Raw genomic sequence first — 57,671 nt, 5'->3', positions numbered from 1 at the left:
CTGGCGGATGCACCACAAAGCCAGAAACGTTGACCTTATTACTCGCATAGGAATCAGGTTCAGGATAAACTGCCAGGGGTCTTGCCCAATCACTCAGCGTGCGGTCTTCGGGACAGGCACCTCCCGTAAACCGTTGCACCTGAGGTTGGGTTGGCAATCCCACTACCATGTAACCCTCCTGAAGGGCAGCATGTTGCCGAATAAGGTCTTAATGTGTTGGCCTCCAGAAGGCGGGGCTGTGTTCGTCACCGTCACAAAGGTTTTAGCGATCGCCAGCTCTAGCAACACCACTCCCGCCAACACCACTACCCAGTAGTAGCGAGGATGAATCAGCAGCCTCAACTGATCCGTCGCCCGATAGTAGAGAAACAAAATGCCCCAGACAGACAACGCCAGAATGTGCCAATAGGCAGGCTTGAAGGGAAAACGATAGCGTCTGAGGATAGCCAAATTCACGCAGTCAATCCGATTCAATCAAAGCTGTAATCTACTCAAAAAATGTGAAACAGCGATGAAATGAAGCAGCTACACTGTGACTTCAACTGATTCGATGAGGGGACAAATATCGCCTGGTTGTGGATGAGGTTGGTCAGCGGCCCAACTATCGCGATACTGCTCCAGTGCAGACTTAAACGCCACCATCTCTTGAATTTGAGCCTCAAGCTGCCTAATCTTGTCTTGCAGCAGCGACTGCACAAATTCGCAGGGCACATCGCCCCGATGATGCACGGTCAGCACTTCGCCGATACCTTCCAGAGAAAAGCCCAGGGTCTGAGCCTTTTTGATGAACTGCACCTGCTGCCCGGTTTCCGGCGCATAATAGCGATAGCTGTTTTCACCGCGCTCTGATTGGATCAGCCCCAGACTTTCGTAGTAGCGCAATGCACCTACGGCAACGCCGGTTTGCTTTGACACTTCCCCAATTTTTAATCCGGTAATGATGGCCATCAGGTTCTCCGAGTCGTACTTTCTTCTACTCAAGCCTAAACCTTTTAGTCAGCTTTAGAGTCAAGAGGGAAGAGCAAATAGAAATGACGTTTTTTCACTCCTATTTCATTATTGTCTGTCATGGTGCTTGGTTGAAGCACTTGTGCCACTCTCAATGCATTCGAGTCTAAAGTTTTTTTATACCATCAAACATCACTCGATAGAGGCAGCGATCGCCTTGCTATTGGCGATACTCTATGTGCCTCTCATTTGGTACTGGATTGATGGTTGGCTGAATAAATCAATCAGCATTGAGCATGAATATTTTTCCTACGCGCTCATCGGGTTTCCGTATGCCGCCTGGATCGCTTGGCAATCCAGACATCAATGGCGTAATTTGCTCAGCAACGGCAGCTTTTGGGGAATATCGCTATTGGCCTTAGCGGCCACGTTCTATCTCAGCACAGTGCAGAATCTGATCAATCTGTCTTTCCCCCTCATGCTGGGTGCAGTGGTTCTCATTCTGAAGGGATTGAGCGGCTTGCGGCTGATGAGATGGCCTTTGCTGTTTGTTTTGCTGGCAACACCGACTGAGTTGCCCTACATCATTGCGCCCTACTTGATGCCATTACAGCGCCTGAATGCCACGATCGCGGCCTTTCTGTTGACGCAAATCAGTATGGATGTCAGTGTTAATCAGATCTACATTCTGGTGAATGAGCGCATTGTTGAAGTGGCTCCCTACTGCGCTGGGCTGAAGATGCTGATGACCAGCCTGTACGTAGCTTTGATGATACTCCATTGGACGGGCAACCTACAGTCTCGATCGAAAACCCTTTCGCTACTAGCGGGAGCGGCACTCATCAGCGTGGTAGGCAACATCGTTCGCAACACTCTGCTAACGTTCTTTCACGGCACCGGACGCACTGACTGGTTTGAGTGGCTTCATGTGAGTTGGGGGGGAGATGTGTTTTCAGCACTGCTACTACTCAGCGTGGTTCTACTGATGAACGGGATTGACCGAGTGGCCAATTCGCTGACGCTCTCTCCAGCAGGTAGCACAGAGCAAGACAATTTTTTCTGACTCAACTATGAGTCGTTATCAGGGTGCTGGCAGCAGTTGTGTCCTCGCCCAAGCGCTAAGCTGTTATACCAAACAAGTTAAAGAAGGATTTATGAGCAGTCAATTAGCAGCACCCCGTTTTTTAGTCGTCGGTTTTATGGTGGGCAGCCTCACCTTTGCAGGTTGTAGTTTGGTCACGAACGACGGTGCATCTTCCACTCAGCCGACTAGGGCTGAGCAAGTCGCATTTAACCAAGAACTCACGGTCTTTCGGAGTCCCACCTGTGGCTGTTGCGGCCAATGGATTGAGCACATGGAAGCTGCTGGCTTTACCGTCAAAGACAACATGACGGAAGATATGACGGCGATCAAAGAGCAGTATGGCGTCCCTGCCAATCTGGCTTCTTGCCACACCACGATTGTGGACGGCTACGTGGTGGAAGGTCACATTCCGGCTGAAGATGTGCAGCGGTTGCTAGCTGAAAAACCGGACGTTGCGGGTATCGCCGTTCCCGGAATGCCCATCGGCTCGCCTGGGATGGAATCAGGCGATTACGTTGAACCCTACACCGTCTTCTCCTTCACCAAGTCCGGGGAGACTGCCGCCTTTGCAGAGCATTCTTAGACTGACGAGACCTTATGTACCCCCCTGTCGATCCCATCATCTTTCACATCGGCCCCCTTGTCCTACGGTGGTATGGGGTGCTGATGCTGACGGCTATTCTGGCAGCGGCTCTGGTAGCCAGTCGTGAAGTGGCCCGCAAAGGCGAAGACCCTGACAACCTTTGGGACACGCTCTTCTGGATTCTAATTCCAGGCTTTTTAGGAGCACGACTTTACTATGTGTTTATTCAGTCGCCACGGGGGGAATCTGGCCTTGGTTACTACCTGCAGAACCCGGGCGAAATTCTCAAGATCTGGGGCGGCGGTATTCATATTTTTGGCGGCTTCATTGCGGGTGGCATCGCACTTTGGCTGTTCACCCGCATCCGGAAGCTGAACCCACTACCTTACCTAGATGCGATCGCCCTGGGATTACCCCTAGCTCAGGCGATTGGACGTTGGGGTAACTTCATCAACCAGGAGCTCTATGGGCCACAGACGACACTACCCTGGGGCTTACGTATTGATCCACAACATCGGATTCCGCCCTATAACGATTTAAGTGCCTATCCCGGAAGTTCGCGGTTTCATCCTCTTTTCCTATATGAATCGCTCTGGAATTTTCTCGGATTTGCCATCCTGTTTTGGATTTCGCGTCGGTTTCAGAAAGAGTTAAAGGAGGGGGATATGGCCCTGCTATATTTAATCTGGTATCCATTCGGTCGCTTTTTTATTGAGTTTCTGCGGACAGATTCGTGGTTCTTTCCTGGTACGCCGTTCAACGTGGTACACATCTTGTCTGCGATCGCGGTTATCGGTGCCGCCATTGGACTCTATCTTCGGCATCGCCCTGGTACAACTTAAGGCTCAAACGCTTGACTCACGTCAACTTTGACAACTCTTTGAAACTGTCGCCCTCGTCCAATCTATAGTTGAACAAACAAATTCTCACCGTAAATCTCGACGCCGCACAACCTAGCGATTCAACGTCTGGCCTATTATCTTCGGTCCGATTGGCATTACTGCACTGACAGCCACCGTTATCCCATTCTTGGCATTTCGGAATCGAGCTGAGCGGGTTGCCTTTGAACCGAATACTGAAGCAGGCACCGCTGCCCTCGCTGCGGTGGAAACCTTCAGCGATCAAGGGCGAACTCACGTTGCTCCAGGACAATCGGTCAACTACGACGGCGAGTTTCCTACCTCTGGCCCCACGACCCGACTCCAGTCATGCCAGGAGTTTATACCGACGTGCAGCGTCCAGAACAACTTGTGAATTCGCTGGAGCATGGCAACATCGTTATCTATTACGACCAGCCCGAGGCAGAAACCATGAAAGCTTTAGAGAGCTGGGCGGATCAGTTCTCTGGCCCTTGGGAAGGGATCGTTGTGGCGACCAAAGCAGGTTTGGTCGCAGAAATCGTCCTCATCGCCTGGACGAAAAAGCTGGTATAGCCGGAATTTGATCCTCAGGCTGCTGCTACCTTTATCGATGAATATAAGGGACGGGGGCCAGAAAATCTGGTGCGGTAATCATCAGTCGGCCTACCCCAAACTGTATTGGAGGGTGATGACTAGTGCGATTGCCCAGTCAAACCCGACACACAACGGCGGATACCACCGCTGGGGAATCTGCGCACCAACGTGAACGGGATGGTGAAAGAAATCCCAAATCCCGTGCAGAATGTAGCCTGCGATTAGTGCCAAGGGGGATACCCAGAGACCAATGAGAGCTAGTGCGATGCAGGTGGTTGCGATCGCTGCTTCCAGAAAAATGATTCGTCCCCATTTTTCCGCCAGCGCTGACCCGACATAGACCGCTCCAATTGCCGCTAGCGCCACGGCATACACATCCAATCTCGGTTGAGACGGTACCCAATGGAGGAGAATACCGGCTGCGATCGCCAGAAGAATCCCCAGCCCAAAAGACAGCCCTCCACGCTTCTCTTGGCCTACATAGCCGTCTGACGAATCTTGAAAACGATACATGGAGTCACCCTCCTAATATCTCCAGATACACGCTAAACCCTCTAGTAATTTGTAGGTCAACTCTTCATCTTGGGTCATTAGCATATCTAAAGGTTGACAGTGCAGTTAGCTATAGGGTTTAGGCTAGTGGCATGGATTGAAGAGGTAAATCACTATGACTAAGCGAATCGTTGAAGTATTTACTGCTGGCTGCCCACTGTGTGATCAGACGGTCAAATTGGTCAGAGAACTGGCCTGCGATAGTTGCAACGTTCAGGTTTGGGATTTGCGGGTAAATCACATTACCGAAGAAGGTCAGGAAAAACTTTCCAAATATGGAATTCATCGGGTACCTGCAGTCGTAGTCAATGGGACACTAGCCGAATGCTGCCAGACTCAACAGCCCATTTCTCGAGAGTCCCTGCTGGCAGCCGGTGTTGGGCAAGGCTAGAAAACCTAACAACACTCCTCAGCCTCTATGGATAGCTGCTGCAACGCTGAAACTGGATCTCCACTGGGTACTTGTCCTCAAGACGGCAGTCAGGGAAAGCCGATAAAACTCATCACGCTAAAAAGCCTACTGACCCCTGAGTCTCTGGCAGACCTTGATGCCCAGCAAGACTACTAGTTTTGCTCCCAACCGGAATGCTCGGTCGTCTATTTTTCCGCTGTGAACCAGTGTTTTATGCAAAAGCACCTAAAACAGCCTATTTATCAGAAAAACCTCAGTAAAACAGTGCCCGTTTACTACTGTTTTGGGCCGTACAGCTAGGGCAAGAGGGAAATCCTCTTGCCCAGATTAAGGTACATATTAAAGCAGGGCGCTGCGGATGTAAGGCCAATACCCCCAGGAAAGTTGCTGTTTAGAAAATATTCGTGCCTATCTCCAATCTCTGGGAACGCCGCAAACACACAGGTAGCCACAGCATCAGTAGTGCTCAATGATTAGTGAACAAGACTACTTGTCGTACCACGTCTGCCGCCACTGTTGCATCTGGTTGATTTCAGCTTGTTGAGTATCAAGAATTTTTTGGGCGACCTGGCGCAGTTCGGGGCGATCGCTCTTCTCCAATACCTGCTCTGCCATTGCCAGTGCCCCTTCATGGTGCGGAATCATGGCATTGATAAAGCGCAGGTCGAACTCAGCATCGGCCGTGCCTAAGTTTCCGTCCATCATCATGGTGGTTTGCATCTCCGGCGTCATCGCCATCGTGTGCCCCATCTGGGCATCATACATCACCAGTTCTGTCCCCGCCTCAGGATACCAGGCTTGCCGCCACTGCTGCATCTGGTCAATTTCTCCCTGCTGCGCCACAGTCACTGCCTCCGCTAGCTGCTTCATCTCGGATCGTTGGGAATTTTGCAGTACTGCTTCGGCCATCGCGATCGCTCCCTGGTGGTGCAAAATCATGCCATCAAGAAAGCGCAAATCAAATTCAGCATCCTTCGGCCCCAAATCCATCGTCATTGCATGGTCAGCCATAGGGGGATCGCCCATCGGCATGGTACGAGTCTCGGAACCTTGGGAAGTCATCTGGGAGGGACTACATCCAGCCAAAATCGCCGGCGCTGAGAGTAAACTCCCGACCAACACCCACGAAGAAAACGTTCGTTGCAGGCGCATATCGGTCTACATCCTTTTATAATCAAGCAGTGAATAACCGTCATCGGGTGAAGCATTGAAGCGCTAACTCACTCGAATAACGGCTGATGCTCATTATGAACCTAAAAAGTGAAATCAGGGTGAAATGATAACTGAGCTGATTTCATCCTCATTTCATCGTTAGAGGCAAAACTGCAACCGACGGCTTGCCTGGGTGGAATTCCGGTGTGGCTTGTTGCTACATAATGCTCAATCGTTCATTATTTCTAGGTGCTGATGGCTAAGTCCTAGCCTTGTCAAAGCATTACCTATATACAGGAAATCAGGAGATAAAGAGGAGTAGACTGATGACTCGCTGGCAACGCAGCTACTGGAAGATTATTGGTGGCAGTGCTATTGCTACTAAAGCGCCACTCACCCTCACCGCTGCGGCATTAGCCCACGGCGGTTCCCACGGGGAAGACGCCGAAGCCACCTCTCCTGTAACAGCAAGTGAGCACCACACACCTACCCCTGAAACGGCAGCGAGTAAAGAAATGCCCGAATCCTCCAATGCTGAAGGGGGGGTCATGCCTACCACTGATATACCGATGAAAGCCGATGAGACGACTATTGAAGTATCGCCAGCAACTCAAGGATCTCCAGTAGCGGTTTCCCGGGCTAATGTTACAGAAGAATTCTCAGTTGGTTTGGGAGAAGCTCTATTAGGATTCATCATTGCTGGCCCATTCCTGCTGCTGTCTCTAAAAAAGAAACTGCAATCCTAATGGTGTTTCCAAAGGTTTTCATACAGAAGCGTTCAGGCTCACCTGAGCGATGAAAAGAAAATTCAACCAGCTTCATCTACGACAACTCCATAGAGTATTAGTGCCAATCATGACGTTGCCATTGTTGCTGACGTTAGCTACGGGAGTTCTGTTTCAGTTTGGAGTGGCTAGCGATCGCACCAACGATTTTCTCTGGCTTTTGGAGCTACATCGAGGCAAGTTTGGGCAGATTGATCTTGATTTTATTTATCCCTTTCTGAATGCCCTAGGTCTTCTAACTCTTCTTATTACAGGCGTAGTTATGTGGCTGCAAACACCTAATAAAAGAACACGCACATCTAAATAGACAGAGTTTTTATATTTCGCACTCTTGCCTATTAAGATCCCGACCAATATTGTCTTCCAGGTGCTTTATCGTCGCATATGCTTCAAGCTGAGCTATCGCGATGTGGCTGAACTCTTCTGGCTGCGCGGCTTTCACTTTACTCATGAAACGGTACGTCATTGGAGCGAGCGCTTTGCCGCAGAATTCGCGGAGCATATTCGCAACAAACGTCAGCAGACTTTCGGTCGGATCTGGTACGTGGACGAGACCTACGTCAGAATCCAGGGTAAATGGTGCTATCTCTATCGCGGCATTGATGAATACGGCAATCTGCTCAATGTGCAGCTGAGCGAACATCGTGATATTGATGAATACGGCAATCTGCTCAATGTGCGGCTGAGCGAACATCGTGATACGGAAGCGGCCAAAGCCTTTTTCGAGCAGGTCTCAGAATTGATGCCAGAACCGCCCGAGCGCGTTGTGACCGACGGTCATAGCAGCTATCCGCGCGCTATTTCAGAAGTATTGGGCAAATCGGTTCAGCATGAGGTGTTCAAATCGGTCAACAATCCGGTTGAACAAAGTCATCGGAAACTGAAGCAGCGGTACTACCCGACAATGGGCTTTAGCAACGTGGAGACAGCGGGTTATTTCTGCGAAGCGGTGGAGGAATTAAATCAATTTTTGCGGGTGCGTCAGGCGATGGCAGAATACGTGTCTTTACCCGAGCGTAGGAGTCAGCTCAAAGCTCGGATGAGTGAACTCAGAGGCATGATCAAGGTCGCGTAAGGATAAGAATGAAATGATCGATAGGTCAGCGATCTCTTCTTTCGCAGATACAGTACTCAATTCTGACACTTAGCTTCGATTGCAACTCGCTGAACTCGAACACAAAATTGATACCCTCAAGCCCCCTTTCTTTCATGCCTGCGCAGCTCAGAGCGACTTAGAATCCTATAAATGCTAGTACACCTGTATGATTTAATGGGTCGTCTTGGCAGAAACCTCTAACAGTGCAGCAAAGAGTATTACTGGCACGAGGGCGAGACAATCAGCGAATCGAAACTCGGCTGGTTGAATTAGCTCAGAAGCATCTCGAAGACTTTGAGGCGCACTGGCATCCTATGCTGCAACAAGCTGGGGCAGAGGACAAATTTTGGGACTGGGTGGTTAAAAAGCGGATTTCTCTTTCCTCAGATAACTTTGAGGGCTACGCAATTGAATACGAAGGCATGACCCAGGGCTTAATGGCTATTGAAACTCAGTGGCATCGCTCTCAGATTGATCGCCGTCACCCCATCGTTTATGTTCAAGCGCTGGCATCGGCTCCCTGGAATCGTAAAATCATTCAGCCACGTCCTGAACTTCGAGGTGTTGGCACCACTTTGCTTCTCTTCGCCCGGCAACGAAGTTTAGAACTAGGCTATGAAGGACGAATCGGACTACACGCTTTACCCGGAGCTGAAAGCTTCTACGATAATCAAAATATGGCCGACTACGGCCCCGATCCTGAGCAGGAAAATTTGACATACTTTGAGTACGGTCGCTTCCAGAGGTGAGACATGGCCCAAGATGGTTTCAATTTTATGGATTTGCTCGAAGATGAGGTCTGGTTTGAGGCAGCCGTCAGGCACGAAGAATCGGTCAGTTGTGATGCGCTAGCTGGCTATGGTTGGGGGACTCATCTAGGAGCCGTCATGGAAAATCCTGAAGGCTACAGTCATTTTGCTCAGTTGCGGGCGATGGTGATTCAAGCGTGGAAGCAACTTGTAACCGAGTGGGACTTAGGCGTTGGGGCAGAGACGGCTGAAGCAAAAGGACAGGCACTCATTCTGGAGCGACTCCATCAGCCTGATCCTGAAATTCAGAAGACTTTGCTGACTTTGCTGGAAATGAAGCTCTCAAAACCCCAAGGAGAATGGGAAATGACTGAAGCAGTTCATAACCAGATTCGTGCCGTCTTTGGCAAGGTGCTCTCCAAAGAGGATTGGCAGGCGATCGCCGCCAGTGCTAGAGATCGAATCTATGCTCAAGTGCTTGAGCACGACCTAGTTACACTAGAAAGTGTCGATTAAACAGCACTGATGGCCTTCTCTCCCGCAGGCGGCTGTTCTTCTTCCGTTAGGGCAACTAAACAATTCTAAATACAAAATTCTGAATGCAACATTCTGAATGAGCAATGCCCAATGAAAGAACTTTTTTGAATTTTGCATTTTGAATTTTGAATTGTTCTTGGTTGTCCTATCAAGTCTTCTACTATCTTCATTGGTTACTTTATAGCTAGTTGAGCGATCGCACTCACCAGATCCTGGGGCTCGATGGGTTTGGCAACATGGTGTTGAAATCCTTGTGCTAAGGCCCGTTGGCGGTCTTCTTCGCGGGCGAAGGCGGTGACGGCGATTGCCGGGATACTTCCTCCTTTAGTATTGGGTAAGGCTCGAATTTGCTGGAGGAGGGCGTAGCCATCCATGTCGGGCATACCGATATCGCAGATGAGAACATCGGGGGTGAAAGTCGCTAAATTTGCCAGGACTTCGGCTCCGGAGGCGGCAACGTGAGTCTCTGCGCCGTAGGCATCCAGAACCATTGCCAGCAAGTCGCGGGTGTCTTCACTGTCATCCACGGCCAAAACTTTGAGTCCCGTCAGGTCAACCTCTGTGGATGCAGGGGCGGTTAGCGGCGTACTAGCCTCCTGGAGTAGCGGAATTTGTACGGTAAACGTGGCCCCTTGCCCGACACCAGGGCTATTGGCTGCAATCTTGCCGCCATGGGCATCCACCAGATATTTGACGATGGCTAGCCCTAGGCCCAACCCGCCAGATTGGCGTGTGGTAGAAGCATCTTCCTGCCGGAAGGATTCGAACAAATGGGGGATAAAGTTGGGGCTAATGCCTTGGCCAGTGTCAGTGACGGTGATTTGAGCGTAGGCGGGATGGGGCAATGGAGAGATGGAGAGACGGGGGGATGAACCCTCGCCGACTCGCTCATTCACCCTATCACCTACGCAGTCCAGCCGCACGTCTACTCGTCCACCCTCGGGGGTAAATTTGATGGCATTCGAGAACAGGTTCCAGACGACCTGTTGCAGGCGGCCTTCATCGCCCCAGACTAGGCACGCCTCGGCACTGTTGAAATGGAGGGCGATTGACTTGGCTTGGGCGGCGGTTTTGACGACTTCTAGGGCGGCTTCAATCACCGTGACCAAGTTGACGGCGGTTTCGGCCAGACTGAGCTTGCCCCGCAGAATACGATTGACATCGAGCAGGTCGTCGATGAGCTGGGTTTGGAGCTTGGCATTGCGCTCGATGGTGGCGAGGGCGCGCTTTGTGGTGGCTTCATTAAAGGGTCTGGACTGGAGTATGGAGGCCCAGCCGAGGATAGGGCTGAGAGGCGATCTCAGCTCGTGGGACAGAATCGCCAGGAATTCGTCTTTGACGCGGTTGGCCTGTTCAGCCTCGGCGCGGGCAGCCTGTTCTCGCTGGAGCAATTCCCGGCGTTCCTGTTCGGTCTGACGCTGTTCGATCAGGTCGGCGGCTTGGCGGGCAAGCAGATCAAGGAACCGCAGTTCTCGTTCGCTGGGGCGATGGTGTTGCTGCCAGTGGGTGGACACCATGCCGATGGGGCGACCCGAACGGGTAATCAGCGGGGTGGACTGGGCTGAGCGCAAGCCCGCCTCAATGTGCATGCGGTAGGAACCGTCAGGGTCTTCGCTTTCAGGCACGTCGAAATCGACAAAGGTGCGCTCCCCCCTCGCCAGGGCAATGCCGCAGGGCGTGTTAGAACTGGCATTGACGCGGTAGAAATAGTCGGTCATATTGCGCTCAAAGCCCTGGGTCGCCAGCAACAGCAAGTCTTGGGTTGCTTCATCTAGAATTTGTACCGTTCCGGCATCCGCTCGGGTCAGGGCGATCGCGGCGGCCATGATTTCGTTATAGAGCACCTGAGTATCCTCTTCCGAGGTAAGGCGGGCGCTCAGTTCCCGCAACCGTTGGGTATCTCGCAGGTCGGCGGCAGTGGTGGCTTCGGCATTGGCCCGTTCCACGGCGGCCCAAGTGCGTTCGGCGGTTTCCTGCACCAGAGCAACTTCTGCTATCGTCCACTGGCGCAGGGTTCTGGAATGGATGACGAGGGTAGCGACCCAGCGATTTCCTTTAACGAGGGGGACGGCGATGGCGGCCACCACGTCAATTTGGGCATAGGCCGCTTTTTCCGCTTCGGTAAGTTCGCCTGTCGTCACATCGGTCAGAACAACGGTTTCCCCGTTTCTCAATTGCTCGGCGACGTTGCCAACATCCGTGACGCGAACGCTGCCTAGCACTTTAGGTACTCCCTCGCGCACGTAGTTGTCGTGGATCACGGTCGTTACATCATCCGGCAACGTGATGGTGTAAAACACGCGGTCAGCCTCTAAGTGCTCACCCACAATGCGCGACGCTGCCCGTTGAATCGCAATCGGGTCAGACAGAGATCGCAGCGCGTCAGACAGCTTGACCCGAAACGCATCCACTTCGGCAGCCGCTCGTAGTTGGGCCTCCGAACGTTTGCGATCGGCAATATCTCTGAACAAAACGGCGACCTGCCTGGCTTCGGGTTCACCTATGCGAAACGCATAGACTTCATACCAGGGATGAGAGGGCAACGCTGCGGCCTGGTGTTCAAACCGCATGGATTTGCCAGTCAGGGCGATTTTGCCATAAACATCGAACCAAAAAGTTTCGTGGGCAGGCACGAGTTTGAGTATGGTTTTGCCAATGGCGTGGGTGAGTCCGGTCTGCCCAATAAAAGCCGGATTTGCTTCGAGAAAGCGATAATCAAACGGCTTTTCCTGTGGATCGAAAAGTACCTCGATAATGCAGAAACCGACATCGATCGAATCAAACAAGCCCCGATATTTTTCTTCTGATAGGCGCAGGGCCGCTTCGGCACGGGCCCGCCTGACCGCATCCCAAATCCGCTCGGCAACTTCGGCAATCAGCTGTAGCTCGCTATCCAACCACTGATGGGCCGCCTGAAAGTGTACAAACAGTACCGCCACCAGTCGCCCTGCCTTGAGCAGCGGCACATTCACCGTAGCCCCTAGCTGCAATACGGCATGGGCCGTTTTTTCCGCATCACTGAGGGATGGGTCATTGGCGATATCGTCGCGGATAACCATCCGACCATCCTCAAATTCTTGTAGTAACTCCGCACCATAATCATCGTAACGATAGCGCCCCTCAATGCCCGGGACACCCTGGGTGTAATGGCGCGTGACGACGATCGTTTCATCGTTGTCGTCGGCTTCGGCATAGCCCACCCGATTGGCCCCTAAATGCTGACCGAGAATGCAAGCCGCCTGATAGTGAATTGCGTCGGCGTCGGCTAACGGACGGAGGGCATCGCTCAGTTTCAGCAAGAATGACTGTTGTTCAGCATTAGCCTGTAAGGCGGTTTCAGCACGTTTGCGGTCAGTAATGTCATAGGAGACGGCCAGCACCCCATAAATTTTTCCCCGTTCAGTCCGCAGCGGTGTGCCTCGCGAGATGTACCAGCGGTTATGGGCCTGATGCTCACACTCAAACGGTTCTCCCGCCAGGGCCATGCGGTACATAGGCTCATAGGTAGCGGCAAGATCGGGCGGCATCACCTCAAAAATGGTGCGTCCGATGAAATCTGTGGGTTGAAAGTGGGCGATCGCCAGCGCTTCCCCAGCAGCCATGGTGTAGCGCAGGTCGCGATCCACCACAAACGCCGCGCCACCCGGTAAGTTATCAATCAGGGCTATTGACCGTTCTTCGGCCAGCTTGCGTTCCACACTCTCCTGCTGGAGCGCCGTCCCTGCCACAGACAATTCTCTGGCCTGTTGCTGCTGCCGGAGCAGGGTGGCGGCGGCAAAGTCCGCCAGCCCGGTTATCAGCCGCACATCTTCCGAGTCAAACTGTCGCTGCGCGTCGTGGGTCATAATCCAGATGGTGCCGAGGGTCTGACCTTCTGCGATCAGAGGCAGCACCAAACTCTCGACCAGCGGTACCCCGACCTGCTGAAACCCGGTAAAGTAGCGCTCTGGATGGGAAAACAGCAGGGGCGCCCGCTGATCCAGACAAATCCCACAGGAGTAACACTCATAGGGAACGCAGTCTCCCATGTAGGAGGCCAGATGCCCCACCATCGCCACCCAGCGAAAGACAACCTTGCCATCGGGCTGAGTTTCAGACAGGTTGACCCCAGCAGTGCCCGCCTCACACAGTTCTACAGCCAGCTCCACCAGACGTTGCAGCATCTGCTCTGAAGCCTGGGCTAACTGCCAGGCCAGCGAGCGCATGGCCTGATTTTCGGCTTGCCAATCGGGCTGACGTGGCGAACGGCGAGCAAGTTCATCCGTAATGAGAATGTCGCCTAGCTGAATGGGTTCGGAGTGTTCTGACATGGGGGAATAGTCGTTCCTGATGGAGATGACTAGTGACTGACATATTTTTCTAAGAGTGCCTTTCGACCCGCTTGCAGAGCCGAATTAGACGCCTGACTCAACTCATCAAAAACGCTCTCGATCTGCTTGAGGGCCAGCGGTGACGGCTGCATGTGTCCCTTTTCCCAACGGTTTAATGTGCTAAAGCTCACCCCTATCAACGTTGAAAACTGCTCCTGGGTATAGCCCATCAACTGGCGCAACTCGCGCACGAAATCCCCCACCTGAGGCTGCGATCGCGGCAGGTCAGTACTTGGCAAACTGGGAACCAGATCTAATGGCATGGCAAATTGTCCTAGTTTTTTCGCTTACTCTATAGCGTCTGCTAAAACTGACAAATCTATCTGCAGAAAGAGGGAGCGTCTCAATCCATTAGACTGCATAAAGGATTGAGATATTTCTATGCTGCAGAGTCCTCAACGCCACATTCTCCTAATTCTGCCAGAAGTCGCTAAAACAGTTGGGTGCTAATTCCGTATAGTGCACTGTGTATTGAATATTTTTGTGCCCCCAATAGGGTTCTGTCGCAAAAAGAAGGTGAGGGTATGAAATCTCTCTTCCTTATAGCAACCTTAGATGATCATCTAAGGTTGGGAAGATCTCACTTTTCCTGTTAAGTGACAACCGCACAACCAAGCAGTTCAGCGAATCAGTTAGACGAAAATCTGGTTAGTTCGTTAGTTAGTTCAGAGGTTTTAACTGCCCTAACTCTGGTAGTTCAGCACCATCTAACTAACGGCCTGTCGAATTCCAAAATCATCAAAGATGTCCTGGGCTATAAAGCTGAAAAATATCAGCAGGGTAGGGCAATCTTGGATGAAATCAAGCGTAGTCTGTAAATTGGGAAAAGCGCTATAATCAGACTAATACTCTTAGGAATTGAAAGAAGCCCCCAGCATATTGCCAGGGGCTTTCCCATTTGCCTATTTTTTAGCCACTTGATAGCTCATATATGCAGCAGCAAAGTTAAGCAGCGCAGTGATGAAGGCCAGCAGCCAGATTAGCATAAATTCGTAACGGTACATAAACAGTGTCTCTCATCTGATTTACAGAAAAAGAGAACCGTGACTTACTTCTACGTAAGCACAATAATGGAGCCTATGCAAAGTTTTAATTTTGTTCACTTTGAAAATATCAGCCTATCTTCTCTGGGAGCACAAAACCCTTTTCCTTCAGGGAACGACTTCATCCCTAATAATTGATGCGCTTCGTTCCCTGAAGCAATTCCTCCGAACACTTGTCACCATGAAGTACTGATATGTCCCCTGTCGTTTCTAAGATGACGGCACGTACTTCAGATAACTCAAGGACGTTCGCCTCACGGAGCTTGGCAATTAGGTCGCTTCTTCCAACACGAGTCTTGATAAGTGCCTCGTCAAGTATTTTGCCGTCACGCATCAGTACTACCGGCGTATTTTGTATTAAGGCTTCAAACTTATCTGATGCCTTACGAAGGCGAGCAGTTACATATTGCACAATAAAGAGCGAGGCCATAGCTGCAAGTGATTGTACAAAAGCCTTCCAGCTTGTAGATTGGCTCGCTCCGGCAAGCAGAGATCCTACTGCCACCGTCATTACAAAGTCAAAATTGGTCATTTTAGAAAACGACCTGAGTCCATTGACACGTACAAGTACTACGACCCAAAACATAGCAAGTGCGGTCAGAATCAGGCCCCGAAGGATTACATCCAGTATTGGCTCGGCTACAAACATTACAACGGTCGTTCCCCCAAACTTTTTCCGTTTTTCCCGATATGAAAGGCTTGCTGCAAGCCAGACGGTTTTTTAAAGCTAGCGTCTTCTAGAGCTAAGGTAAATAAGAGCACTACAAGTCATTCCTTTACAGCGCTATCTGGGTCAGGTTGTCAGTCTGCTAGAGGCTGAGGATGAACGTCTGCTGGCGATCGCCATTGCAGCCCTGACCGGACGCAGACACACAGAGATCATTAGCAAGGGTAACTTTGAACTGACTGCCTATCTCTACGCGCTCCACTTTAGCAGTCAGCAAAAGAAAGCGCAGCCGCTCTCGTTTGATATCTTGACCCTGATTCCAGCCAAAGACTTACTGCCTGCTATCGAGCGCTTCCGCCAGCTCAAGGCGATCGCTCCGCTGGTGGAAAGCGAAGCCGCTCATGATGATCCTCGCATCGATGCCCTCAATACCCGTATCAACCGTCAGGTCAGAAAGTATTTTCAACAGACAGAAATTGTCCCTGTGCCCGAAGGCTTCAAGACTGTCTCTATTCACCGACTGCGCGGTATCTACGGCGCGATCGCTATTCACTTCTTCTGCCCCGAATGGCAACATGAACATCGCTTCCTACAGCACTACCTGGGCCACGTCCTAGAAGGCAAAGTCACCCCCAACTCCAGGGCCACTGACCACTACTTTCACTACCGGCTAGCCAGACCAAATGGCGAGCTGATTCGAGCACGGGGGGTCAAAATCGCTGCTAACGGTCTGCCGCCGCTACCCAGTGAAACACCCTCATCTCCAGAACCTTCACTACTTACTCAAACAACAATGCCTCCTGCAAGTACAACTCAGACTTCTCTCTACACCAGCGATGTCGATCGCCTGCATAAACTCGCCGCTCAACTCGGTGAACATGGCAACAGCGCTGAGGCCCTACGCGCTGTGCTGGGTCAAGCTGAAGCTGGCTGGAAGCAGCAACAGCAAACGCCTCAGCTTCAACCCGATGCCCTAGAAGCGATCGCTCATCAAGCGGCGACTCTCCGCTGGCTGACTACCGAGCTAGAAACCCTTAGAGCAGAAAACAAACAGCTCAAACAGAAGGTTGACTCTGGAGGTACAAATGAACCTCACCGGGAGCTGACAAAGAAGATTGAACACCTGCAACAGCAGAATGCTCAGCTTCAGCAGCAGCTGCAGCAGTTCGACGCGATTCGACAGGCGTTCTTAGGCACCTCCACGCAAGCACCACCGCAAACACAGGAAACACACCAATCAGACGACAGCTCTACTCAGCCGACCCTAGAACCACAGCCAGCAGAAACCAGAGCGAATAGTGCCAAAGATAGAGCTAAGGCTATCTTCAATGCTATCTCTCAATGGAACCAACAGCATCCTAACGATACTTACGCTATCAATGCCGGACTCTTAGAGCGCGAATTTGGCATCAACCGTAAAGCTGCCAAGACATTCATGGACGAAGAGAAAGAAGCCATTGAACAGCTCCATCAGACAGGAGCTGTTAACAACCCCTCCTATCACAACCGGGGTAAAGACTCTACTGAAGAATTTGTACAGTTTGTGGAGCAAGAACAGCAACAAAAATAAGCTGAAGCTAGCTGCCAAATAGCTCACTGGAAAGCTATGTAGATCACCTACCCCACCGGATGCCTAGTTCCGCAGACCAGTGCCAGGAGCGACTCCAGCGATGAGTTTGATCAGTTTTTTGGTTAATCCCAATGATGTTGTCGAGCTTCATAGACTATCTCTTGAGCCTCTTCGAGTGAAATATCATAGCGAGCACTCAAAAGTTGAGGAATGCGATCGCAGGAACGATCAGGGTTCACCTCTGGTTGCTTGGAATAAGAAGGCAGTGCAACATTGCATAAAAACGGTGAAGGGGATGCCTCTAATTGAAACGGCTCAAGATTTAAAACTTCTCGTAGATTTATAAAAAATATTAAGGTATTGCTGAGATTAGCATCGCTCAGATTGGCATCCGTGAGGAGAGCGCAGCTGAGGTTAGCACCGCTGAGGTTAGCATCCGTGAGATTAGCGCCGCTGAGGTTGACATATCTGAGATCAGCATCGCTGAGGTTAGCATATCTACACTCAGCACCGTTGAGGTTGGCGCCGTTGAGGTCAGCACTGATGAGATTAGCACCGCTGAGATTGGCACCACTGAGGTCGGCACCCTTGAGCATAGCGCCATTGAGGTCGGCGCTGCTGAGATCTACACCACTGAGGTCTACGCCAATGAGGTCGGCGCCACTGAGGTCTACGCCAATGAGGTTGGATGTCTCTGCAGCGCTGTTGGTAAAGTGGAACTTGAGCAACAGGAAGAGGCCACCGGCAACTGTCGCAATCATCCCAATATCACTGATGAGAGTTTCACGATGTCTGTCAACGAGGTTTGCTCTTGCACCATGAGCTATGCGACGAGCAGGGAGCAACCAAAACCACCACATCATCCCAAGCACAACGGGAGTTGCAATCGCTCCCGTCATCCAGCACTTTGAGAGCTTTGCTTTTGACTGCCACTGCTTAAGTCGCTCCCACATTCTTACAACTTCCTCAATACTGAAACCATTGTTGCTTCCCTTATTCAGACATGCTCCGAATCTTTATGCCTACTTAATAGGCAAAGACGAATCAGGCAAAAACTTTTGAGCGGCGTAGTATCACAGCAGGATTTCCATTGCAATCTGAAACCGGTGATCGCAGAAACTCTATCCAAATTAGAAAAGCCCTAGCTTACATAACTAGAGCCTTATACAGTGACAATGAGACAAAGAGCCGCGCATCAAGCTTAGTCAACACGGCTGGCAGGCACGGAGGATTCAAAGATTGATAAATCCTCCCTATCTTTTGGCATCAAAGAAGCACCATTGTCATCGAACTTATGGGTACGGGAACGATGCCGCTCAGACATAAATTGCTCTGGATCAATACCTTCAAATGTGGGTGGTATCCAAACTCGAATAACTAGCAAAGCTCCTAATACAAGCAAAAATACACAGGCTACTAGCACCTGAATCCAAGGGGTTTCTAAAACTCCTCGTACAATAATTTCTCTCAGCACTGAAACAATTGAAACCTCTACCGCTACACCGATAGATACTCGATGCTCTTGTAGATAAATAATCAGCAAACGAAATAGCTCAACCAGAATCAGTAAGAACAAAATATCTGAAGTCACTGGTTGAAACTGCAAGGGGGGTAATAGTGATAGCACCATCTCTCGCAGTTGTAAAACCATAAAGCTGAATAGTCCAATGCACAAGCAGACTACGATCAAATCTTGAACGGTTTCCAATAGCCGAATCACACGGCTACTATTGAGCCAGCGATACCAAGGCAGCGGAGAAGAAGACGGATTATCCATAATGATTGAGGAGCGATTTAGCTCTATTCAAGCAGCTTAAAAACTTGAAGTATTAGCAGTAGCGACAGATATCAACAGCGCATTCCTCAGCCAGATAACAGAGTGCTCGAAAGCGTAAACCGACAACTTCTTCATAAAGCGGATTGAGTTTGCAAAGGGGCGGCACGTTGATGTGAACGAGACGTCCAATCCGAACCTCTCGCTCAAAAGGACACTGTGCCGGAATGAGTCGGCAAATCAAGTGAGCCTGAGCTAGATTGCGCATATCAACTTTGTTAAGCCACTGACGTAGCGGACTGAGTGGATTCAGGGAAAAGAGCGAGTTGCTCTGCAAGCTTCTGTTCAAAGTAGTTTTGGAGAAAGATAAGTTCAACATGGCTCTTCTGTGCTGATGTACAAGGGTTACTTCACAGGTTAGCTATAACTAAATCAGATAACAATAGGACTTGTATATAGATTTTGTTTATATAACATAACGCTTGCTTAACTCTCTGCTCTGCGATCGCAGATAGATGAAACTTCATACAAAAAGCCGGAGGCATGGCCCCCGGCTTTCTAGATTGGCATTGTTTCAGTTCAACAGCCGTCTGGTCCACAGAATTTATGCGCGTATAGCACTTCCGCGTCACAGATATAGGCGATGCCCGAATAGTTATCGAAAAATTTCGCGGCAATCTCGTCCGAAATCTGTAGGGCTATATCTCGATTTTCGGTGAGCACCTCAAACTTGATGTTCGAGGTGGTGTCAGAAACGCTGGGTTGCCCCGATGAGCGTACGTTGCGGCTGCCTTTACCGCCAGCTTCTACCACCGTATAACCGGTAGCTCCGGCTTCATCAATGATTTTGGCAAGCTTTTTCAGTAGCAACTTTTCCGTAACGATGACGAGTTTGGTGGCTGGCTTGACCATGTAGGTTACCTCTCGATGTGTGTATTAATTGAACTCTGTAGCAACTTAGGAATGAGTTGCCGGGTGGGAGTAGTGGCAGACTATGCCTTCTCTAGGTTCAGCCACTCAGTGTCTGAGCAAGCCCGACGAAGAGCGGTATGCCTACGGCGATCGCAATGGGTGTACCGATAGCTGTAGACGCACCGATGTAGGCAGAGGGGTTAGCCGATGGGATACCGGCTCGCAGCGTGGGCGGCCCTGATATGTCTGAACTGGAGGCGGCAATAATGGCTAGGAGCGCGACACCACCAGGACTAAAGCCCGTCGCGTAGTGGGCAATCATGCCAAGACCAAAGGCTACAAAACCATGCAGCATCGGTGACACTGCGGCATATACGGCGTACCACTGGGCTACCTTGCGTAGCTCACCAAGCCTTGCCCAAGCTTCCATACCCATGACCAACATCAGGATCGAAAGTAGACCGCGAAAAAGAGGCTCGTAGAAGCTTTCAAAGACACTTTCCGGTCGGGTTATCAAGCCCAGAGCCAGGCCAAGCAGCAGGGCTGACAAGGCGGATCCCTGAAGGCTTTCCTGGATGATGGGCCATATCTTAACCCGCCCGTCTGAGAAACCATCCTCTTCGCTGACATACCCGCCTGAGACAACAGCCTGTTTTCTAAGATACTCCTCGTTTTTGCGATACTTGTCGCGCTTCCGCTTATTAGTGTAAATGCTGGCTAAGACAATTGCCGTCACCAGGGCTGGAATGTCCATGAAGGGATAAAGAGCGCCAGCCCATGCCTCGTATTGAATGTTTTGCCCTTCCATTACTGTTATCCCAGCAGCGAGGGTAGAACCACTCACAGCGCCAAACAAGCCGCCGGTCGCAAGGGCATCTACGATTTTGATGCCCGGCATCTTGGCTAACGTAAAGCTGGCAATGAATACGATCGCAATCCCTGTTACCACAGCAAACAGCGCCGGCAACAGCATCTCTACCAGATTGGCATTGCGGATGGCAATGCCGCCGCTCAGTCCGACTTTAATGAGCAGCATGAAGACGATGAACTTATAGATCGCATCTGGAATTGTCAGTCGGCTACCAAGAGCGGCAATGACTATACCACCCAGCAAAAAGCCGAGGGTTGGTGACTGCAACTGCGATCCGAATTTCGTCAAAAAATTGGCTAAAAAATCCACTTTGTAGCTCCTCCTTAAAGGAAATCTCAGGGGTCAGGACAGCAGACAAGCGTGGCCTCGAATCAGCTTCTAAATAGGCAGCAGTTAACCGACTATTCCCTGCATCTGCATCCCGGTGCGTTGTGTGCTGACAAGGATTTTGCTCCAGCGATCGCAAGTAATTGCACTAATCGGTGGTCACTCTTTATCTCTAGGTCAGGCACAGCCAACTTTTATAGAATTAAGTCTATTTAAGATTGGCTTTTCATAGGTATGAGTCTATATTAAAAATCTGCGCAAATCTACGCCTGTTAGCAGCAAATTTAGACTGTAATGTCAAATCAAAAATATAAGTTCTTCTTTTATTTGCCAGACATTTCCGGGTAATCGAGTACCTATAGGACAGAGCATAAACCCAAACAAAATCTAAAATCCTGACCTGGCTTGACCTCTAAGACATGGCGGTTATCAAGGCAGAATCTGTCTACTTGCGATTGCAACTGACTCAGAAATAATGAGTCAGTTTGACTGTTTATAACATCTATTAAACTGATCCAAAGTTCTTGTTGAATCAGTTTAATAAATAATGATTATCTAACTAATCAACTTGAAATATTGGCGATGCTGTGGAAGAACTCCCTAGAGAAGTTGACCTTGAACTAGGCTGGGCCAAGTTACCCCATACAACTGCCAGTAATAGACCAAAAGTACAGCCTAAAAGAAAGGTCCAGATGTGAGAAGATTCTAAAGCACAGAGCAGACGGCGTTGGCGATCATAAATGTGGACGCTCCAGCCTTCATCAACAGGATTTTGCAACTTTTTCATGGCTTAGACTCTAGGCAAAATAAATTTAGGGCGGGGTGCTGAAATTCCCATCCTCATTGCCAGCAAACGGGACATTGCGGATTTTTTCCTTCGGAAACACTACCGCCCTTAAACTTACGCTCCTCAGGAACGAGAAGAAACCAAACGAGATTAAACAACTTAGATCTTGTCCATCCTATAACTCTGGCTTAGAAGAGGATAGCCTTCTTTTTAACAATCATAGATACGTGCTTCAGGGGCATCAGGATTTTCTGCACAGTAACGTTCAAAAGCAGAAGGACGAGAGGCTTGCTGCCGTCGTTGAGCCGCTGTAAGCTCCTCAACAGTTTCCCACGCAATCGCTATATCCAATTGGCTAGATTCATTCATTGCGCTTAGCCGCCGGGCATGTTCAAGGGCAGCTTGCAATCTCGTTTCAAGCACACACGGCTGGCTCACCTCAATAGCTGGATTATTAATAATTGAAACGTTTGTAGTTTGGCTCATTGGTCCTTTGCTTTCTAATACTGTATCAATCTGATTACAATTTAACATAATGCAAACAAATAAATATAAACCTCATATATAAGTTTCATCTATCAATTATCAGTATTTCTTACCTTTCTTACCGTCAGGTATCACTAAAGGGAGCATCCTAAATATGTGAGAATGAAAGACATAGTTTCTAACGAATAGGCAACGTCGTCTAGGGCAGAACAGTCCTGTACCTGGAACCCGATTTCTATACATCCGGTTTTACGATCTCTGCCTTACCTTCTTGTCCCGACTGCGGTTCCACTAACATTATCGAGAACGGCAAAGTCCACGACGGCAACCAAGATACCCAGCGGAATCATCGCTCGCTGAGTCAAGCGATGATTCCGCTGGGGTGACAGGCGACGATGAACTATAGCAATAGTTTCTCGCCGCATAATGCGACAGCGATGTAAGCGTTGTGTGGAAAGTTCCTAAGATTGACGACCCGATTTACCGTGCTGCATAGCAGTGACACCCTTGATTTCCAGCACGTTACCTTCATCGACATTGGCGTAGATTAGCCAGCGATCGCCGCACGGTATCCATCTCTGTACTGTACACCCCACATAAGCCAGTGCTTCATCCAAAATCAGACAGCCATTGTGGGCTGAATGATGGGCGAGTTGGGCAAAAGGACTGTCTCCTGGCTGCGGCTGCTGGGAAAAATGCCGCCGCACGGTGCGGCCTTCTTTCAAAATATTCAGCACAAAGGGCGCATTAGGCTGCAGGAAGCGCTGAGCATAGGGAGTGTTAGCGATCGCAATCATCACACCAGGCGGATTGAAGGATGCCTGTGAAACCGAAGCGGTCAGCAGTCCGCTATGGCTATCGCCTTGGCAAGTTGTCACCACACCGATGGTGCTGATGACCCGTCCCACGGCCTGTTCAGTCCGATTCGCCTGGGTTTCGGTAATGGCCTGGCGGGGAACCTGCTTTTTCTTTTGCTTGCGCAGCTGTTGGGCAAACTGCTCGCCTGCTTCCTGACAGGTTTTCAGTGCGGCGGCATCCGGGCTGAAGCGCACTCGAATAGTCTCGAACCCAAAGCGGTAGTTGCCATCACTGAGTTTTTCCTCTAGCAGATCAATGGCTTCACCACTCCAGCCATAGGAACCAAACACTCCCACTAGCTTGGTTTTTGCCGCCGATGCTAGCACAACCCCCAGAGCAGTTTGAATCTGAACCGGGGCGTGGCCCCCTAGCGTCGGCGAGCCAATAATGAACCCATCGCTGGTTTCGATCGCCTTGGCCAATTGTGCCGGATCGCTCAGCTCGCAATTAATAGATTCCACAGCCACCCCTGACTGAATCAGCCCCTGGACAATCGCATCGGCCAGAATTGCCGTATTGCCGTAGGCCGATGCGTAGATTAAGGTCACCCGTAGGGTCTGGTGCTGCTGTTGCTGGCACCACTGGCGATAGTCATGCTGCAAGCGGCTGAGACTGTATCGCACGAGTGATCCATGTCCCGGTGCCAGACAGTGAACCGAGAGTGAGGCAATCTGGCTGAGGGCAGCCTGCACTTGCTTGGTCTGCGACGCATGAAGGCAGTCGAAGTAGTAGCGACGATCCACCTCTAATTCGCGCCAGTCTTCATCAAAGAGAGCGTCGCTACATAGATGAGATCCAAACAACTTATCGCTAAAAAGAATGTGAGTAGCTGGGTCGTAAGTGCACAGACCATCCGGCCAACGCGGGGTAGGGATGGGCATGAGCTGGAGCTGGTGACCCTGGCCTAAATCTAACGTCTCATAAGGCGGACACACCGTTTGAATACGATTCTCCCAATCGGGAAAGGTAGCTTTCAAGGCTTGGGCGGCGGGCCGAGAGCATACCAAGGTCACCTGGGACATTTGATCCATCAGTTTCGCTAAGGTTACCATGCGATTGGGGTTCACATGGCTGAGGATAATGTAGTCCGGGGTAGCTTTTAGGCAAGGCTGCAATGCCTGGATGAAAATCTGGGTAAAGGACTCGCCCGGTGGATCAATCAGCGTCATGCGATCGCCCTGAATTAGATAGGCATTAGCGGTAGTGCCCTGGCACAGACCGTATTCCACTTCAAATTTCAAACGCTCCCAAGTGCGCGATCGTAATACCGTCGTCTGCGACCCTACTTCAGCAACTTGGACATCTCTGGGGCGCGGTGGGATGGGGTGGGATTGGAGAGTGGGGGAGTTCATGGAGTAAGAAATAGGGAATAAGAGATGAATTTTGAATTCTGAATTTTGAATTCACTTAGTAGTGGTTGCCGACTTTGCGATGGTGCACGGCACTGAGACCTTCTCGTTTAGCAACCCGCCCAGTGTGGACGCTGCCATAGACAAGCCAATGGTCGCCGCCATCAAGCCACCCGGTGACTGTACATTCCATATAAGCCAGGGCCTGGGCCAGAATAGGACAGCCGTTGCTGGACTGATAAGTATCGACCCCAGCAAAGCGATCCGCACCAGGAGGAAAGCGCTTGAGAAAATGCTTCATCAACGGCTGGTAGTGGTCTTCCTCTAAAACGTTGAGTACAAAGCAATCGCCAACGTGCAGCAAAGACTCAATCGCCCGCTCTCTAGAAACAGCGATCGCAACGCCTAGAGGTTCAAAGCTAGCTTGAATTACCCAAGAGGCCAGCATAGCGCTGCTGACCTCTCCCTTTTTGGCCGTAATGATATAAAGCCCATTGCTGATGCGCCCCAAGGCCCGATCCAAGCTGGAGTCGAGGGACTTACTCTGTTTGACAGCTTGCTCCCGCGTCAACCATTGGCCTAGATCGGTGCCGGCTTCATTACAGAGCTTATCAGTCACCTCTGTTGGAACCGACTTAATCAAAATGGGCGGGAAGGCTTCGCCAAGACCCAACTCCTGCAGCTGAGATCTCAGTGGAAACAACGGCTCATCTTCGCCACCGCCTGTTTCAAATAAGCCAAAGACCTGACGGGCAGAAGCTGTTGCCAGCAGAGTCCCAATGCTAGGGTGAGCTGCCGTAGTCTGAGTCGATTGCGGCGGCATACCGATGACCAGTCCAGCAGCACAGCTCACCAGTTCGCGCACTTCGTGAGTTTCAGCTACTGAAAGATCCACCAGTTCCACAGCAACTCCGGTTTTGGCAATACCGTCAGCGATCGCTCTCACCAGGCGATCGCTGTGACCGTATTCCTCTACGTAAAATAGCGCCACAAAAGTTTCAGCCTGAGTCTGGGTTTGACTCCAGGTGCGATAGCGCTCAACCCAATCCTCGCAGTGATGCTGCAACAATGGTCCATGACCGGTGGCAATGAGATCGACCTCAAACTTATCAATGCGCTTTAGAGCCATCAACACCGAACGGGCATTGGGTCCCATTAGGCAGTCATAGTAAGTCTGGAAATCCGTCTCTAATAGATGAGGCATTTCATCCATCAGGCAGTCGTCGCAGTAGTGCAGACCAAACACATCGCAGGTAAAGAGGACGCGGGTACTTGTGTCGTAGGTGAAAATCGTGTCAGGCCAGTGCAGATTAGGCGCTGAAACAAACTCCAGCCGGTGCCCTTGTCCTAGATCCAGTTCACTGCCGCTTTTTACCACCAGTGACTTAAAGGGCTGATGCACCATATTTTGCAAAAACTGGATGGCGACCTTTGAACCCACAACGGTGACATGGGGAGACTGCTCCAGCACGGCTTTCACCAAGCCGCTGTGATCAGGTTCAGTGTGATTCACAATTAGATAGTCCAGTGCGCTTAAATCAATGTATTGGGCTAATTCAGGCAGATACAGCGCCTCAAACTTGCTGTGGGAAGTATCAATCAGCGCTGTCTGGTCACCTTGAATCACAAAGGAGTTGTAGGTCGTTCCGTTTTGCAGCTCAAACTCAATATCAAAGCGATCTCGGTCCCAATCCAGACTGCGTATTACGGTAGTATCACGAGCAATTGCAGCGGTTTGCAGCGTCAGCCGCCTCGCTGAATGCACTGTTTGTGGAGATTCAACTAGAGCCACCATGAGACTTTTCTCAATAAAACGACATCAACAGTTACGTTGTCATGCCTCAATAGTCGCCTGGATACTACTCAATGTAAAATGTCAATTCTAAAAGAACAGTATAAGTAATTTATATAGATTTAGGACTAAAGCAGAGCTTTTGCAAATGTTTATGCCACTTGAGTCAGGGTAACGCTTCTAGACAAAAAGAGTCACTTACTCTGAAATCCTTACCTATCAGAGATTTTCAATAAGATTGATGAACGATACCTTTTGCCTATTCGTGATAATACCTTCACTAACGAGATGAGGCACGGGCATCTACCACTGGTCGCCGTCAATGCCTCCCCCCCCTTTGGGCTAGTAGTGGCTTTAACCTGCATAGAAGCCCAAAGTTAGATTTGTTGAAAATTTTAAGAAAGGGGGACTCATGACCTATCAAGCCCCCCAAGAGGAGATTGCGATGTAGATAGTTCTACAAACTCAGCGTTGATAGTACAAGCAAGTTATAGACTTAAATCTATTAAAATCGCTTTTACTATCTAAATAAGTCTATTGCAAAAACACAATTGCGGGTCAATAGTTGAATGCAAATTCGCAACAGATTATCAAATTCTAGACATAAGCTTAGGTTATAATTATATCTTTTTTAATATTTTGAGCTGATGATCAAGACTCAACCACTCTGCACTGAAAGTGCAGTACGTGTTTAGCGTATATCTGGGCAGCTTGATTTTGCAGCCTCACGACAGAGAGCACTCTGCGCAACTGGGTCAAGCAATCAAAGATTGATCGCTAACAGGATCGCCGAGGGCCGTTAACCTCTGACGAACGAGAAGAACTCAATCACTTACGCCGTGAACTCAAGCAAGTTGAGATGGAGCGAGATTTCCTAAAAAAGCAGCGACCTTCTTTGCAAGAGAAAACTCAACCCAGCCTCACTCGCCATCAGCATCAGCTTTTATGGCTGTTGCTGGTAAAATTTTATCTTTAGCCTTAGCCTTCTTTAGCCTTAGCCTGTTCTACCAATTCCTCTACAGCTTCACTTGCTTGGACTCCAACGCTAGCAATTGCACTAGTTCTGTGTTAACTGCTTCGGTTTTCAGTAACTCGATCAGAGCCACTTTTAGCAGCTAGGGTAATCACCGGGTTCTAAACCTCGATTCTGCAATCGCCAGTTCATCAGCTAGCTGAGCGCTACTGTAAGGTGCTTCCTCGATCAGTTCAGAGGCTGTATGAAAAGCCAGAACTGACGTAAGAAAGCTCACACGGATAAGCTGAAGTTGAAGAGCTGCAGCACCGTGAGAGCCATGAGTAAAGCATACACAAGCAACCTGACTCGAGCACAGTTTGAACTGATAGAACCCCTGATTCCGCCAGCCAAGCCCGGTGGTCGGCCGCGCTCAGTAGAGATGTGGGCCATCGTCAACGCCATCTTGTACGTGGTGGTTCAGGGCTGTAAGTGGCGCGATATTCCAGGCGACCTGCCGCCGTGGTCAACGGCTTACACCTACTTCCGCAACTGGCGAAACGACGGCACCTGGAAATGATTCATGACCGGGTGCGCGGCTGGCTCAGAGCTGATAGCTGCAGAGCAGAAAGCCCCTCTCAAGCCGTCATCGACAGCCAAAGCGTCCAGAGTGCCACGATGGTCAGTGAAGCTGTCGGCTATGACGGTGGTAAGCAGATCAAGGGGCGCAAGCGTCATCTGACGGTCAATACGCTGGGTCTGGTGCTGCGGGTACTGGTCAGTGCTGCCAATGCCTCAGAAAAAAGCCAAGCCAAAGCAATGCTCAAGCGGGTCGAGCAAATGGGAGAGCAGGTCAAGCGGCTCTACCTAGTCTGGGCTGATGGGGGCTATGGCAGAGAGCCCTTTTTACGCTGGGTGATGGATACGCTGGGATGGATTTTGGGTGGAGCCCCAAGGGTAATGATGGATTTGCTAGGGTGATCGCGAAGCCCAGCGATCGTATCAATGCCCTGTTGTCCGAACTGTACGTCCAAACAGACCGTTAAGAATGGCCATATCCATACTGGCAAACAGCGCTTTCTCTGCCGAACCTGCGGTCGTCAATTTGTTGAGAATCCAACGAATAAAGTGATTGACACCGAAACCCGTGAATTAGTTGACCGGCTGCTGCTAGAGCGCATTTCGATGACTGGCATTGCCCGAGCAGTGCAGCTTTCACAGCAATGGTTACAGAATTACGTCAACGCTAAATCGAGCCAAATCAACACCAAGGCTGAGGTTCAGTCAAAAAAAACAGCCCTTGAACGTACAGATGGATGAACTCTGGTCTTTTGTAGACAACAAGGGCAACAAACAGTGGGTCTGGCTTGCCCTCGATGCCCACACACGAGAAATTATTGGGGCTCATGTTGGTAATCGAAGTCACGAGAGTGCTCAGGCACTTTGGGACTCGTTACCGACCGTCTATCGTCAGTGTGCCGTGATCTACACCGATGCCTGGGAAGCCTATCAGGGCGTTCTGCCATCCAAGCGGCATCGAGTGGTGTCCAAAGATAGCGGCAAAACCAGCTATATTGAGCGGTTTAACTGTACGTTGCGGCAGCGAGTCTCGCGATTTGTGTGGCGCAGTTTAGCCTTTTCAAAGAGTCTGCGTAATCACATCGGACTGCTGTGGAATTTTATCCACCGTTACAACCAATCATTACCTGTTTAGCACTACCGGATTTTGCAAGTGGTCTTGCGACCTGAAGCAGCCAAGGGTTTTGTTGTGCTCAAAAAGCGGTGGGTGGTGGAGAACACCCAGCCACAGTGCCAACATCACTATCAAACCGAGTTTGGTGCCCTTGATTGGGATTGAAGAATTGCTACGGCTAGTTAGCCTGGTGAGACAATACCAGGCAACTCAGCATTCTACCGACGAGGAACACCAGTCATGTCATCCACCAGCGAGCCCCCCCGCTCAATCCGTCCGAGATAACCGACTGCTGGAGTCAACTTCCGATTCCCCATCGCCAACGAATTCTTTGGTTACTGACCCAATTGGTGATGGCCCAAGTGAGCGTCACTCCTCAAGCGGAGGGACCCGATGACTCATCCCTCTAACCGAGTGCCTTTAGGCAGCCAAAAGCTGCAACCTCACCATCTGGAGCGTCTAGCGGTCGTTTACGTGCGGCAGTCCACCTTACAACAGGTGAGTCATCATCAAGAATCCACCCGCTTGCAGTATGACCTGGTCCATCAGGCTGAAGCCTTAGGCTGGCGTGCGGAGCGGATCTTAGTCATTGATGAAGACCAAGGCAAATCGGGGGCAACGGCAGAAGGCCGAAGCGGTTTCCAGCGTCTGGTGAGCGAAGTTAGCTTGAACCATGTTGGGTTAATTCTGGGGATTGAGATGTCCCGTCTGGCCCGGTCCTCCAAAGACTGGCATCAGTTATTGGAAGTGTGTGCCCTCTTCAGAACCCTAATAGCCGACCTGGATGGCGTGTATGACCCCATGCACTACAATGACCGCTTGCTCTTAGGGCTTAAAGGAACCATGAGTGAGGCCGAACTCCACATTTTGAAGCAGCGCATGCTGGCGGGTACGCTCAATAAAGCCAAGCGAGGAGAGCTGGCCTTTGACCCACCCATTGGCTATCTACGTCGTCCATCCGGAGAAATCGTGCTGGACCCCGATGAGCAGGTCCAGCAGGTCGTGCGTCTGATTTTTCGTAAGTTCCAGGAGATTGGCACGCTGAATGGCCTGCTGCGATATCTGGTGCGGCAGCAGATCCAGGTGGGCGTTCGCGTGCGCATTGGCCGCAACCGGGGAGATTTAGAGTGGCGTCAGCCCAATCGGATGACACTTCAAAACCTGTTGAAAAATCCGGCTTATGCGGGGGCGTATGCCTACGGTCGCCGTCAGGTTGATCCACGTCGGAAACAACCGGGTAAACCCAGCACCGGGCGAGTCATCAGTGCCCCAGAAGACTGGCATGCCTTTATCAAAGACCGGCTCCCGGCGTATATTTCCTGGGAGCAGTACCAGCAGAACCTGGCCCAATTACAGGCCAACCAAGCTCGGGCGGATGCCATCGGTGCGGCTCGTCATGGCGAAGCGTTGTTATCAGGCTTATTAGTGTGCCAATTTTGTGGCTGCCGTATGACAGTTCACTACAGTGGCCGAGGGAAAACCCATGAATATGTTTGCACGCGTTTGCTCAGTGATTATGCTGGCCCACGCTGCCAACAGGTACCTGGTCAAACCCTGAATCCCTTCGTCACCCAGCGGGTGCTGGCGGCCTTACACCCTGCCGCCCTAGAACTGTCGCTCCAAGCGGCAGCCCATCTGGAACAGGAACGACAGGAGTTGGATACGCTCTGGAATCAGCGGCTAGAGCGCGCCGCAATGGAGGCCGAGCGAGCGGCTCGGCACTACCGGCTAATTGAACCGGAAAATCGGTTGGTGGCACGGCAACTCGCCCAGGATTGGGAAGACAAATTAGCCCATCAACAGCGCTTACAAGAAGACTATCAACGGTTTTGCGCTCAACAGCCGCGTCATTTATCGGCGAGCGAACGCACTGCAATTGCCACCTTGGCCCAGGATATCCCTCAACTTTGGGAGGCCCCGACTACCACTCAGGCTCAGCGCAAGGACATTATTCGTCAACTAATTCAGCGCATTCACGTCCAGGTCCAGGGGCAGAGCGAAAAGGTGGATTTAGCTATTGAATGGACGGGCGGTGTCGTGACCCACCATCAAGTCATTCGTCCGATTGTCCGATGGGAACATCTGAGTTTTTATCCGCAACTCTGTGAGCGCATTCGCACGTTAGCAGCAGAGGGGCATCAGGCGGCTGCTATTGCCACTCAACTCAATCAAGAGGCGTTCCATTCTCCCAAATCAAATACGCCGTTTAAGTCGGTGACGGTCCTGGAGTTGATGCGGCGCTTGGGGCTTTACCAACGTCGGCCCAAAGGAGTGAATACCGAAGTCTTAGCAGAGCATGAATGGTGGCTACCCGATTTAGCCCAGACCCTCGAGATGCCAAGCAGCACCCTGTACACTTGGGTTAAACAGAATCAGCTCCGGTATCGCAAACAGGCTACATCCCCTTACCGACTCATCATTTGGGCTGATGAGGCTGACATCCAGCGGTTAAGACAACGACAGCAAGTTCCCTATCACGACCGAATGCGGCAGCAATGGTTGACCCACGAGAACAACTCAAGCCCGTCGAATGACTGTTCACCAATACCATCATCAGGAGAGTAATCAATGACCTCTAAATCCTCAAAATCTCCGTCTGAAGATCCATTTCGACTTGATCTTGATGAGGGTACTGTGGCTGGCTTATCGAGCGCACCTTCGGCTGGCTCAGTTGGTCGAGACGATTGAGCAAAGAGTATGAACGCTTACCGGCATCTTCTGAAGCGATGGTCTACATCTCGATGCTCCGCCTGATGGTCAGGCGGTTGGCGTAGCATTAGCTACCCGTTAGCACTTCTCATACAGCCTCTCAGTGCCTTTCTTGGTCAGGTCATATTTGTGTTCTGGTTATCATTTCACGGCTAGGCAGTCTTATGGGACTTATCACCATTACCTGACAGCCAACTGATGTCCTTTGTTAGTGTAACTGGCAGGTGACAATTAGCCCCATATTTCTTGTGTTGAAGATTATTTCCCCATCCAAACTACAGCCACGGATGTCACTCGGCCATTTTGCTGAAATTGCTTAGCAAAATGGCTGAAATTGATAGACCTTCAATTAATATAAATCACTTGCAGGTCAATACTTTTAGTGTTAAGACAGTTATCAGTATCAGTGCATTTAAAAAGGCTAGTAAGCTCCCTGTCATTTACCTATAGAAAATTTTATAGGATGTTGCGGTAAAGAGCTCATAGAGTTAAATGCCTTAGTCTTGTGTTTTTTTGAAAATTCAAGCATCTTTGACTTTTGAAGTATTTTCCAATACAGATTGAAATCCTGAAATCGTCTTTCTAAGTTCTAAGCTATGGTTTATAAAACTCTAAAGTCTGATGTGCTACGGCTATCTGTTGTTTCAGAAGATCAGACCATTGTAGAGTCTATCTCTCAGCTACTGCAGTGCTCTTCCTTTGAGCAAACAGAGCTACGATTCATTCAATCTTTGGAAGAGGCTATCACTCAGTCTTTTAAATCTCAGGCAGATATACTACTGCTAGATTTAGCAGTTCTGAAAGAACAGGCGTTAGAAATAAGCCAAAGTTTATTACCAGCTTTAGTAGAACTGCCATTATTAATTCTCTGTGATGCTGAGCAGTATACACAACAGTTCATCAATAGTACTGTCAAGACAGTCCTATTGAAAGAGACACTAAGCCCTATAACTTTGTCTCATGCGCTCCAACAGGTATTAGAACAGAAGCGAAGTCAACAACACTTGCAAGAGCAAATTCATCAGCTAAGTAGAAAAGTTAATCGTCTAGAGTGTGCTTTAGATAACGCTTTACTATCAGTGCACCAGCTCTATGAGAATACAGCTATCTTAGAAGGCATTTTAGATACAATTCCTGATGCAATTGTCTTTGCTGATTCAAAGCGCCGAGTTTGCAAAGTTAATCCAGCTTTTAGCCACATTTTTGAGTATTCAGCAGAGTCAGTTTTAGGTAATACAACTGAGCAGCTCTACGAAAGCTCAAGTAGATACTATCATCAGGAAAAGCAACGCTATAACATAGACGGTAACAGTCATATCAGTGTTTATGAAGAGTGCTATCGGCGGCAGGGAGGCGAAGTTTTTATTGGTAAAACGGTCGGTAGAGTTGTTAAAGATAGATTCGACTATCCATTAGGCTATCTTGGCATTATTCGTGATATCAGCAAGCATCGTGAGATTGAGCTAGCACTACAGCAAAGTGAGGCAATCAACCAGGCATTATTGCAGGTAGTGCCTGATCAATTACTATGGATGCGACAAGACGGCAGCTATCTTAAAGTAAAAGAACAGCTATTGACGGGCAAAGACGCTCTCCAAGTAGCTGAAGGAAATATCTATGACTATCTACCGTCAAGATTAGCTCAGCAACAACTGCACTACGTTAGGAGAGCCATACAGACAGGTGAATCTCAAATATATGAACAGCAAATTTATTGGGAACAGCGAGCATGTTATGAAAAGGTGCACATAGTACCTCACGATGCCGATAGCGCTCTTGTTGTAGTAAGAGATATCACTCAGCAAAAGCGCTTAGAGCAGCAGCTTTATGCAGAGAAGGAGTTAGCTCAAATAACGCTGCAGTCAATTGGTGATGCGGTGATTACAACAGATGCTCAAGGAATCATTACTTATCTTAATCCCATTGCTGAAGAGTTAACCGGCTGGCGTCAGCAAGACGCTCAAGGACTCGCTTTAGCAGAAGTTTTTATCATTCTCAATGAATACACCCGAGAACTCGTGCAATGCCCGGTTAATCTTGTATTGCAAAAAGGCATCGCTGCTAGTCTTGCTAAAAACACAATTTTAGTGGCCAAAGATGGTAGAGAACGCAGTATTGAAGACTCAGCAGCTCCGATTCGCAACGGTGAAGGGCAGATTGTGGGAACAATTTTAGTCTTTCATGATGTAACCGAAGCTCGGCAGCTTGCCAGTCAGCTTACCTGGCAGGCCAGTCATGACGAGATAACACAACTGATGAATCGCCGTCAGTTTGAACAAGAGCTAGCTGAGCTATTGCATACACCTCAGAAAGGGAGTAGCGTGCTGTGCTACCTCGACTTAGATCAGTTCAAGCTAGTTAATGATACCTGTAGTCATGCGGCAGGAGACGCACTGCTACGCCAAGTCTCAGATATCTTAGTCGGTCAAGTTCGTCTAACTGACACGGTAGCCCGCTTGGGCGGCGATGAGTTTGCTGTTCTATTGCATCAATGCTCGCTAGAGTTTGCCCGGCGAATTGCAAATTTAATGTGTCAATCGGTTCGAGAATTTCGCTTTGTCCATGGAGAGCGTTCTTTCTCGGTTAGCGTCAGCATCGGATTAGTTGAAATTACTCACACCAACCATAGTCTGGCAGAGGTATTAGCCGCAGCTGATGGAGCCTGCTATGCAGCTAAAGAAGCTGGGCGTAATCGCGTCCATGTTTACCGAGCCGATGACTTAAACCTATCGCACCAGCGTAATCAGCAACAGTGGTGTCTACAGATTGATAAAGCGCTCGAAGAAGACCGCTTTCAGCTCTATCACCAACCGATTGCTGCTGTTGACAATACGCAAGGGGAATACCACCACACTGAGCTGTTACTGCGACTATTAGACCAAGAGGGACAAACGATTCCGCCAGGAGCGTTCATTCCTGCAGCAGAGCGATATCACCGGATGCCTGCAGTTGACCAATGGGTTATTCAACGTTTCCTAACAGAAATGAGTCAGGTTAAAGTCAATTCTCAAATGCTCTACAACATCAACTTATCGGGTGCGAGTCTGAGCGATGAGCGTTTCTTACGCACTTTAAAGAAAAGATTAAAGCAGAGTAAGATTAATCCCGCCCAAATCTGCTTTGAAGTCACCGAAACAGCAGCTATTTCCAATCTCACGAGGGTCAGTGCCTTCATGAGCAGCCTTAAGCAGTTAGGATGTCAGTTTGCTTTAGATGACTTTGGCAGCGGTATGTCTTCCTTCGGCTATCTCAGACAACTACCAGTAGATTACATCAAAATCGATGGCAGCTTCATTCAAAAGATTGAAGACCCTATAAATAAGGCTATCGTCAAATCGATTTGCAGTGTTGGACAGGCAATGAATATTCAAATTATCGCCGAGTGGGTTGAAAGCAAGGAGATCTGTTCTCAGCTAAAAGAATTGGGGGTAAATTATGTACAAGGTTATGGCATTGCTAGACCACGCCTCTTGTCTAAGACTAAATCTTTTGATTAGTGACCTTTGAGACAAGAGCATTGATTTCAGCCTTATTACTTTTATTGGAAACACTTATGCTATCTCAAAACTGAGTGTGTAAATTATGGTCTAGGGGATCAAATCTGCCATTGACACATAGACTACCCTAAATCTGTTTACAGGTTAACTATTTCACTTGAATATTACCGATTTTAAGTATTTCTATACTATTGCATATTTTGTCAAGGATTTAGAGTTAATTAAACCCAAAATCTGCTCTTACTCTACCAAGCTTACCAAGTTTTACCTCCTACTCTCATAGGCAGATAATTTATCCTAATTCTATGACAATAGAAAAACTAGCAAAAGAGCTGAAGATTTCACACTGGTTTTATGATCGTCCTATCCATCAAAAACAGCTTATAGGATTATTCACTTCAGAAGTTATCTCTGTTTTAGGTTTAGTCAGTGTCGGAGCATTACTAATTATTCAAGGCGGTCGCAGCCAGTTATTGCAGCAAGCTGAATCTGAGCTAAAAGTTACTGAAATTAATTACAATATTAAAGTTGATCAAACTTTATCTAGCCTAGATAGCATTTCTGAAACCGAGGCTATCATTCGCGCAGCTTCAGAAAATATTTCAGAAGCTGCTATACGCAATATTAAAGTAGCTCTCATCAATGAATCTTGGAAATTGAACCTAGATTTTGTTGCACTCGTCAACCTACGACGGCAGTTAGTCACAGCAACAGGTATTAAAACACTTAATACTATTATCGATCCTAATGCGCTAGCTTCTCAAGCCTTCTCTACTGGACAATCAGTTTCCTCTACTGAATGGATTAGCTATGATACACTTGCAGCTATCAGTCCACGTGCTGCTCAACTGCGTGCTATAGAGTTAGGTGCTGAACCAAAAACAAAACCTAATTTTCTCGTCCGATATACAATCACACCTGTCCGTAAACCCAATAACGAAATAGTAGGTGCTTTAATCGCGGGGGATGTTGTCAAAGCACCAATCGTCACAGATACAGTCGAAGCCTTTGATGGTGGATATAGTGCTGTATACCTGACTTTTCGCGACGAATTTCATTTGGCTACCTCTCAATTGAGAACATCCAAAGAGCAGATTAAAAATGTTCAGCTCTCAAACAATAGACTCTTGCAAAAAGCAATTGCTGCTCAAGGAAGGGTAGTTACTGACTCAGCTAAAATTCAAGATCAAAGCTACATGGTTGCAGCCAAAGCTTTGTTCGATCATCAACAATCTCCAGTGGCTATTTTAGTCCGTGGTACCCCTAAGCACGCTCTCAATCAGCTCTTAAAAAACAATCTCATAACCCAGATAGGAGTAGCCATCTTAGCACTCGCGGCAGATATAATCCTAGCAGTCATGCTGACTCGTGCCATTGCAAATCCTATTAAAAAGCTACAACAGATTACTCAACAGTTTGCAGCAGGACATCTTACTACTCGCGCTGAAGGATTTGCTAATGATGAAGTTGGACAGTTAGCCGACGATTTTAACCAAATGGCTGATAGCATCGTAGAAACTCTTGGTTCTAAGAATAGAGTTGAAGACATGCTACGCCATACTTCGCTTCACGACTCCCTGACAGACTTACCAAACCGAGCTTTCTTTATGGAACGCTTAGAACACACAGTACAGTGGTCAGCACAGGTTAAAGGTCAGTTCGCAATTCTCTTTTGTGATCTTAATCGCTTCAAAATCATCAACGATAGCCTGGGCCATTTGATTGGAGATCAGTTGCTGATTGCAACTGCTCAGCGATTGAAGTCAGTTTTAAGAGCTAATGATATGTTAGCTCGCTTAGGCGGTGATGAATTTACTATCTTGGTAGATAATGTTCATGCCCTACCTGAGGCTATCGGTGTAGCTGAACGGATTAACCTAGCATTATCTAAGCCCTTCAATCTCAAAGGGCATGAAGTTTCAGTTGGCACAAGTATTGGTATAGCACTGAGCACTGAAAATAATCTCTCTGCTGAAATGCTGTTGCGTAATGCTGATATCGCTATGTATCAGGCTAAGCGTGAAAAGCAAAGCTATGCCATCTTCAACGTTAATATGCATGAGCAAGTAGTAACACGGCTCAAATTAGAAACAGATCTACAGCAAGCGCTCAGTCGTAGAGAACTTTCTTTGAACTATCAGCCGATTGTCTCCCTCTCTACCAGTAAGCTAATAGGTTTTGAGGCATTGCTTCGCTGGTATCATCCCGTATATGGAACTGTGGCCCCAGATCAGTTTATCTCTATTGCTGAAGATAATGGCTTGATTGTCGAGATTGAACAGTGGGTACTGTCACAAGCCTGTCAACAGCTTAAGGACTGGCAGCTTAGATTTCCTTCGTTCGCTGATTTGACAATGAGCGTTAATCTTTCTATCCAACATTTACAAGAATCAGCTTTGCCGTTGCAACTTGACCGTATTTTAGAACAAGCAAACCTAGCTAGTCATTTTCTCAGACTAGAAATTACCGAAAGTACTCTCATGGCCAATGCCCAAGTTGCAGAAGCTGTGCTCAATGAGCTAAGTATTCGGCACATTCAACTAAGCGTTGATGATTTTGGTACTGGCTATTCTTCTTTAAGCTACTTGCACCGCTTTCCATTACAAACTCTCAAGATTGACCGTTCTTTTGTAGAGCGTTTAGTAACTGAGGATGACAGCAAAGCTATTATTCAGTCAATTGTGACACTATCTCATAGCCTCAATATGAATGTTATTGCTGAGGGCATTGAAACTCATGCTCAGCTTCAACAGCTAATAGCATTAGGTTGTGAGTTAGGACAAGGATACTTTTTCTCAAAGCCATTAATAGCTAGCGCAGCAGAAACTTTTATTACTCAACAAAGCGCAGTAACCTCTCTGTCATCGCTGTAAATAGAGACTCAATGGTTAGCGAAAGGAAAAGACATTAATATCTGCTCAAACTTCGCACCCCTGCCTCAGTTCCGCCACCACGACTAAATTCTCATTAGTGAAGAATAGCCACTCAATAGCAGGTTTTAACGCTTCAGGCGGTAGGTTATGTGCTACCCGCGCAAAGGCTGAGTTTAACCGGCAAGCTGCCGCTGATTGGTCATGGTCGAGCCAGTTCGCCGCTAGCGCGTTCTGAGCAAAAAGGATGGCAGAACGCAGCGAGTAGTGTGGTTTATCAAAATAGACCATCTCTAGGTCGAGGATAGGTTCAACCACTTGGCTGAATTCAGCTAGCGAACTCTTAGCAAGGCTAATTCGGTCCTGGATCGTCAACATAGCTGGCTCCTCTCATTACGATATCAGTCTGCTTCGGTGACTTGGCAGCTCATTAAATCACGTCTTGAAGAGTCGGCATAGATCCAGTACCACTTTCGTATCCACCAGCTGATTCCCCACTGCCAACCGCTCTCCCGTTATCCAAGCTGCCTCCGGCTCAAACCGATAGATCCGGCGTGGCGAAGCACTCAGGTAGTCCGCTGCCGTCCGCTGCGGTGGCTCTCCATTCGCTCGCGCAAAAAGCTGCTGCATCACAGCCCCAACTCGCTCAGACGCTAGCTCTCCCCCATAGCCACTCAGATATACTCCCTGCCCTTTACCCTCACCTACGCTCGTGCTGTAGATAGCGATCGCTAGCCGCCCCTGATTTTGATACAGGTTCTGAGAATGCCTAGAGGCGATCGCCGATGACCAGTAGATATTCCAGGCGGCATCGTAGACAAAGAACACCGGCGAGGCCCAGGGAAAACCATCCGGTGAACAGGTCGAAAGCGTGCAGTAGAGCGTACTAGCAATAATTCGTTCTGCCCGCTCCAGCAGTTCTGAGTTTTCGCCTTCTACTCTGCTAATCCAGCCATTGTCAGCCGTGGCAATCGTCATGACAGTTCCTCCTCGTCTGCAAAACCTTCTTCAGCACCGTAGCTTTTAAACCTGAGGTGCTGGCAGCTTCAGCGTGCCAAACTTCGGTGACCAAAACTCGCCTCGGCTCTCAAAGAAAGCCACTTCTTTGCACTTACCGCGTCGATTCTCTAGCAGCGAACAGCGCAGCATCACCTTGGCCTGACCGTTCTTCTGGTAGCGATAGCGCTCTAGCAAAGCGCCGCAGACCGGGCAGGGAGAATCCGTAAAGTTCTCCGGCGTAGTAGCCTGCTGCTGCGCGTAAGGCAGCTCGTAGCGTTTGGCCTTGCCGTTCCAAAACATCACGGTGCTGCAGCTAGCGCATTTGAGGAAGTGCTTGGCTTTGAGCTTCTTGGAATGAGAGGGAATCTTGTCCATAAGCTGACTACAGGTAGGGCACTGAGTCTTGCTGGGCTTGGCATTACTCGGCTTTATCTGACTCACCTGCGGTTTAGAAGCCTGAGACGTCGCTGGAGGTGAGGGAGCAGGCAAAGACTTAGCTGGCAGCTCTAGCGATCGCAGTTGCTGCTGTGCTCGCGCGATCGCCGGGGCAAAGTAGCTCTGGTGCCAGCCAATCAGATACGACTGCCACTCTTGCTCACCAGCGGCGATCGCATCTAAGGCCGTCTCCATCTGGGCGGTGAACTCCGGCTGAATGAGGTCTGGCAGTAACTTGCCCAACGCCGCATCTAGCTCCAAGCCTAGCGGGGTCGGCGTCAGCTTGCCTTTGACTCGCTCAAGGTACTGCCGCTGCTTTAGCGTTTTGATCGTCGGCGCGTAGGTGCTGGGACGACCAATGCCTTTTTGCTCCATCAGCTTCACGAGCTGCGGCTCGCTGTAGCGCGGCGGGGGCTGTGTTTGCTTGGCATCAGCTTGGGCCTGCTGCAGCGTAAGCGTTTGACCCTGAGTGAGCGCTGGCAGCACGGTGTCGGCGCTGAGGTTGTTCCAGTAGTAGGTGTAGCCCGCAAACGCTAGTACCTGACCTCTAGCTTCCCAGTAGGCTTCACCTGACTGGGTGACCACGCGCGTTCTCCGCAGCCGAGCAGCGGCACACTGAGAGGCCACAGTTCGATACCAAATCAGTTCGTAGAGACTAGCGTCTGCTGCCGGGAGTTCTCGCTGTAGAGCCTCTGGCAGGCGGCTGACATCCGTTGGACGAATCGCTTCGTGGGCTGCCTGCGCGCCTTTCACTGCCCGGTGTCGGGTACGCTTGGAGGGCAAATTGTCTGGGTCATGCTGCTGCAGATACTGCCGCACCGACTCGCAGAAAGGGGCTGAGAGTGCTACGGAGTCGGTACGCATGTAGGTAATATGGCCTTTCTCGTAGAGAGACTGTGCCACTTTCATCGTCTGCTCTGGGCTGAAACGCAGCTTTGACCCAGCCGCCTGCTGCAAGGTCGAGGTGACAAACGGCGGCGGCGGTGACTGCTGCACCTGTTTGCCTTCAATCTGCACAACCTGATGCGGCTGACTGCGGGCGATCGCCACTAGTTCATCGGCCCGCTGTTTTGAGGTCACTCGCTCTGACTCTGGCGCTACACTTTGGCCCTTGGCGACAGCTGTCTCTTGAGCTGATTTCTGAGATCTTTGCTGTGGCTGAGGGCGACTGCGATAGAACGCTTTGAAGCCTTCCTGGTATCTCACCCAAACGCTCCAGTAGTCCTGTGGCTCAAATGTCTGAATCGCTCGCTCGCGATCGCACAGCAGATGTAGCGTCGCACTTTGCACCCGCCCCATCGACTTGGCCCCGTTGTTCAGCGGCCAGACCACATGACGGCTACCTTTGTAGCCCACCAGCTTATCGAGGCAGTCACGCGCCCGGCCTGCAGCAATGAGGTGTTCATCTAAGCAGCGGGGACGGGCGATCGCCGCTCGCACCGCTTGAGGGGTAATCTCGCTGTAGACCACACGCTGTGGGTTCCGTAGCCGCAGGGCTTGCTGTAGGTGCCAGCCAATCGTTTCCCCTTCTCGGTCGGGGTCGGTGGCGATATAAACCCGCTCAGCTTGCTTGACCGCCTGGCGCAGCTCAGAAAGCACTTTCTTCGAGCGGGCATCGCGGGGCTGGTAGCGGCACTCAATGGCCGTTGCGCCTAGCTCAAAGCCCAGGGCATCTTCACCATCGTTAGTTAGCTCGCGAATGTGGCCCATACTCGCCTTGATCACCCAGCCAGCTCCTAGAATTTGGCCCAGCTTTTTCACTTTACCGGGGCTTTCAATCAGCAACAGATTGCTCACAGCGTCACCTCTGACTACAAAAGCCTCACTTTACGCTACTGCTATAGTACATTTGAATTTAAGAATCCAGAGATCCAGTACAATCGTCAGGCAACAACACTCTTATGGCTCCCTCACACTGACTGAGTGCCTGTTATAGCGTCGATAGCGATCGCCATTTTCTATGCCCCGACAAACCTCACTGCTGCCGGATGAAGATAACTACTTCGCCTTGCTCAACGAGCTAAAAAGCCGCATCCGTTCAGCCCAAATCAAAGCGGCGATCGCCGTTAACCGAGAACTGGTGCTGCTTTATTGGCATATCGGCCAAGAAATTCTCATGCGACAACAGCAAGAAGGATAGGGTAGCAAAGTCATTGACCGTCTTTTCAAAGAACTCAGACAAGAATTTCGTGCAATCAAAGGCTTCTCATCGCGCAATCTTGAATACATAGGGAGTTTTAGCCACAGCCTACCCAAAAAGCAACTTGTGCTACAGCTTGTAGCACAAGTTCTCTTGAGTCACAACCTCATAAAAGTGAAGTGAGCTGAGCTAACTAAATCAATCAATACAAAATCATTCTAGGAGTATCTAGTGGGCTTTCTCGACTACTTCCGAAACAACAATTCTGAAGCCATTCAGGGCAATCTGCTCGGCCCAACGGAATCAACCGATATTGTCATTGACAATACTGACCCCTCTCAGCGTCTAGCTTATGAACGACTGCACAGTCTTATCCAGCAGCGTGGTGGACGTAAACGCACTCACGCCTTCGTCAATGCTGAGGCACTGCGCATTCTTCTTGGTGAGGAACCAGACGAACTCTATGACGCTCTTGGTGTACCTCAAAGCAAACGCGAACGTCTACCGACATCCGCTCAGGAAGCTTTAATGGCAGGCAACATTGCAGCTTTCTATGCCATTCTCGAAAAGAATGCTCAAGGACATGAGCAGATACTCAGAGCTTCTAAGCAAGGTTTCCATCGCGCCAAAGGCATCTTTCCGTGGAACAGATAGGTACAATAGAGCCATGCTAAAACTTCAGTCCCTTAGGCAAGAAGCTTACGGTAGTTGGGAGACCATCTGCTGCTCTAGAGGTGTTTATAATCCTCTACCCTATGCTCATGAAGTCTCAGAATCAGAAGCTAAGCAGTTCCCCTTCACAAATGCCGCTTTCAAATCTGAAGTCCGCCAACGTTTTGGCGACTTGCGTCGACGCTCTACTTGGGAAGCTGCCGCAATTTGGTTGCTTGCTCAGGCCATCGCTCAAGCTCATCTCGAACCCTATGAAATTGTTGGCTTCATGGTTTCGGCTGACTATGATCCCAATGATCCCATTCGACAGCACTACGGCCAGCAGGTCATCGAAGCCATGATGACCTTCCCAGGCATCGTAGAGCTAATCCGCTCCGGCCTTGAGCAAATCTACCGCGATAACTACACCGAAGAACGTCAGCTCGTTGAGCAGTTCATCGCTCAAGGCAATCAACTTCCAGGTCTCGATGCGCTGCCAACCGCGATCGCCGCTTAACTTTGCTCAATCCCTAGTAGAAACTCCTCAAAAATGTCAAAGGGGTCAAGTCAATGGATAATGCCAACTCGTTGGATATGCTAGAGCGCCATCCCGATAAGGTCAGCGGAGCCTGGGTCTTCAAAGGCACCCGCGTTCCAGTATCCGCTCTGTTCGAGAATCTCAAAGATGGAGCTTCCATTGATCAGTTTTTGGAATGGTTTCCAGGAGTAACCCGTTCCCAAGTAGAAGCGCTTTTAGACTATGAACTGACTTTGTTAGAGCAAACCGCTAGTTGATGAAGATTCTCTTTGATCAGGGAACACCTGTGCCGCTGCGTCGCTATCTAACTAGCCATACAGTCGATACCGCTTATGAACGCGGTTGGGGCAAACTCTCCAACGGTAATTTGCTCACCAAAGCTGAGCAAGAAGGATATGAGCTTTTGATCACCACCGATCGCAATCTCCGCTATGAACAAAACCTGACCAATTGTAAAATTGCTATCGCTGTCTTGATGTCTACCTCATGGCCACGAATCAAACAGCAAACTGTCCGTATTCAAGCGGTGATTGATGCCATTCAGCCAGGAAGCTACCAAGAAATCACAATTGAATAGCCTTCTTTCCAGATAGCGCTCGATTAGGCAGACAGTTTAGCAGTAGATAACAACAGCTGTCTCAGCAAGCTGGAACTGAATCTCTTATTCCTCAATCTGTTTAAGATGGATGTGCTTGTAGCCCAGCTTCAGATCGAACTCATCACCCGGCTTCAGCTTCAGTTCCTGCGTGTAGGCAGAACCAATCACAATCTGACCGTTCTGATGCACCGTCAGGCGGTACGTTGCTTCTCGGCCTCGGCCATCTGACTTCGGCCCTAGATTGAGCCCTTTGGCTGCCAGCAGTGCTTCGTAGAATGACTCAAAATTCACCCGCACGCGATCGCTTTTGGTCTGGCTGGTGTAGCCACAAGCCTGAGCAATTTCGCGTCTGGAAAGGTGGGAAAGTTCTTGCGCTTTCTGTAGCAGCGCTTTGCCGGTCAATGGTTTAGATTGCCTCGTCATTCTCGCTCCAATTTCGGGTAATACTCAAATACATCGACTGTTCTAGCTTTACCTTATCCTTTAGGGCAGCTAGGCTATCACCCTGACACTACCGCAGACGCCGCTCAAGTTCCCTGGAATAAGATTGGGGTTGAGGATACGCTGGCTCAAACGCTGTTTGGCTCCGATTCTGATAACGAGGCATAGGCTATAACACCCGCGTATAAGACAGAAAGATTACTAGCATAGCATCTAGAAATTGCTGGTCAAAAACATTGTCCATAACAAATGTTTTGTTTTTTGATGTATCTAGCAATAACCTTGTGCTTAGCTCAAATAGCTGTATCGATATAGTATACGCATCATCTTAGATTTCTCTAATAACTTTATTCTTAAATAATAAGGATTTTAACTATAATTATTGAAAGAGATATAGATTCCTCAACCACAGCATGATACTGGTCAAACTGATTGCTATTGGATTCGCTATCTATGCAGCCTATGCTTATTATCAAGGACGCAGAAGTAGAGTGCCAATCGCTCTGACTGTATCAGGTGCAGCCTTTGCCTTTTGGTTTTCCAGAGTTGTGATCAACTGGATTGAAAGCTTTCAATCTTAGGCGAAACTAAAGCTGCCTAGAACCTTTAGAGCAATCCCAGCTGCAGCATAAATGATGCAGCGGTTCCTAAACATCCTTTTCAATTCACGCGGCCTAATGCCGCGCTTAGTATTAACGGCTTCATATAGATAAGCTAGCGAAATTGCCATGCAGACAATCTCACCTAAGTCGAAAGTAAAAGAATGATTTTCGCTTACAGGTAAAAGCAGCGGTAATGTTGCATAAACTACCGCAATCACAACTAACGCCAGCAGAAAAGTTTTATCGTTCATCAATCACTATCCCAGCTCCATACCTTTGTCTTGTTCGCGGTTTCTTGATGGCGCTTGAGGCGGTTGTCCCCTCAATTCTTGCGGTGACTTGGCCCCCAACTTCATCCAGCGGCGGCGATCGCCTTCAGTCAAATCTGACACCTTGAGAATTTCGTTGCCATCAGCAACCACACCACCGCCGGTTCGTTTGTTGGTGACGCTAATCAGGCTATCTTTCTGCTTGACCTGATAGATTCTGCCATCAGCTTGAAGAGTGCCCTCCTGGTCTTGATGAGCTAAGCCCACCTGTAAAGCAGACTGAACAAAACGCCGCGCATTAGCCGCAACAACCTGGCCCAGCCCGGCCTGAGCATCAAATTCAGCGCGGTCGCTTCGCATCTGTTTGGCTGCTGTCTGATGCAAGCTGTTCACTTCTCCGGTTTTGACGGCTTTACCGAGCTGCGTAATCTGCTCTAAATCCTCTTCAGAGCGGCCCAAGGCTCTCGCTGACTTATACCAGTCACGCAGTTCCTCGACTGTAACTGCTTCCGAGTCATCGAGTAATTCAGCCATCTCCTCATCCAGCAGCTCATCAGCACTGGCGATCGCTTCCTGGACAAACTCACTGGCCGGGACTTCTTCTTCGACTGACTCAGCTTTGGCCCCGGTTGGCTGACTCATCTCCTGCTCAACAGCGGCGATCGCGCTCATCAGGTTTTCACGCTGGGCCTCTGGCAGGGCTTGGGCATCGGAGCGCAGTTGCGCCAGCGTTTGCTGATAGTCAAAGGCTTCAGCTTCAGTAACCAGTTCACTGGCCTCTCCCGGCGGTGGCTCCGGCTCAGTTAGTTCTTGACTCGTAGTCTCTGAAGTAGTCTGTTCTGGTGCAGCAACGACTTCTGCCTCTGGATCCGGCTGCTGCATGGCCCTAGCCGCTGCTGCAAAGCCCTGCTCCCTAATGTTCTGAGCAAAGATGCCTGCAAACGAGCGATCTCGGTTTCGCGCCTCACCAAAAGGCCCGCTTACAGCAGTCTCAGCTAAACTCAAGCTGCCCTCATCTGACAGGTTGAAGACCATCTCTGAATCGATAAAAGCATCCCCGTTCTCAACCAGCGTGTGATACAGCAGGAGCTGGTCATCATGGCGCTCAATGTTCAGCGGAATGTATGGCTCGTTCTCGACCTTGAGATAAAACTCTTCATCGGCCATCACTGCCTCAGAAAGGCCAGCTTCTTCGAGAAACTTACCGACCTGTTTCTCGGCCTTACCTCGCTGCTGCTTCCACCCACCGATACGAGGAGTTTCCTCTGATTCTGGCGGCACTGCTGCTTCGGGTTCCGGTTGTACTGGTTTTGTCTTTCCCGGAGAGCGCATAGGCTGTGCATCCTCTTGCTGGCTGCTCTCTGTCAATGCTTCCAGTTCGTCTCTGTAACCGCTGACGCTAAATTCTGGCTCCTGCCCTTGCAGCGCTCTATCGGCTTGCTCGGCAAAATCTGGCACATCCACCCACACATCCTGAGGGGAATCGCCTTCTCCAGATACGTCATAGCCGACTTGCACCTGTACGCGATCTCCCTCGATGCGGATGTCATCTGGCAGAAATAGCTCATATTCGCCATCAGTCACACTGGTATCTAGTGCATCAGCCTCTGCATTAAAGCCTGGATCGACCTGAAAGCTTAACCCTCTTCCCTGGCTGACAGCTTCTCTAACTTCCTCAACCTTGCCCTCAAGACTCGCTAAATCAGCATCCGCTGACTCAGTTGACTCATTCAGTTCCAATTCTGACCGTCGCCGTTGACTGAGTGTTTTATCGGCTTGCTCTGCAAAGTCTGGAACATCAATCCACACATACTCCAGGGTCTCACCCGACGCATCGTAACCCACTTCTACCTGAACTTGGTCGCCCTCGATGCGAATATCATCGGAGTCGAATAACTCAAAGTTTTCCCGGCCCTCTTCATCAGTAGTCAGGCTGGTATATAGCTCATCTGCCTCAGCGTCAAATCCTGGATCAATCTGGAAATTGAACTTTGTTCCCTGCTCAACCGCTGCTTTCACCTCTTCAACCTTGGCCTCTAACTCGGCTGAGTCACGCTGTTCTGGCGCTGTTTTCGTAGTTTCTGTCTGGGGCTGCTCTGGTTCTGGCTGCGAACCTGCCGTATCGTCAACGGCTAGTGACTCTGGCTCAGCTTGCTCCACTTTGTTAGGTTCTGATTCCGGCTCCGCTTCGTCAGGCTCCGGTACTGAATCAGGAGACAATTCGGCTGGGCGATCGCCCGCTATCTCGTCACCTGCTACCGGCTCATCTAAAGCCTCTGACTCGCTGTTGGTTTCCTCTGGCTCCTGAAAAGCCGCTTCTAGGCGATCGCGGAAATTATCTAAATTTGCTAGGTCTACAGATGGCGGTAGACCTGCCTTTTCAACTACATCCTCTACTGAATCTGACCAGGTGAACTCAGGAATCTTTTCACCGACTAGCTCTCGTGCCTGCTCTAAATGCGTAACTGCTTCTAGACGCTCATTACGACCGTTCTGAATGTAGCTGACGACATCCTCTAGCTGGTCGGCTGAGAACTTCGCTTCCATCCGATCGCTAATCGAATAGAACTCATCACCCATCGCCTCTATCAATCCTTCATCAAGGATGATGCCTTTCTGCTTCTTACCTGTTTGCAGCACATAATCACCCTCCTGCTGTTTAAGCGTCATCTGCTCGTCAGCGGTTTTGACGATGCCCTCACCACTTGTGATTTCCATGAACTGACGCACGTTGTGCGGCGCTGGTAGCTCAACTGGCGTTTCAGACAGCTCACGCTCCATATCGTAGCCCTTGGGCAAGAGCAGCATCGGCTCAATCTCACCGCCTGACTTAGTGGCGTTGATGATGCTGCCCTTGTTGCCGTACTGCTCAGCGGCTCTCAGCAAGTTGCCGGTCAGCGCTTGCCTCACTTCCCGCTCGCCTGACTGACGCTCATCAAATTGGGGCATCACCTCTTTGCCCGTCATCGTCTTTTCAACAGCGGTTACATCAACTGACCCCATCCGGTCGCTGTTGAGCTTGGAGAGCGGTATCGGCACCTCCCGGTTTGAATCGGCAATCGAAACGCTCATCTGCCACTTGGAAGCCGCCACCGGATTCGAGTCACCAAAGCTGTTTTGAGACTCATCTGAACCATACAGCATCGCCTCTAGAGAGCGGCCCCGCTTGCTGATATCACTCACTGCTCCATAGAAGATGCGACCGTTATCGGTGGCTAATCTGACCGTTTGGCCCAGGCGGTAGCGCTTGAACTGGGTGAGCTGGGTTTTCTGTTTCTCAACCCGCTTGGTTTCTTTATCAAAGGCCGCTTGGCGCTTCTCCGGGTCTTGGTAGCGTTGCCCAATCTTGGCCCGCTGCTGCTCCATATACTTCTCTGCTGCTTTGTCTGCTTGCTCTAGCAGGTTGCTGGAAAACGCCTGAGAACGCTCATCGACGGCCTCAAAATCATGGTCTTCGACTGACTCAACCGGCTCCAAGTCCAGCTTGCCGCGCACCTCATTAATCACCTCTAGCTGCGTCTTCGGCCTGCTCTGAGACTTGACATCCATCACTTCGACCTGAACGCCCTTACTGAAGGCTGAACGCCCATCCTTGGGCGGCACAATTTCAGCCTGAGCCAAAGAGCGAGCATCGAGGTCTACTGCTTCGGCTTCCAGTGGGTTATTGCCCAGCGCTTTCTGCTGCTCCACAAATGAGCTGTATTCTTCCTCCAGTAGCTTGTAAAAGGATTCCTGCTCATCAATTGGCAGCAGCGGTAAGCGTCCGGTCACCTTGGCGATCGCTCCCTCCTCAACACTCTCTAAGTCACCCGCACCTTCTGAAGAAACCTTGATTGGATAATCTAGCTTTTCATTGATTTCGGGATACTCGCTGAGGATCTGCTCAGCGACCGCATCGCCGTAGCGGTTGAAGAAGTCAGGAATTTCGGAGGTGTCAAAACCCGCATTCTTATCGGCGGTCGTGTTGGCGTTGAGCGAAGCCATCTTCTTCTCTAGCAGCGCGGCTGGCCGCTTTTCGTCTGGGGTATCCCCCATTAGCAGCGTGATGCGTGGCGGCACGACCTGGCCGGTGCGATGGGCACGGCCCAAGGTCTGCATGAAGTCATTGATGTTGCGCTCAGCTTGACCCACAATCATGTGACGGCGGCGTTGGTCGGCAAATTTTTCAGAAGCATGGAGTGAGATACCCGTGGCCCCAGAGCGATTGAGCAGAATCACATCGCTCTTACCGCTGTTAAAGCGATCTGTCGCTCTGACCTTGCCCGCTTTGCTCGTCTCCCGGCCACTACGCCGCCTGTACGTGGCGTTGCCGTCACTATCGTACTCAAGCCGCGCTTTGCGGCCCGTAATCTCCCCCATGCTGTAGCCCGCATCTTCTACCCGCTGCTTGATGTGGTCGATAGGGGAGACGGGGAAATCTAGCTCGGTTTCCTCAATCAACGCTTCTGCTGCTTCAAAGGCCGCGACCGCATCCGGCCCCAACTCGGCATCACTGAGCGGTCTGCGGGTGGTGGTGCCGTCATAGTCTTTCTCCAGTACATCCCGGCTGCGTTCCAGGTAGCGCGTCAGGATATCGCTGAAGTCAGCCGTAAACTCATCCCCAGGGGCAATATCGTTCTCATCGGCGTAGTTCTCGATGAAGCTGCCCATCGTGTTAGAGACTGTCAGAATCGGCTTTTCACCTTGCTCTAGAGAGGCGATCGCTTCATCGGCCATCTGATCTGCTTTTCGCGCTAAGAGGGATTGATCGATGACGTTGTGCATCAGCGCGGTGAAATTGACCGATGATGCACCGGCTTTACCGATAGAAGTGTCTTTGCCGACCTTCTTGGCATCAGCTTTGAGAGACTTGTCCAAATCCTTCAGCGCATCTTGCTTGTGGCGGTCAAACTCCAGAATCTTGCCCATAATCTGACCCAGGCGGTCAGTCGAGTCTCTATCGACCGCTACCGTGTCGATGCCAAAATCAACCCCTTCATAGGTGCGCTCCCGACGAATGTAGAAACCATCTTCAGCGAGCGTATTGGTTGATGCCTGCTGCAAGGGGATGCCGCCTTTTTCCAGTGCCCCCTGCAAAGCTTCGACTGAACCGAGGGCATCGCGCATCCCAGAGCGGCGACCGTAGAGATCCATCACGTCAGGCCGTTTGACAGCCGTGGCTGATGAGAAGGTGACGCCATCTGCCTTATCCACCAGATCACGAGCAAACTCAGCCCGGTTGGGTGGCTGGCCCACTTTTTTCCACTGCCCCTGAGCACTACCGCCCGCTTCATGGGCCTCATCCATCACGATGATTGACTGCGGCGCTATCATCTCCAGAAACTCGCGGCGCGGCGTGTTCTTGCCCTGCACTGTCTGCATTTGTGAGTAGGTGGTAAATACACCGTCGTACTCATCCTCCGGTGACAGCCCCCCTTGCTGAATCAAGCGATCTAGTTCAGCCGCATGGCTATTGGGCGATGTCTTCAACGTGCGACCATCAGGTAGCGGGACTGTTTCTTTGCTATTAGTGATAAAAGGCTTAAAGTCCTTGACACCGATATCATCCAGGTCACGAATCATATCCGCGTATAAACCTGAATCACGGGTGACGAAAACAGGGGTGCGATCTGTCTCTTTGGCATAGCGCAGCATCGCCGCCATCTGCCGACCTTTGCCTACACCCGTCTGGTCACCCACCAGCGAACCGTCACCATGCTCTAGATTATCGATCGCCAGCGCCACCCCATCGACCTGCTCTGCTGCCAGCACCTCATGCATGGACTCGACAGAGGGATAGTTCAGCTTGCGGGCAGCATACTCATCGATGTCTCCCACCCGGCCTTCAAGATTGTCTAGAGCCGTTTGCACTGCGCTGGAGAGGTTCCGGGGAATCAGCGTTTCTAGGCTTTGCCCTTTACTGCGCGGTTTGTAGGGCACCTGGCCGCTTAGCTGCTCTTTCTTTGGCTCTGCCATCGCTGTTTCCTCCTGCTCTATTGCGGTTTTCTCTAATCCTGTTTGCCGAAGAAGATTAGCCACTCTTCCAGGTTCTGATACTGAACCGTCTCGCTCGCTTCTGAGTCCTTTGCCAGCACCAGCGGATACTCCGGGTCTATCTCCTGATTCCAAATCGTCCTCAGCCAGGGACTCTCGGTGATTGCCGTTGCCCAGTTCTCCGGCGTCTCTTGCCCTGGGCGCGGCATCCCGAAGTCCGGCACCCGGTCGGCTATCAGCCGTTGCCGGATCATCTGATAAACGGCCTCCAGCGGCTCCTGCAAATCCTCGGCCCACTGCCGGATCATCCACGTTAGGCGATCGGCTAGCAGACGCTTGTACTCCTGATAGCTGCCTATCTCGCTCTGATTGTCCGGGGCGATTACCGCGAAGAAGCTGTCCAGCCGCGTCAAGAGAATTCCTGCCTCTATCTGCTGACTCGGCTCCCAGCCCTGTGGGTTCTCGTAATACGGAAACGTTGGCATCTAAGACCTCCTTGAGTTCTGCGTAGCTCTGATACAGCCGGGGCACATCGGCTGCTGGCAGACGCCGCTGCGACTTACCGCGCCCCTCAATCTGAATCACATCAATCGGAAAACCGGCTCCTTGGCGATTGTAGAGAGAACCCTCCACTGTGAAGTGGTCAGTGACGTTGTAGTTGTCGTAGAGATTTTTGTAGAAGCCTCGGTTCTGCTGCGTGTTGTATTCGTCCGAGCGATGGGCTTCTGAACCCTTCTCTCCGCCAATAATTAGCACCGCGCTGCCATCGTCTTTCATCGCCTCAAGCGATCGCCAGGCAATGACATGATCTAGCTGTGAGCTGTTGATAGGGGTCGCCTCTGCGCCAATGGTGAAGCGCTCAGCTCTACCCTCTTTGCGACGACGACCAAAGGGCGGATTCGCAATCACCACATCCTGACTGCGCGGCTCTGGGCGGTAGCTGGTCGCATCGTTCTGAGTAACGCGGTAGCCCTGTCGCCGCAGGTCAGCCGCTCGGTTATCATCCAGCTCATTCACCATTGCCTTCTCTGGATTGGTTTCTAGTAACAGCGCCCCATGTCCGGCTGTCGGCTCGTAGACGCTGGTTTCGCTGTCAATGCCAGCGAGCTGTGAACCCAGGTAGGCAATCGGCATCGGCGTGCTGTACTGCTGGCGCAGAATCGAGGTCGATGAACGGGTACCCAGGCGCGGCTGTCGCTGGTAGAGGTCTACCAGTTGCTCAAACGTCTCAACAGGCGATGATCGCCCTTGCTGAACGATTTGACAGCCCGCTCTGACCAACCCCTGCTCGATGGCTTCCTCGGTCGCCTTAGCTAAAGCATTACCGCTTGTGACGCGCTCTCCCAGCACCTCAGAAGCCACCTGCCGCGCCTGGACGATACTCTCAAAGCGATCGCCTGCGAGCAAACGCTCCTGGAACGTACTGACAAGCTGACCTTGTTGCTCCTCGCTTAAAGCCATCGCTCAGCTACGAAATTGCCTGGAAGTACACAGGGGCCGGTTCATCATCGAAGTGAACCGTTAGAAGACCTGAGCTGCGGCGAACAGAGCGCTCTAACACAATCTCACCGTCTTCAATCCGTAGAATCTGCCGCCCGTTCCAGTAGAACGACAAAATCTCCGGCTCCAGTTCTAGGAGTTTCTGGATAAAGGGATGCATTACGCTGCTGCCTCGACCGGCTCAGACGGCTGCGGGTCACTATCCTCACTGTCATCATTGACAATGTTGAGCACGATGCGATCCACTTCCATTTGCACACCCGCACGCGGAGAGTTATCCGTGCTCGTAATGTAAGGAGACACTCCCATTGGCCCGATAGCCGTGATTAAGCTGCCGGTCTTCAGGTACGGCAATACGCCCCAGGTGCTAGAGCTTTCCCAGATGGATAAACGGATGCGGAAGCTCTCGTCACTCGTCGGCTGTTCGGCATAGATAGTCACTTCTGCTACCTGAGTCTCCTTGCCACTGCGAGTCGTCACCGATTTGATCTCCGGCTCGGCGGCAATGTTTCCAGCGATGGTTAGGACGTTAAGATTGCGGGTACTCATGCTCTTTTCTCCTGTTCTACTTCAACTTGTGATTTAGGCAGTCACGGCCTGGTTCAATTCGCCATACTCAGGACTCCAGTAGCCTTCATCGGTCTCGAAGAAGGCTACCTCTGGGCAGCTCGCTTGCCCCTTATCGTGGCAACGCAGCATCGATTTGATGGCTCCGTCTTTTGGGTAGAAATGCTTCTCCAGGGATCCCTGGCATATGGGACAAGGAGCCTCTGTTAGCTCATCGTCTGGAATGTTGCTCTCGCCTAGCTCCCCGTACTCGGGACTCCACCAAGCCCCTCTAGACTCAAAAAACGCTACATCCGAGCACTTATCTTTCGCCTGCTCTTGCAACTCTTCAGTGTTGACGCAGTGGCAACGCAATAAGGTCTTGAGTTGCCCATCCTTCTGATAAGAGTAGGTTTCGAGTTGCCCGCTGCAGACTGGGCATTGAAAATCAGTTAGCTCGCTTGCATTTTGCTGATTCATATCGGCATATTCCTCTTGAACAACGACCTGCGCTGTTGTCAGCGCGGGCTGAAAATACTCGCTATTCCACTGGCACAGATATCGCTGCCAGTCTTTCTCTCCCTCTGAGATCGCATCTAGAGCCGCTTCCATCTCGGCAGTGAAGTCGCTGCTGAGCAGGTCGGGCACGGTGGCTGCTAGCACCCGGTAGGTTTCCATCCCCAGCTTGCTAGGGGCAAGTTTTCGCTTAGAAATATGCACGTACTTACGGCTCTTGAGCGTCTGCACCGTAGCCGCAAACGTTGACGGTCTGCCTACTCCCAGCTTTTCTAAAGTCTGCACGAGCTGGGCCTCACTGTAGCGCGGCGGCGGTGAGGTTTTACGCCGCTCTGACTTGCTCTGGGCCAGCTCTAGTGCCTGACCTTCTTTAATCTCTGGTAATGCCTCATCACCCTTGAGGTTGTTCCAGTAGCGGGCATAGCCCTCAAATTCAACTATCTGGCCCTTAGCCTCCCAGTACACACCACCGGACTCACTCACAATGCGAGTTTTGGCAATCCGCGCATGACGGCAGCACGCGGCGATCGCTCGGTGCCAGATTAGGCTATAGAGCTGATACTGCTTTTCCGATAACGCCTGACGAACGCTATCTGGATGAATGTCTAAGTACGTTGGACGGATAGCTTCGTGGGCCTCTTGTGCCCCTTTCTTAGCCCGGTATGAGGCTGTCTGCTCCGGTATGTTCTCCGCATCATTCACCTCTAACCACCCTTTAGCCGTGGCCTTGAACTCATTTGAGAGCACTGGGGCATCAGTGCGGTGATAGGTAATCAAAGACTTACGGCCCTGCGGCAGATCTAAGCCTTCAAAGAGCTGTTGGGCCACCCTCATCACCTGACCTGTTGAAAAACCTAGCTTGCTACCTGCCGCCTGCTGCAAGGTCGAAGTCGTAAAGGGAGCTGGTGGCTTGCGATGAGTGGTACGCTGCTCTACCGACACCACCTGATGGGCAGATTTTTGGGCGATCTTCACCAGACGCTCAGCATCCGCTTCTTGCCAGATTCGCCGCCCCTCGACAGCGGGCAACTCATCAGCAGTTGTGGCATCGTCATCAGCTTCGGCTGCATCACCCTCCTCAGCTTGCTCAGTGCCCAGGAAGTAGGCTTTGAAGCCTGCCTGATAGCGCACCCACACTGACCAGTACGGCTCTGGCGTAAAGTCCTGGCGCTCTTTCTCACGACGGCAAACTATTGCCAGCGCCGCTGACTGTACCCGGCCCGCACTCTTACCCCCGCTGGAGTTCCACAGCAGCGGTGATACCTTGTAGCCCACTAGCTTATCTAAGACCTGCCTAGCTCTAGCCGCATCGGCTAAATCCTGGTCTAGTGACTGGGCAGCGTTGGCGATCGCCTGGGTGACGGCTTTCTCCGATATCTCCGAGTAGCGTACCCGGCGCAGCTTGCTCTCTGGTAAGTGGAGCTGCTGAGCCAGATGCCAACCGATTGATTCACCTTCTCGGTCGGGGTCAGTGGCAATGCACACCTGCTCTGACTGTTTTGCCAGCTTGCGCAGCTTAGAGAGTACCTGTTTGCCTCGCTTACCTCTGGGCACATAGCGCGGCTCTACGCCTTGCCTTGTGATGGCAAAGCCTAGATTATCTTCGCCATCGTTCGCCAGCTCCGTGATGTGACCGAAGCTCGCCTCTACCCGCCAATCGCGGCCCAGAAAACCCTGAATCGTTTTGCGTTTAGAAGGCGATTCTAGAATAAGTAATTTCATAGCTCTAGCCCTGACTCATCCTGCTTTTGTTGCAATTGTTGGCGCTGGTTTTCCTGCTGCTGAACAGCGATCTCTTCCATCTTTTCGGCAGACTGATTCATCCGCTCTTGGTCTGCAGACGTTATTCCCTCAGCCTTGAGTACCTCACCCGCCTGAGTAACCAAAGAGCCGCCTGTCTCCTGGTTCTGGAGCACCCGTACATCACCCGCTTGAGTCGCTGAGTAGGTGTTGCCTTCGATGACATCCGTGCTACCTACCGTCTGAGTTTTGCCTGCTGCTTTGGCCGCATCCATGAAGCGCTCGGTCGATTGCGCTACTGATTGCGCTACGGGATCAGCCGGAGAGCTAGGCTCATCGGCTGATGTCGTTACCGTGGCTGGCTCATCCGGTGAGGGTTGGCTCGAACTCTCGGCTTCTGCAGTCACCTCAACTTGCCCCTGCTCACGCTGCTTATCGGCTGCGAAAAGGAGCTTTTTCTGACCGTCAGACGGCTCGTTGCCATAAATCTGTTCTCCAGCCCGGATTTTGGCTGCCGCTGCTGCTAAGTCAGTATCGCCACCTGCGCCCATCTCATCGGTGTATTGCTCTTTGAGCTGGTTGAGCATCCGACCATATTGGCGGGCTTGTTCTCCGCTTGATTGTTCTGCCATCTGCTTGAACCCAACACGTCAAGTCATGCCGCACTCGGCCTGAGTGCGGCTCATCAGCATCATTCAGTTATGCGCGGCTTTGGCCTGTGTGGCTTTATGGGCCTGAAACTGTGACTCTAGCTCGGCTAAGCGGCTCTTGAGATTCTCCACCCAGCCTTGCGTAATCGGCTGTACGATACTGCCGAAAACCTTATCTTCCTCGCGGTCGCCATCAAGGTATTGCAGCATCACATTTGCCCTAGCCGGAACTGGAATTTTAGCCACTCTCTTAACGCGGGCAAAGCGCATCTGATGATTTTCATAGACACGTACCAAAGAATCGACAATCACCCCGTTCCTCAGCTTGCCGCTATTCTGAGCAGGCTCAGCTTGAGCGCTGATTGACCCATTGACTGAAGGCTCGAAGATATCCCTGATGTCATCGAAGCGATCCTTCATGTCTTCCAGCCAGCCCCGTGTCACGGGCTGCACAATATTGCCGAAAACCTTTTCCTGATTCCCACCCTCTAGCTCGTCAAGATACTGCACCGTCACGTTTGGCCCTATGCCGGGTCTGCTCACTACATGCAGAACTCTGGCAAAGCGCATTTCATGCTCCCTATAGATCCGCACAAAAGACCCGGCTCGAACACCGTTCTTTAGCCTGCCGCTCTTTTGAGGCTTAGCTTGAACGGTAGATTGGCTCGCTAACTGCTGCGTAGTCATGAGGTTTCCTCCTTTTTTTGATAGTTCACTACAGCTCTAGGTCAGGAGCTGGCCGCTGTTGGCGGCGCTGCTCCTGTTGCTCCTGCTGCTGTAGCTGCTCAACACTCACCTGGCCGTACTTGTGCCAGGCTTCTTGGTCGGCAGGCGTCAAGCCCCTGGCTCGTTCTACGCCACCTGCCTCATCGCCAACTGCAATACTTTGGGTTGCTTGATTCTTCACCGTCACCACACCAGCTCGACTAAGGCTGGCAATGTAGCGCTCGTTGACGGCTCGAACTTCGTCCAAACTCTCATCGATAACCCCAGCGGCGATCGCTGTATCTAAGAAACGACGGGCATTGCCTAGAATGTCCTGAGCCATATCATCCTGACTCGCTGTTTCATCTGATGCTTCACCACTGGCTTCTGCTTCTCGCTTAGGTGGCTCTGAAAAAGCGATCGCTGACTCTACCGGCTGCTGGTCTTCCGACTGCTCTAGCTGGGCTATCTCTTCCTCTACCTGCTCGATACCGCTATCACCTGAGCTATCGCTGTTAGCTGCCGCTGTACTGGAAAGCTGAGGGGACAGCTCTATTGCAGGCGATCGCTCTATACCTGACTGCTGACCTGTTAGCTGCTGCGCAGCCCGATTTAAGGTTTCCTGCTCGTCAGTCATTGGCGCGTAGGTTGGCAGGTCAGCCTGCCGCTGCCGGGTCGATACGACCTGCCAAGCATCACCAGGGCTAACGCCTTGCTGAGTCAAGGTATCAACACCTTGCCGTAGCCGCTCACGCTGAACGTTCGTGAGATCGGCTAAAGCACTAGGCAAATGGATATCAGCTCTAGAGGCCATTAGTAACTAACAACTGCTTCATTGACAACAACCCAATCTGCGCCCTGATAGCAGAGCGTGTATTGAGTAATCTCTGTTTCAGTCGGCTCAGCATTAATTAGCAAACAAGGATAGCCGTCGCTAGTGCGCTCTGAGAAGTGAAGTGTGGGTACCCCTCCAGGCAATCTGGAAGGCAAGTAACGATTGAAGATTCTATTACCCTCGCTGTCATAGATGACATGCAATGTGCCCAAGCGACCCGTTAATAAAGGGGAATTAAAATCAACCAACAGCAATTCATCTGACTGAAAGACTTGCATTGCTTCCAAAATGGCATCTATATCGGCTGACTCGGATGAATTCTCTTCAACAATTTCTCTGGCTCTTTCTTCTGAAATAACTGAAGTGGCACTTTGCCAATTCAAGCCATCAGAAGCCCCAGCCGATGAACAGCCTAAAAGAAACAGAGACGATACCAATAGAAATAAGCCAAAGCCTAAATAGGAATACTTCACTAGCTTTCCTGTCCATTCAGGTAGCTCGATGTCTTCTTTCTCCTGATATCTCTGGTTCTTTTCGTTAATGTCAAGACTCATTAGTTTTGCTCCAAAGACACACCTAGCTGCTCAATCGCTTTCACTTCTTCAGGAAATAGCTCTATAGAACTGTAAGCATCTATAAACTCCTCTCTTCCTA

The 57,671-nt window shown here is 50.5% G+C and carries 49 protein-coding genes and 3 pseudogenes (1 of these 52 running past the window's edge); 23 read left to right on the top strand and 29 right to left on the bottom strand.

What is annotated here, in order from left to right; genetic code table 11:
• The 3 genes from QJQ48_RS20955 to QJQ48_RS20945 form a co-directional block, all read right to left on the bottom strand.
• Window positions 1–169: the 5' portion of a TIGR03943 family putative permease subunit gene (locus tag QJQ48_RS20955; RefSeq protein WP_346293201.1), read on the bottom strand. It extends 95 nt beyond the left edge of the window; 169 of the gene's 264 nt are visible here — the first part of the coding sequence; its start codon is at window positions 167–169; its stop codon lies beyond the left edge, outside the window.
• A complete protein-coding gene (locus tag QJQ48_RS20950) occupies window positions 163–456 on the bottom strand; it encodes a hypothetical protein (RefSeq protein ID WP_346293200.1) in 294 nt (97 codons plus the stop codon). The genes QJQ48_RS20955 and QJQ48_RS20950 overlap by 7 nt, the downstream gene beginning before the upstream one ends.
• A 69-nt stretch (window positions 457–525) precedes the next feature.
• Window positions 526–948 (bottom strand): heavy metal-responsive transcriptional regulator, encoded by a 423-nt coding sequence (locus QJQ48_RS20945; RefSeq protein WP_346293199.1) that lies wholly within the window; start codon window positions 946–948, stop codon window positions 526–528.
• A gap of 154 nt (window positions 949–1,102) precedes the next feature.
• Between QJQ48_RS20945 and crtB the strand changes: the two genes are divergently transcribed.
• The 5 genes from crtB (at window position 1,103) to QJQ48_RS20920 (ending at window position 4,048) form a co-directional block, all read left to right on the top strand.
• Window positions 1,103–2,011 carry a cyanoexosortase B gene (gene crtB, locus QJQ48_RS20940; RefSeq protein WP_346293198.1) on the top strand — a complete coding sequence of 303 codons (909 nt, stop codon included), beginning with the start codon at window positions 1,103–1,105 and terminating at the stop codon, window positions 2,009–2,011.
• Between the two features lie 91 nt (window positions 2,012–2,102).
• A complete protein-coding gene (locus QJQ48_RS20935) occupies window positions 2,103–2,615 on the top strand; it encodes a DUF411 domain-containing protein (protein ID WP_346293197.1) in 513 nt (170 codons plus the stop codon).
• A gap of 14 nt (window positions 2,616–2,629) precedes the next feature.
• Window positions 2,630–3,457, top strand: coding sequence for a prolipoprotein diacylglyceryl transferase (lgt, locus tag QJQ48_RS20930; RefSeq protein ID WP_346293196.1), 828 nt, complete (start codon window positions 2,630–2,632; stop codon window positions 3,455–3,457).
• A 187-nt stretch (window positions 3,458–3,644) separates the two neighbouring features.
• Window positions 3,645–3,869 (top strand): hypothetical protein, encoded by a 225-nt coding sequence (locus tag QJQ48_RS20925; protein WP_346293195.1) that lies wholly within the window; start codon window positions 3,645–3,647, stop codon window positions 3,867–3,869.
• Window positions 3,845–4,048 (top strand): DUF3105 domain-containing protein, encoded by a 204-nt coding sequence (locus QJQ48_RS20920; RefSeq protein WP_346293194.1) that lies wholly within the window; start codon window positions 3,845–3,847, stop codon window positions 4,046–4,048. The genes QJQ48_RS20925 and QJQ48_RS20920 overlap by 25 nt, the downstream gene beginning before the upstream one ends.
• 90 nt (window positions 4,049–4,138) lie before the next feature.
• Here QJQ48_RS20920 and QJQ48_RS20915 read toward each other — a convergent pair whose 3' ends face one another.
• A complete protein-coding gene (locus QJQ48_RS20915; protein WP_346293193.1) occupies window positions 4,139–4,582 on the bottom strand; it encodes a DUF6010 family protein in 444 nt (147 codons plus the stop codon).
• Between the two features lie 154 nt (window positions 4,583–4,736).
• On the opposite strand from QJQ48_RS20915, the gene QJQ48_RS20910 reads away from it, so the two are divergent.
• Both QJQ48_RS20910 and QJQ48_RS28395 read left to right on the top strand, forming a co-directional pair.
• Window positions 4,737–5,012 carry a thioredoxin family protein gene (locus QJQ48_RS20910; protein ID WP_346293192.1) on the top strand — a complete coding sequence of 92 codons (276 nt, stop codon included), beginning with the start codon at window positions 4,737–4,739 and terminating at the stop codon, window positions 5,010–5,012.
• 27 nt (window positions 5,013–5,039) lie between these two features.
• Complete coding sequence (locus QJQ48_RS28395; protein ID WP_428843077.1) at window positions 5,040–5,189, top strand: hypothetical protein; 150 nt, start codon at window positions 5,040–5,042, stop codon at window positions 5,187–5,189.
• Between the two features lie 330 nt (window positions 5,190–5,519).
• Here the strand turns inward: QJQ48_RS28395 and QJQ48_RS20905 are convergent, their stop codons facing one another.
• Window positions 5,520–6,095 carry a DUF305 domain-containing protein gene (locus QJQ48_RS20905; protein ID WP_346293191.1) on the bottom strand — a complete coding sequence of 192 codons (576 nt, stop codon included), beginning with the start codon at window positions 6,093–6,095 and terminating at the stop codon, window positions 5,520–5,522.
• 416 nt (window positions 6,096–6,511) lie between these two features.
• Here QJQ48_RS20905 and QJQ48_RS20900 point away from each other — a divergent pair, with 416 nt between their 5' ends.
• The 4 genes from QJQ48_RS20900 to QJQ48_RS20885 all read left to right on the top strand — a co-directional run bounded on the left by QJQ48_RS20900 (window position 6,512) and on the right by QJQ48_RS20885 (window position 9,331).
• Window positions 6,512–6,931 (top strand): hypothetical protein, encoded by a 420-nt coding sequence (locus QJQ48_RS20900; protein ID WP_346293190.1) that lies wholly within the window; start codon window positions 6,512–6,514, stop codon window positions 6,929–6,931.
• A gap of 370 nt (window positions 6,932–7,301) precedes the next feature.
• Window positions 7,302–8,045: a DDE-type integrase/transposase/recombinase gene (locus QJQ48_RS20895; protein WP_346293189.1), complete on the top strand. Its 744-nt coding sequence runs from the start codon at window positions 7,302–7,304 to the stop codon at window positions 8,043–8,045.
• A gap of 224 nt (window positions 8,046–8,269) precedes the next feature.
• Window positions 8,270–8,815 carry a GNAT family N-acetyltransferase gene (locus QJQ48_RS20890; protein ID WP_346293188.1) on the top strand — a complete coding sequence of 182 codons (546 nt, stop codon included), beginning with the start codon at window positions 8,270–8,272 and terminating at the stop codon, window positions 8,813–8,815.
• A gap of 3 nt (window positions 8,816–8,818) precedes the next feature.
• Window positions 8,819–9,331, top strand: a complete 513-nt coding sequence (locus tag QJQ48_RS20885; protein ID WP_346293187.1) for a hypothetical protein — start codon at window positions 8,819–8,821, stop codon at window positions 9,329–9,331.
• A 194-nt stretch (window positions 9,332–9,525) separates the two neighbouring features.
• Here the strand turns inward: QJQ48_RS20885 and QJQ48_RS20880 are convergent, their stop codons facing one another.
• The 3 genes from QJQ48_RS20880 to QJQ48_RS20870 all read right to left on the bottom strand — a co-directional run bounded on the left by QJQ48_RS20880 (window position 9,526) and on the right by QJQ48_RS20870 (window position 15,414).
• Window positions 9,526–13,662 (bottom strand): GAF domain-containing protein, encoded by a 4,137-nt coding sequence (locus tag QJQ48_RS20880; protein ID WP_346293186.1) that lies wholly within the window; start codon window positions 13,660–13,662, stop codon window positions 9,526–9,528.
• 29 nt (window positions 13,663–13,691) lie between these two features.
• Window positions 13,692–13,985, bottom strand: coding sequence for a helix-turn-helix domain-containing protein (locus QJQ48_RS20875; RefSeq protein ID WP_346293185.1), 294 nt, complete (start codon window positions 13,983–13,985; stop codon window positions 13,692–13,694).
• A gap of 907 nt (window positions 13,986–14,892) precedes the next feature.
• Complete coding sequence (locus QJQ48_RS20870) at window positions 14,893–15,414, bottom strand: DUF421 domain-containing protein (RefSeq protein WP_346293184.1); 522 nt, start codon at window positions 15,412–15,414, stop codon at window positions 14,893–14,895.
• Window positions 15,415–15,517: 103 nt separating this feature from the next.
• Here QJQ48_RS20870 and QJQ48_RS20865 point away from each other — a divergent pair, with 103 nt between their 5' ends.
• Window positions 15,518–17,002 (top strand): protelomerase family protein, encoded by a 1,485-nt coding sequence (locus QJQ48_RS20865; protein ID WP_346293237.1) that lies wholly within the window; start codon window positions 15,518–15,520, stop codon window positions 17,000–17,002.
• A gap of 122 nt (window positions 17,003–17,124) precedes the next feature.
• On the opposite strand, the gene QJQ48_RS20860 is transcribed toward QJQ48_RS20865, so the two are convergent.
• The 8 genes from QJQ48_RS20860 to QJQ48_RS20820 all read right to left on the bottom strand — a co-directional run bounded on the left by QJQ48_RS20860 (window position 17,125) and on the right by QJQ48_RS20820 (window position 26,161).
• Complete coding sequence (locus tag QJQ48_RS20860) at window positions 17,125–17,763, bottom strand: pentapeptide repeat-containing protein (RefSeq protein WP_346293183.1); 639 nt, start codon at window positions 17,761–17,763, stop codon at window positions 17,125–17,127.
• A gap of 440 nt (window positions 17,764–18,203) precedes the next feature.
• Window positions 18,204–18,779, bottom strand: coding sequence for a phosphate-starvation-inducible PsiE family protein (locus tag QJQ48_RS20855; RefSeq protein ID WP_346293182.1), 576 nt, complete (start codon window positions 18,777–18,779; stop codon window positions 18,204–18,206).
• A gap of 52 nt (window positions 18,780–18,831) precedes the next feature.
• Window positions 18,832–19,155 carry a Mo-dependent nitrogenase C-terminal domain-containing protein gene (locus QJQ48_RS20850; RefSeq protein ID WP_346293181.1) on the bottom strand — a complete coding sequence of 108 codons (324 nt, stop codon included), beginning with the start codon at window positions 19,153–19,155 and terminating at the stop codon, window positions 18,832–18,834.
• Window positions 19,156–19,355: 200 nt separating this feature from the next.
• Window positions 19,356–19,688, bottom strand: coding sequence for a P-II family nitrogen regulator (locus QJQ48_RS20845; RefSeq protein WP_346293180.1), 333 nt, complete (start codon window positions 19,686–19,688; stop codon window positions 19,356–19,358).
• A gap of 97 nt (window positions 19,689–19,785) precedes the next feature.
• Window positions 19,786–20,868: a sodium-dependent bicarbonate transport family permease gene (locus tag QJQ48_RS20840; protein ID WP_346293179.1), complete on the bottom strand. Its 1,083-nt coding sequence runs from the start codon at window positions 20,866–20,868 to the stop codon at window positions 19,786–19,788.
• Window positions 20,869–21,883: 1,015 nt separating this feature from the next.
• A complete protein-coding gene (locus tag QJQ48_RS20830; protein WP_346293177.1) occupies window positions 21,884–22,207 on the bottom strand; it encodes a Calvin cycle protein CP12 in 324 nt (107 codons plus the stop codon).
• Between the two features lie 413 nt (window positions 22,208–22,620).
• On the bottom strand, window positions 22,621–24,369 hold the full coding sequence (locus QJQ48_RS20825) for a diflavin flavoprotein (protein ID WP_346293176.1): 1,749 nt from the start codon (window positions 24,367–24,369) through the stop codon (window positions 22,621–22,623).
• Window positions 24,370–24,424: 55 nt separating this feature from the next.
• Window positions 24,425–26,161, bottom strand: a complete 1,737-nt coding sequence (locus QJQ48_RS20820) for a diflavin flavoprotein (protein ID WP_346293175.1) — start codon at window positions 26,159–26,161, stop codon at window positions 24,425–24,427.
• Between the two features lie 1,289 nt (window positions 26,162–27,450).
• Here QJQ48_RS20820 and QJQ48_RS20815 point away from each other — a divergent pair.
• From QJQ48_RS20815 to QJQ48_RS20790, 6 genes and pseudogenes are all read left to right on the top strand, one after another.
• Window positions 27,451–28,052, top strand: a pseudogene (locus tag QJQ48_RS20815) (IS5 family transposase); the annotation flags it as partial.
• Between the two features lie 63 nt (window positions 28,053–28,115).
• Window positions 28,116–28,824, top strand: a protein-coding gene (locus tag QJQ48_RS20810; RefSeq protein WP_428843076.1) for an IS1 family transposase whose coding sequence is annotated in 2 segments (ribosomal slippage) — window positions 28,116–28,402 and window positions 28,401–28,824 — 711 coding nt in all. Because the reading frame shifts where the segments join, the coding sequence is not laid out codon by codon here.
• 372 nt (window positions 28,825–29,196) lie between these two features.
• On the top strand, window positions 29,197–31,368 hold the full coding sequence (locus QJQ48_RS20805; RefSeq protein ID WP_346293173.1) for a recombinase family protein: 2,172 nt from the start codon (window positions 29,197–29,199) through the stop codon (window positions 31,366–31,368).
• 74 nt (window positions 31,369–31,442) lie between these two features.
• A pseudogene (locus QJQ48_RS20800) lies at window positions 31,443–31,577 on the top strand (transposase); the annotation flags it as partial.
• A gap of 531 nt (window positions 31,578–32,108) precedes the next feature.
• On the top strand, window positions 32,109–35,009 hold the full coding sequence (locus QJQ48_RS20795) for an EAL domain-containing protein (protein ID WP_346293172.1): 2,901 nt from the start codon (window positions 32,109–32,111) through the stop codon (window positions 35,007–35,009).
• Between the two features lie 305 nt (window positions 35,010–35,314).
• Window positions 35,315–37,882, top strand: a complete 2,568-nt coding sequence (locus QJQ48_RS20790) for a bifunctional diguanylate cyclase/phosphodiesterase (protein WP_346293171.1) — start codon at window positions 35,315–35,317, stop codon at window positions 37,880–37,882.
• A 45-nt stretch (window positions 37,883–37,927) separates the two neighbouring features.
• On the opposite strand, the gene QJQ48_RS20785 is transcribed toward QJQ48_RS20790, so the two are convergent.
• The 3 genes from QJQ48_RS20785 to topA (QJQ48_RS20775) are packed head-to-tail and all read right to left on the bottom strand — an operon-like array spanning window position 37,928 to window position 41,110.
• A complete protein-coding gene (locus QJQ48_RS20785) occupies window positions 37,928–38,257 on the bottom strand; it encodes a hypothetical protein (protein WP_346293170.1) in 330 nt (109 codons plus the stop codon).
• A 57-nt stretch (window positions 38,258–38,314) separates the two neighbouring features.
• Entirely contained in the window at window positions 38,315–38,857 is a 543-nt protein-coding gene (locus QJQ48_RS20780) for a pyridoxamine 5'-phosphate oxidase family protein (RefSeq protein WP_346293169.1), read from the bottom strand.
• A gap of 45 nt (window positions 38,858–38,902) precedes the next feature.
• The gene (topA, locus tag QJQ48_RS20775) at window positions 38,903–41,110 is read right to left on the bottom strand and encodes a type I DNA topoisomerase (RefSeq protein ID WP_346293168.1); all 2,208 of its coding nucleotides are present in this window, start codon (window positions 41,108–41,110) and stop codon (window positions 38,903–38,905) included.
• 163 nt (window positions 41,111–41,273) lie between these two features.
• Between topA (QJQ48_RS20775) and QJQ48_RS20770 the strand changes: the two are divergent.
• From QJQ48_RS20770 to QJQ48_RS20750, 5 genes and pseudogenes are all read left to right on the top strand, one after another.
• Window positions 41,274–41,636, top strand: a pseudogene (locus QJQ48_RS20770) (DUF1016 N-terminal domain-containing protein).
• 48 nt (window positions 41,637–41,684) lie between these two features.
• Window positions 41,685–42,107 carry a hypothetical protein gene (locus QJQ48_RS20765; RefSeq protein ID WP_346293167.1) on the top strand — a complete coding sequence of 141 codons (423 nt, stop codon included), beginning with the start codon at window positions 41,685–41,687 and terminating at the stop codon, window positions 42,105–42,107.
• Window positions 42,108–42,297: 190 nt separating this feature from the next.
• Complete coding sequence (locus QJQ48_RS20760) at window positions 42,298–42,621, top strand: hypothetical protein (protein WP_346293166.1); 324 nt, start codon at window positions 42,298–42,300, stop codon at window positions 42,619–42,621.
• Between the two features lie 53 nt (window positions 42,622–42,674).
• The gene (locus QJQ48_RS20755) at window positions 42,675–42,899 is read left to right on the top strand and encodes a DUF433 domain-containing protein (RefSeq protein WP_346293165.1); all 225 of its coding nucleotides are present in this window, start codon (window positions 42,675–42,677) and stop codon (window positions 42,897–42,899) included.
• On the top strand, window positions 42,899–43,219 hold the full coding sequence (locus QJQ48_RS20750; RefSeq protein WP_346293164.1) for a hypothetical protein: 321 nt from the start codon (window positions 42,899–42,901) through the stop codon (window positions 43,217–43,219). Before QJQ48_RS20755 ends, QJQ48_RS20750 begins: the two co-directional genes overlap by 1 nt.
• An 84-nt stretch (window positions 43,220–43,303) precedes the next feature.
• Here QJQ48_RS20750 and QJQ48_RS20745 read toward each other — a convergent pair whose 3' ends face one another.
• From QJQ48_RS20745 to QJQ48_RS20700, 10 genes are all read right to left on the bottom strand, one after another.
• Window positions 43,304–43,663 carry an AbrB family transcriptional regulator gene (locus QJQ48_RS20745; RefSeq protein ID WP_346293163.1) on the bottom strand — a complete coding sequence of 120 codons (360 nt, stop codon included), beginning with the start codon at window positions 43,661–43,663 and terminating at the stop codon, window positions 43,304–43,306.
• 595 nt (window positions 43,664–44,258) lie between these two features.
• Window positions 44,259–44,534, bottom strand: a complete 276-nt coding sequence (locus QJQ48_RS20740) for a hypothetical protein (protein ID WP_346293162.1) — start codon at window positions 44,532–44,534, stop codon at window positions 44,259–44,261.
• A gap of 6 nt (window positions 44,535–44,540) precedes the next feature.
• Entirely contained in the window at window positions 44,541–51,986 is a 7,446-nt protein-coding gene (locus QJQ48_RS20735) for a strawberry notch C-terminal domain-containing protein (RefSeq protein WP_346293161.1), read from the bottom strand.
• Between the two features lie 7 nt (window positions 51,987–51,993).
• The gene (locus QJQ48_RS20730) at window positions 51,994–52,185 is read right to left on the bottom strand and encodes a hypothetical protein (RefSeq protein WP_346293160.1); all 192 of its coding nucleotides are present in this window, start codon (window positions 52,183–52,185) and stop codon (window positions 51,994–51,996) included.
• Window positions 52,185–52,574, bottom strand: a complete 390-nt coding sequence (locus QJQ48_RS20725) for a single-stranded DNA-binding protein (protein ID WP_346293159.1) — start codon at window positions 52,572–52,574, stop codon at window positions 52,185–52,187. The genes QJQ48_RS20730 and QJQ48_RS20725 overlap by 1 nt, the downstream gene beginning before the upstream one ends.
• A gap of 33 nt (window positions 52,575–52,607) precedes the next feature.
• Entirely contained in the window at window positions 52,608–54,809 is a 2,202-nt protein-coding gene (gene topA / locus QJQ48_RS20720) for a type I DNA topoisomerase (RefSeq protein WP_346293158.1), read from the bottom strand.
• Window positions 54,806–55,459, bottom strand: coding sequence for a hypothetical protein (locus tag QJQ48_RS20715; RefSeq protein WP_346293157.1), 654 nt, complete (start codon window positions 55,457–55,459; stop codon window positions 54,806–54,808). Before QJQ48_RS20715 ends, topA (QJQ48_RS20720) begins: the two co-directional genes overlap by 4 nt.
• Before the next feature lie 63 nt (window positions 55,460–55,522).
• Window positions 55,523–56,164, bottom strand: coding sequence for a hypothetical protein (locus QJQ48_RS20710; protein WP_346293156.1), 642 nt, complete (start codon window positions 56,162–56,164; stop codon window positions 55,523–55,525).
• A gap of 28 nt (window positions 56,165–56,192) precedes the next feature.
• Complete coding sequence (locus tag QJQ48_RS20705) at window positions 56,193–56,996, bottom strand: hypothetical protein (protein WP_346293155.1); 804 nt, start codon at window positions 56,994–56,996, stop codon at window positions 56,193–56,195.
• The gene (locus QJQ48_RS20700) at window positions 56,996–57,571 is read right to left on the bottom strand and encodes a hypothetical protein (protein WP_346293154.1); all 576 of its coding nucleotides are present in this window, start codon (window positions 57,569–57,571) and stop codon (window positions 56,996–56,998) included. Before QJQ48_RS20700 ends, QJQ48_RS20705 begins: the two co-directional genes overlap by 1 nt.
• Window positions 57,572–57,671: the final 100 nt, after the last annotated feature.

The organism is Sphaerothrix gracilis Ecp01 (genome assembly GCF_030405905.1).
Classification (GTDB): domain Bacteria; phylum Cyanobacteriota; class Cyanobacteriia; order Phormidesmidales; family Phormidesmidaceae; genus Sphaerothrix; species Sphaerothrix gracilis.
This window is presented reverse-complemented; position numbering and strand designations above follow the sequence as displayed.

Excerpts from the sequence above, each read along its gene's own strand:
- QJQ48_RS20945 (WP_346293199.1), bottom strand. The coding sequence starts at position 948 with ATGGCCATCATTACCGGATTAAAAATTGGGGAAGTGTCAAAGCAAACC.
- crtB (WP_346293198.1), top strand. The coding sequence starts at position 1,103 with ATGCATTCGAGTCTAAAGTTTTTTTATACCATCAAACATCACTCGATA.
- QJQ48_RS20935 (WP_346293197.1), top strand. The coding sequence starts at position 2,103 with ATGAGCAGTCAATTAGCAGCACCCCGTTTTTTAGTCGTCGGTTTTATG.
- lgt (WP_346293196.1), top strand. The coding sequence starts at position 2,630 with ATGTACCCCCCTGTCGATCCCATCATCTTTCACATCGGCCCCCTTGTC.
- QJQ48_RS20915 (WP_346293193.1), bottom strand. The coding sequence starts at position 4,582 with ATGTATCGTTTTCAAGATTCGTCAGACGGCTATGTAGGCCAAGAGAAG.
- QJQ48_RS20910 (WP_346293192.1), top strand. The coding sequence starts at position 4,737 with ATGACTAAGCGAATCGTTGAAGTATTTACTGCTGGCTGCCCACTGTGT.
- QJQ48_RS28395 (WP_428843077.1), top strand. The coding sequence starts at position 5,040 with ATGGATAGCTGCTGCAACGCTGAAACTGGATCTCCACTGGGTACTTGT.
- QJQ48_RS20905 (WP_346293191.1), bottom strand. The coding sequence starts at position 6,095 with ATGACTTCCCAAGGTTCCGAGACTCGTACCATGCCGATGGGCGATCCC.
- QJQ48_RS20900 (WP_346293190.1), top strand. The coding sequence starts at position 6,512 with ATGACTCGCTGGCAACGCAGCTACTGGAAGATTATTGGTGGCAGTGCT.
- QJQ48_RS20885 (WP_346293187.1), top strand. The coding sequence starts at position 8,819 with ATGGCCCAAGATGGTTTCAATTTTATGGATTTGCTCGAAGATGAGGTC.
- QJQ48_RS20880 (WP_346293186.1), bottom strand. The coding sequence starts at position 13,662 with ATGTCAGAACACTCCGAACCCATTCAGCTAGGCGACATTCTCATTACG.
- QJQ48_RS20875 (WP_346293185.1), bottom strand. The coding sequence starts at position 13,985 with ATGCCATTAGATCTGGTTCCCAGTTTGCCAAGTACTGACCTGCCGCGA.
- QJQ48_RS20870 (WP_346293184.1), bottom strand. The coding sequence starts at position 15,414 with ATGTTTGTAGCCGAGCCAATACTGGATGTAATCCTTCGGGGCCTGATT.
- QJQ48_RS20860 (WP_346293183.1), bottom strand. The coding sequence starts at position 17,763 with ATGATTGCGACAGTTGCCGGTGGCCTCTTCCTGTTGCTCAAGTTCCAC.
- QJQ48_RS20855 (WP_346293182.1), bottom strand. The coding sequence starts at position 18,779 with ATGGATAATCCGTCTTCTTCTCCGCTGCCTTGGTATCGCTGGCTCAAT.
- QJQ48_RS20850 (WP_346293181.1), bottom strand. The coding sequence starts at position 19,155 with ATGTTGAACTTATCTTTCTCCAAAACTACTTTGAACAGAAGCTTGCAG.
- QJQ48_RS20845 (WP_346293180.1), bottom strand. The coding sequence starts at position 19,688 with ATGGTCAAGCCAGCCACCAAACTCGTCATCGTTACGGAAAAGTTGCTA.
- QJQ48_RS20830 (WP_346293177.1), bottom strand. The coding sequence starts at position 22,207 with ATGTTAAATTGTAATCAGATTGATACAGTATTAGAAAGCAAAGGACCA.
- QJQ48_RS20825 (WP_346293176.1), bottom strand. The coding sequence starts at position 24,369 with ATGAACTCCCCCACTCTCCAATCCCACCCCATCCCACCGCGCCCCAGA.
- QJQ48_RS20820 (WP_346293175.1), bottom strand. The coding sequence starts at position 26,161 with ATGGTGGCTCTAGTTGAATCTCCACAAACAGTGCATTCAGCGAGGCGG.
- QJQ48_RS20805 (WP_346293173.1), top strand. The coding sequence starts at position 29,197 with ATGACTCATCCCTCTAACCGAGTGCCTTTAGGCAGCCAAAAGCTGCAA.
- QJQ48_RS20795 (WP_346293172.1), top strand. The coding sequence starts at position 32,109 with ATGGTTTATAAAACTCTAAAGTCTGATGTGCTACGGCTATCTGTTGTT.
- QJQ48_RS20790 (WP_346293171.1), top strand. The coding sequence starts at position 35,315 with ATGACAATAGAAAAACTAGCAAAAGAGCTGAAGATTTCACACTGGTTT.
- QJQ48_RS20785 (WP_346293170.1), bottom strand. The coding sequence starts at position 38,257 with ATGTTGACGATCCAGGACCGAATTAGCCTTGCTAAGAGTTCGCTAGCT.
- QJQ48_RS20780 (WP_346293169.1), bottom strand. The coding sequence starts at position 38,857 with ATGACGATTGCCACGGCTGACAATGGCTGGATTAGCAGAGTAGAAGGC.
- QJQ48_RS20755 (WP_346293165.1), top strand. The coding sequence starts at position 42,675 with ATGGATAATGCCAACTCGTTGGATATGCTAGAGCGCCATCCCGATAAG.
- QJQ48_RS20750 (WP_346293164.1), top strand. The coding sequence starts at position 42,899 with ATGAAGATTCTCTTTGATCAGGGAACACCTGTGCCGCTGCGTCGCTAT.
- QJQ48_RS20745 (WP_346293163.1), bottom strand. The coding sequence starts at position 43,663 with ATGACGAGGCAATCTAAACCATTGACCGGCAAAGCGCTGCTACAGAAA.
- QJQ48_RS20740 (WP_346293162.1), bottom strand. The coding sequence starts at position 44,534 with ATGAACGATAAAACTTTTCTGCTGGCGTTAGTTGTGATTGCGGTAGTT.
- QJQ48_RS20735 (WP_346293161.1), bottom strand. The coding sequence starts at position 51,986 with ATGGCTTTAAGCGAGGAGCAACAAGGTCAGCTTGTCAGTACGTTCCAG.
- QJQ48_RS20730 (WP_346293160.1), bottom strand. The coding sequence starts at position 52,185 with ATGCATCCCTTTATCCAGAAACTCCTAGAACTGGAGCCGGAGATTTTG.
- QJQ48_RS20725 (WP_346293159.1), bottom strand. The coding sequence starts at position 52,574 with ATGAGTACCCGCAATCTTAACGTCCTAACCATCGCTGGAAACATTGCC.
- topA (WP_346293158.1), bottom strand. The coding sequence starts at position 54,809 with ATGAAATTACTTATTCTAGAATCGCCTTCTAAACGCAAAACGATTCAG.
- QJQ48_RS20715 (WP_346293157.1), bottom strand. The coding sequence starts at position 55,459 with ATGGCAGAACAATCAAGCGGAGAACAAGCCCGCCAATATGGTCGGATG.
- QJQ48_RS20710 (WP_346293156.1), bottom strand. The coding sequence starts at position 56,164 with ATGACTACGCAGCAGTTAGCGAGCCAATCTACCGTTCAAGCTAAGCCT.
- QJQ48_RS20705 (WP_346293155.1), bottom strand. The coding sequence starts at position 56,996 with ATGGCCTCTAGAGCTGATATCCATTTGCCTAGTGCTTTAGCCGATCTC.
- QJQ48_RS20700 (WP_346293154.1), bottom strand. The coding sequence starts at position 57,571 with ATGAGTCTTGACATTAACGAAAAGAACCAGAGATATCAGGAGAAAGAA.